Annotated in this window: 28 protein-coding genes; 20 read left to right on the forward strand and 8 right to left on the reverse strand. The window is 61.3% G+C overall.

Annotated elements, in window-relative coordinates; translation table 11 throughout:
* Window positions 1-176: 176 nt before the first annotated feature.
* The gene (gene putA / locus A7K61_RS17300) at window positions 177-4,130 is read right to left on the reverse strand and encodes a trifunctional transcriptional regulator/proline dehydrogenase/L-glutamate gamma-semialdehyde dehydrogenase (protein ID WP_069558011.1); all 3,954 of its coding nucleotides are present in this window, start codon (window positions 4,128-4,130) and stop codon (window positions 177-179) included.
* A gap of 462 nt (window positions 4,131-4,592) precedes the next feature.
* On the opposite strand from putA, the gene putP reads away from it, so the two are divergent.
* On the forward strand, window positions 4,593-6,077 hold the full coding sequence (putP, locus tag A7K61_RS17305) for a sodium/proline symporter PutP (RefSeq protein WP_014716616.1): 1,485 nt from the start codon (window positions 4,593-4,595) through the stop codon (window positions 6,075-6,077).
* Between the two features lie 441 nt (window positions 6,078-6,518).
* Here the strand turns inward: putP and A7K61_RS17315 are convergent, their stop codons facing one another.
* A complete protein-coding gene (locus A7K61_RS17315) occupies window positions 6,519-7,466 on the reverse strand; it encodes a hypothetical protein (RefSeq protein ID WP_069558022.1) in 948 nt (315 codons plus the stop codon).
* A 351-nt stretch (window positions 7,467-7,817) separates the two neighbouring features.
* Between A7K61_RS17315 and tssI the strand changes: the two genes are divergently transcribed.
* The 3 genes from tssI to A7K61_RS17330 all read left to right on the forward strand — a co-directional run bounded on the left by tssI (window position 7,818) and on the right by A7K61_RS17330 (window position 11,498).
* Entirely contained in the window at window positions 7,818-9,839 is a 2,022-nt protein-coding gene (gene tssI, locus A7K61_RS17320) for a type VI secretion system tip protein TssI/VgrG (protein ID WP_069558012.1), read from the forward strand.
* A complete protein-coding gene (locus A7K61_RS17325) occupies window positions 9,839-10,564 on the forward strand; it encodes a DUF4123 domain-containing protein (protein WP_069558013.1) in 726 nt (241 codons plus the stop codon). Before tssI ends, A7K61_RS17325 begins: the two co-directional genes overlap by 1 nt.
* 97 nt (window positions 10,565-10,661) lie before the next feature.
* A complete protein-coding gene (locus A7K61_RS17330; RefSeq protein WP_069558014.1) occupies window positions 10,662-11,498 on the forward strand; it encodes a 23S rRNA (adenine(2030)-N(6))-methyltransferase RlmJ in 837 nt (278 codons plus the stop codon).
* A gap of 134 nt (window positions 11,499-11,632) precedes the next feature.
* On the opposite strand, the gene msrA is transcribed toward A7K61_RS17330, so the two are convergent.
* The 4 genes from msrA to aceE form a co-directional block, all read right to left on the reverse strand.
* Window positions 11,633-12,280 carry a peptide-methionine (S)-S-oxide reductase MsrA gene (gene msrA / locus A7K61_RS17335; protein WP_034134734.1) on the reverse strand — a complete coding sequence of 216 codons (648 nt, stop codon included), beginning with the start codon at window positions 12,278-12,280 and terminating at the stop codon, window positions 11,633-11,635.
* Window positions 12,281-12,352: 72 nt separating this feature from the next.
* Window positions 12,353-15,046, reverse strand: a complete 2,694-nt coding sequence (locus A7K61_RS17340; RefSeq protein ID WP_069558015.1) for a bifunctional diguanylate cyclase/phosphodiesterase — start codon at window positions 15,044-15,046, stop codon at window positions 12,353-12,355.
* Between the two features lie 394 nt (window positions 15,047-15,440).
* The gene (gene aceF, locus A7K61_RS17350; RefSeq protein ID WP_054918893.1) at window positions 15,441-17,087 is read right to left on the reverse strand and encodes a dihydrolipoyllysine-residue acetyltransferase; all 1,647 of its coding nucleotides are present in this window, start codon (window positions 17,085-17,087) and stop codon (window positions 15,441-15,443) included.
* 11 nt (window positions 17,088-17,098) lie between these two features.
* Window positions 17,099-19,744 carry a pyruvate dehydrogenase (acetyl-transferring), homodimeric type gene (gene aceE / locus A7K61_RS17355; protein WP_003187985.1) on the reverse strand — a complete coding sequence of 882 codons (2,646 nt, stop codon included), beginning with the start codon at window positions 19,742-19,744 and terminating at the stop codon, window positions 17,099-17,101.
* Between the two features lie 383 nt (window positions 19,745-20,127).
* Between aceE and glnE the strand changes: the two genes are divergently transcribed.
* The 8 genes from glnE (at window position 20,128) to A7K61_RS17395 (ending at window position 30,247) form a co-directional block, all read left to right on the forward strand.
* A complete protein-coding gene (glnE, locus tag A7K61_RS17360; RefSeq protein ID WP_044270866.1) occupies window positions 20,128-23,067 on the forward strand; it encodes a bifunctional [glutamate--ammonia ligase]-adenylyl-L-tyrosine phosphorylase/[glutamate--ammonia-ligase] adenylyltransferase in 2,940 nt (979 codons plus the stop codon).
* Window positions 23,068-23,288: 221 nt separating this feature from the next.
* The gene (gene waaF / locus A7K61_RS17365; RefSeq protein WP_044270868.1) at window positions 23,289-24,323 is read left to right on the forward strand and encodes a lipopolysaccharide heptosyltransferase II; all 1,035 of its coding nucleotides are present in this window, start codon (window positions 23,289-23,291) and stop codon (window positions 24,321-24,323) included.
* Window position 24,324: 1 nt separating this feature from the next.
* Window positions 24,325-25,386 carry a lipopolysaccharide heptosyltransferase I gene (waaC, locus tag A7K61_RS17370; protein WP_032893895.1) on the forward strand — a complete coding sequence of 354 codons (1,062 nt, stop codon included), beginning with the start codon at window positions 24,325-24,327 and terminating at the stop codon, window positions 25,384-25,386.
* Window positions 25,386-26,510 (forward strand): glycosyltransferase family 4 protein, encoded by a 1,125-nt coding sequence (locus A7K61_RS17375; RefSeq protein WP_044270872.1) that lies wholly within the window; start codon window positions 25,386-25,388, stop codon window positions 26,508-26,510. Before waaC ends, A7K61_RS17375 begins: the two co-directional genes overlap by 1 nt.
* On the forward strand, window positions 26,507-27,313 hold the full coding sequence (rfaP, locus tag A7K61_RS17380) for a lipopolysaccharide core heptose(I) kinase RfaP (protein ID WP_044270874.1): 807 nt from the start codon (window positions 26,507-26,509) through the stop codon (window positions 27,311-27,313). Before A7K61_RS17375 ends, rfaP begins: the two co-directional genes overlap by 4 nt.
* Window positions 27,313-28,047: a lipopolysaccharide kinase InaA family protein gene (locus A7K61_RS17385; RefSeq protein WP_003187993.1), complete on the forward strand. Its 735-nt coding sequence runs from the start codon at window positions 27,313-27,315 to the stop codon at window positions 28,045-28,047. The genes rfaP and A7K61_RS17385 overlap by 1 nt, the downstream gene beginning before the upstream one ends.
* On the forward strand, window positions 28,044-28,796 hold the full coding sequence (locus A7K61_RS17390; RefSeq protein ID WP_032893894.1) for a lipopolysaccharide kinase InaA family protein: 753 nt from the start codon (window positions 28,044-28,046) through the stop codon (window positions 28,794-28,796). The genes A7K61_RS17385 and A7K61_RS17390 overlap by 4 nt, the downstream gene beginning before the upstream one ends.
* Window positions 28,796-30,247, forward strand: coding sequence for a lipopolysaccharide kinase InaA family protein (locus tag A7K61_RS17395; protein ID WP_069558017.1), 1,452 nt, complete (start codon window positions 28,796-28,798; stop codon window positions 30,245-30,247). The genes A7K61_RS17390 and A7K61_RS17395 overlap by 1 nt, the downstream gene beginning before the upstream one ends.
* A gap of 153 nt (window positions 30,248-30,400) precedes the next feature.
* Here A7K61_RS17395 and A7K61_RS17400 read toward each other — a convergent pair whose 3' ends face one another.
* Window positions 30,401-32,488, reverse strand: a complete 2,088-nt coding sequence (locus A7K61_RS17400; RefSeq protein ID WP_069558018.1) for a TonB-dependent receptor — start codon at window positions 32,486-32,488, stop codon at window positions 30,401-30,403.
* Window positions 32,489-32,677: 189 nt separating this feature from the next.
* Between A7K61_RS17400 and A7K61_RS17405 the strand changes: the two genes are divergently transcribed.
* From A7K61_RS17405 to A7K61_RS17435, 7 genes are all read left to right on the forward strand, one after another.
* Window positions 32,678-33,004, forward strand: coding sequence for a YceK/YidQ family lipoprotein (locus A7K61_RS17405; RefSeq protein WP_078466491.1), 327 nt, complete (start codon window positions 32,678-32,680; stop codon window positions 33,002-33,004).
* Between the two features lie 56 nt (window positions 33,005-33,060).
* Window positions 33,061-33,417, forward strand: coding sequence for a YceK/YidQ family lipoprotein (locus A7K61_RS17410; RefSeq protein WP_044270881.1), 357 nt, complete (start codon window positions 33,061-33,063; stop codon window positions 33,415-33,417).
* Between the two features lie 142 nt (window positions 33,418-33,559).
* On the forward strand, window positions 33,560-35,317 hold the full coding sequence (locus A7K61_RS17415; protein ID WP_014716634.1) for a carbamoyltransferase: 1,758 nt from the start codon (window positions 33,560-33,562) through the stop codon (window positions 35,315-35,317).
* Window positions 35,318-36,214 carry a GNAT family N-acetyltransferase gene (locus A7K61_RS17420; RefSeq protein WP_032893887.1) on the forward strand — a complete coding sequence of 299 codons (897 nt, stop codon included), beginning with the start codon at window positions 35,318-35,320 and terminating at the stop codon, window positions 36,212-36,214. It begins immediately after the preceding gene.
* Entirely contained in the window at window positions 36,211-37,617 is a 1,407-nt protein-coding gene (locus A7K61_RS17425; RefSeq protein ID WP_069558019.1) for a PIG-L deacetylase family protein, read from the forward strand. The genes A7K61_RS17420 and A7K61_RS17425 overlap by 4 nt, the downstream gene beginning before the upstream one ends.
* A gap of 85 nt (window positions 37,618-37,702) precedes the next feature.
* Window positions 37,703-38,851, forward strand: a complete 1,149-nt coding sequence (locus A7K61_RS17430) for a glycosyltransferase family 4 protein (RefSeq protein ID WP_014716637.1) — start codon at window positions 37,703-37,705, stop codon at window positions 38,849-38,851.
* Window positions 38,848-39,729 (forward strand): glycosyltransferase, encoded by an 882-nt coding sequence (locus tag A7K61_RS17435; protein WP_069558020.1) that lies wholly within the window; start codon window positions 38,848-38,850, stop codon window positions 39,727-39,729. Before A7K61_RS17430 ends, A7K61_RS17435 begins: the two co-directional genes overlap by 4 nt.
* A gap of 123 nt (window positions 39,730-39,852) precedes the next feature.
* Here A7K61_RS17435 and A7K61_RS17440 read toward each other — a convergent pair whose 3' ends face one another.
* On the reverse strand, window positions 39,853-41,694 hold the full coding sequence (locus A7K61_RS17440; RefSeq protein WP_069558021.1) for an O-antigen ligase family protein: 1,842 nt from the start codon (window positions 41,692-41,694) through the stop codon (window positions 39,853-39,855).
* Window positions 41,695-41,852: 158 nt separating this feature from the next.
* Between A7K61_RS17440 and msbA the strand changes: the two genes are divergently transcribed.
* Window positions 41,853-43,658, forward strand: a complete 1,806-nt coding sequence (gene msbA / locus A7K61_RS17445) for a lipid A export permease/ATP-binding protein MsbA (protein WP_044270929.1) — start codon at window positions 41,853-41,855, stop codon at window positions 43,656-43,658.
* Window positions 43,659-43,946: the final 288 nt, after the last annotated feature.

Below are 43,946 nucleotides of genomic sequence, written 5' to 3' on the forward strand. Positions count from 1 at the left end.
GGCCGTTACCCCAGGAATGGATATGTACACAATCCAACTGCGTTGATTGCCAGACCGCCTTCGCGAGCAAGCCCGCTCCCACAGTTGGATCGTTGGGGTGTCAGGTAGATAGGCTTCGGCTGGCAGGCCGCTATCGCAGGCAAGCCAGCTCCCACACTTTTACTGCACTGTGTCAGTTAGCCGATGGTCATCAGGCTGGCGTTACCACCCGCTGCAGCAGTGTTAACGCTCAACGCACGCTCAATCACCAGACGCTCCAGCGCAATCGCCGTTTCGCCTTGCGACATACCATGCACCCCAACAATCGCCCCACCGCGCTGCGCCACTTGCTGGCACACCGCACGCAGTTGGTCGGAATCACCGTGATGCAGCACGGCGTCAAACACCACGTCGTCCTTGGTCCAGTCGGCCACGCGCTTGATCTTCGCCTGAATCTCTTTGGGCAGGCGTGGGAACAAGGCCTTGGTCAGCTCGGTTTCCGGCCATACCGCCGAACCGCCGACGGCCAATACCGCCGCCAGTTGGGTCAGCAGGTCGCCTTCCACGTCGGCCAGGCACAGCACGTGCTCGCGCGGCAGGATGGCGTAGCTGTTGCGCTCGCCGGTCGGGCCGGCCAGTTGGCGGGTGATACCGCTTTGCGACTGGGCGGCGAACTGCGTGCACAGGGCGCTCAATTCACTGAACTTATGGCCGTCGGCCCAGGTTTTCAGGGTGGTCAGCGATTGGCTCATGGCATCACGCAGGCGCACGTCCGGCGCGGCCAACTTGTCACCTCGTACGAAGGATTGCTCGATCGCATCGGTAGGACGGGTCGACAACAAGCGGTACAGGTACAGCGGGCCACCGGCTTTCGGGCCAGTGCCCGACAGGCCTTCGCCGCCGAACGGTTGCACGCCGACCACGGCACCCACAATGTTGCGGTTGACGTAGACGTTACCGGCATTGACGTTGTCGATCACCTTGGCGATGGTCTCGTCGATGCGCGTGTGCACGCCCAGGGTCAGGCCGTAGCCGGAAGCGTTGATCTGGCCGATGAGCTGGTCGATCTCTTTGCGCTTGTAGCGCACCACGTGCAGTACCGGGCCGAAGATCTCGCGTTGCAGTTCGTCGAAGCTTTCCAGCTCGATCAGGGTCGGCATCACGAAGGTGCCGCGCTTGATCTCTTCACCGTCGGCAATCGCCACTTGGTAAACGTTGCGGCCTTTGTCGCGCATGGCCTGGATGTGTTTCTCGATACCAGCCTTGGCTTCGGCATCGATCACCGGGCCGATGTCCACCGACAGGCGTTCCGGGTTGCCCAGGCGGCATTCAGCCATGGCGCCCTTGAGCATTTCGACCACACGGTCTGCTGAATCTTCCTGCAGGCACAGTACGCGCAGGGCCGAGCAACGTTGACCGGCGCTGTCGAAGGCCGACGACACGACGTCGATCACCACTTGTTCGGTCAGCGCCGAGGAGTCCACGATCATCGCGTTCTGGCCACCGGTTTCGGCGATCAACGGAATCGGGCGACCCTGGGCATCCAGGCGACCGGCGACATTGCGTTGCAGCAGGCGCGCCACTTCGGTAGAGCCGGTGAACATCACGCCTTTGACGCGATCATCACCCACCAGGCGGGCACCGACGCTTTCGCCCTGGCCTGGCAGCAGTTGCAGCACGCCTTCCGGAATGCCAGCTTCAAGCAGGATGCGTACGGCCTGGGCAGCCACCAGCGGCGTCTGCTCGGCAGGCTTGGCCAGCACCGGGTTACCGGCAGCCAGTGCAGCAGCTACCTGACCGCTGAAGATGGCGAGCGGGAAGTTCCACGGGCTGATGCACACCACCGGGCCCAATGGGCGGTGGGCGTCATTGGTAAAGTCGTTGCGCGCCTGCACCGCGTAGTAACGCAGGAAGTCCACGGCTTCACGCACTTCGGCGATGGCGTTGGCGAAGGTCTTGCCGGCTTCACGGGCCAGTAAGCCCATCAGCGGCTGGATCTCGCCTTCCATCAGGTCGGCGGCGCGCTCCAGGATGGCAGCACGTTCGGCGGGCGGGGTGGCCTGCCAGATCGGCGCGGCGCTGATGGCGCACTGGATGGCGTTGTCGACGTCTTCGACGGTGGCTTCCTGTACCTGGCCGACCACGTCACGCAGATCGGACGGGTTCAGCACCGGTTGGGCCGCTTCATTGCTGGCGGCGCAACCGAGCATCGGTGCGGCCTTCCAGTTGTTGTGAGCGGTGGCCAGCAGGGCGCAGGACAGCGACGCCAACCGGTGTTCGTTGGCCAGGTCGATACCGGCCGAGTTGGCGCGGTCGCTGCCATACAGGTCACGCGGCAGCGGAATACGCGGGTGCGGCAGGCCGAAACCGCCTTCCTGGGTTGCCATTTGCTCGATGCTGGCCACCGGGTCGGCTACCAATTCCTGGATCGAGATGGACTGGTCAGCGATACGGTTGACGAACGAGGTGTTGGCGCCGTTTTCCAGCAGGCGACGAACCAGGTAAGCCAACAGTGTTTCGTGGGTGCCAACCGGCGCGTACACACGGCACGGACGGTTCAGCTTGCCTTCGGAAACCTTGCCTACAACCTGTTCGTACAGCGGTTCACCCATGCCGTGCAGGCACTGAAACTCGTACTGGCCGGGGTAATAATTCTGACCGGCGATGTGGTAGATAGCCGACAAGGTGTGGGCGTTGTGCGTGGCGAACTGCGGGTAGATGACTTCCGGCACCGACAGCAGTTTGCGTGCGCAGGCAATGTAGGAAACGTCGGTGTACACCTTGCGGGTGTAGACCGGGTAGCCTTCCAGGCCTTCGACCTGGGCGCGCTTGATTTCGCTGTCCCAGTACGCGCCTTTTACCAGGCGGATCATCAGGCGGTGGCGGCTGCGGCGGGCCAGGTCGATGACGTAGTCAATTACATACGGGCAACGCTTCTGGTACGCCTGGATCACAAAGCCGATACCGTTCCAGCCGGTCAGCTGCGGCTCGAAGCACAGGCGCTCGAGCAGGTCCAGGGACAGCTCCAGGCGGTCGGCTTCTTCGGCGTCGATGTTCAGGCCGATGTCGTACTGCTTGGCCAGCAAGGTCAGCGACAGCAGGCGCGGGTACAGCTCGTCCATCACGCGCTCGTACTGCGCACGGCTGTAGCGCGGGTGCAGGGCGGAGAGCTTGATGGAGATGCCCGGGCCTTCATAGATCCCGCGGCCATGGGAGGCTTTGCCGATGGAGTGAATGGCTTGTTCGTACGACGCCAGGTACTTCTGGGCATCGTGTTCGGTGAGTGCGGCTTCACCGAGCATGTCGTAGGAATAGCGGAAGCCCTTGGCTTCGAATTTGCTCGCATTGGCCAGAGCTTCGGCGATGGTTTCGCCGGTCACGAACTGCTCGCCCATCAGGCGCATGGCCATGTCGACGCCCTTGCGGATCATCGGCTCGCCGCTCTTGCCGATGATGCGGCTCAGGGACGAGGTCAGGCCTGCTTCGTTGTGGGTCGACACCAGCTTGCCGGTCAGCAGCAGGCCCCAGGTGGCGGCGTTGACGAACAGCGATGGGCTGTTGCCCAAATGCGGCTGCCAGTTGCCGGTGCTGATCTTGTCGCGGATCAGTGCATCGCGGGTGCCTTTGTCCGGGATGCGCAACAGCGCTTCGGCCAGGCACATCAGCGCCACGCCTTCCTGGGACGACAGGGAGAATTCTTGCAGCAGGCCCTGAACAATACCGGCACGGCCGCCGGCACTCTTCTGATTGCGCAGTTTTTCGGCAATGCTCGCGGCCAGCTTGTTGGTGGCTTCGGCCATCGGGGCTGGCAGGCGCGCCTGTTCGATCAGCATCGGCACCACTTCCGGCTCGGGGCGGCGGTAAGCGGCGGTGATCGCGGCACGCAATACCGATTGCGGCAGGATGCTCTCGGCGAACTCAAGGAAGCACTGGTGGGCGTGGTCGGCCTGGACCTCGCCGGCATCATCGGCCTCCTTGCTGCTCAAGCCATTGAGCTCGGACAGGGTTGCACCACCCTCGAGTTTCTCCAGGTAATTGAAAATCGCCTGCTTGATCAGCCAGTGCGGCGTGCGATCAATGGAGGTCGCGGCGGCCTTAAGGCGTTCGCGGGTCGGGTCGTCGAGTTTGACCCCAAGGGTGGTCGTTGCCATTTTTTTATCCTCATGGGTGCCACTACCGAGTGGCATCTGCTGGCGGCAAGATTAGCTTTGCCCATCCCGAGGTGCAACCGGGTGCAACCCTTTTGTTGGTTAAATGTTCGACGCTTGATCGGAAAAAAATAAACACACGACCGAATCCGCTCCGCGCTGGTGCATTTGCTTCTGAGATCGGCTGTTCTTGCTCCGAAAAGGAGCAAAAAAAAGCGCGTTTGTCCTAAAACATACTTGGGTGCAACTTAATCGGCAGAAACTGGTTGCACCTTATTTGCTTTGTTGAATAGCATTCGCGCACCAAGGTGCAACCAACCCTGTGGGTGGGTTCATCGGCTGGCGGCTTTCCTGGGGAAACGCCAGTCATAAATGCGCGGCATGCAGGTTCGTCTATCCGGTTATCCACGGGTGGCCGTCCCCATGACCGTCGCTACATAAAAACAAAGCCAGGGCGTCACTCCTATGAGCGTTAGTAATCCAACCCTGATCACGTTCGTGATCTACATCGCAGCAATGGTGCTGATCGGCCTGATGGCCTATCGCTCCACCAACAACCTTTCCGATTACATCCTGGGCGGTCGCAGCCTCGGTAGCGTGGTGACAGCTCTGTCCGCCGGTGCTTCCGACATGAGCGGCTGGCTGTTGATGGGCTTGCCGGGCGCGATCTACATGTCCGGTCTGTCGGAAAGCTGGATTGCCATCGGCCTGATCGTCGGTGCTTACCTCAACTGGTTGTTCGTGGCCGGCCGCCTGCGCGTGCAGACCGAACACAACGGCGACGCCCTGACCCTGCCGGATTACTTCTCCAGCCGCTTCGAAGATAAAAGCGGCCTGCTGCGGATCATCTCCGCCGTGGTGATCCTGGTGTTCTTCACCATCTACTGCGCCTCCGGCATCGTCGCCGGCGCCCGCCTGTTCGAAAGCACCTTCGGCATGTCCTACGAGACCGCGCTGTGGGCCGGTGCTGCAGCGACCATTGCCTACACCTTCATCGGTGGTTTCCTGGCAGTCAGCTGGACCGATACCGTACAAGCCACGTTGATGATCTTCGCGCTGATCCTCACGCCGATCATCGTGCTGCTGGCCACCGGCGGTGTAGACACCACCTTCCTGGCCATTGAAGCCAAGGACCCGACCAGCTTCGACATGCTGAAAAACACCACCTTCATCGGGGTTATTTCGCTGATGGGCTGGGGCCTGGGCTACTTCGGCCAACCGCACATCCTCGCGCGTTTCATGGCGGCGGACTCGGTGAAGTCGATCGCCAAGGCGCGTCGTATTTCCATGACCTGGATGATCCTGTGCCTGGGCGGCACCGTGGCAGTGGGTTTCTTCGGTATCGCTTACTTCTCGGCGCACCCGGAAGTGGCAGGCCCGGTGACTGAAAACCCAGAGCGTGTGTTTATCGAACTGGCCAAGATCCTGTTCAACCCATGGGTTGCCGGTGTGTTGCTGTCAGCCATTCTGGCGGCGGTGATGAGCACCCTGAGCTGCCAATTGCTGGTGTGCTCCAGCGCCCTGACCGAAGACTTCTACAAGGCGTTCCTGCGCAAGGGCGCGTCCCAGCGTGAACTGGTATGGGTCGGTCGCCTGATGGTTCTGGTCGTGGCCTTGATCGCCATCGCCATGGCCGCCAACCCGGAAAACCGCGTACTGGGCCTGGTCAGCTACGCCTGGGCCGGTTTCGGTGCAGCCTTCGGCCCTGTGGTACTGATCTCGGTAATCTGGAAACACATGACCCGCAACGGCGCACTGGCCGGCATCCTGGTCGGCGCGATCACCGTAATCGTGTGGAAACACTTCGAATTGCTGGGCCTGTACGAAATCATCCCAGGCTTCATCTTCGCCAGCCTGGCGATCTACTTCGTGAGCAAGATGGGCGCACCGACGGTGGGTATGGTCGAGCGTTTTGATGCTGCGGAAAAAGATTACAACTTGAACAAGTAATTCGCTGGGCGCTCAGCGCTTAGAGGATGAACAAAAGGCCCGCGTATTATGATCGCGGGCCTTTTTTACTTTACTGGATCAATAAAGGAGATGGCGACCATCCCTGACAAGCCGAGCGTGCAGAGAAAGAACGTTAGATGGAGCAGAAGCTTTGTTTGACGTGGAAAGGCCCGCGCCTGCTCTAGGTCAGCGACGCCTCGCCAAGCATTAAATCGGGGTAGCGCAATGACGCAATATACTGCGCAAAGCCTCGCTATCCTTTCCCTTGGTGAATTTCTCAAATAACTGCTGTGGACGGCGACCAGGCGACATTTGTCCAGGAGCGCTTCCATGGTCTCGAGTTTTCGGTAGCACAAAAAGAACATAAGTATGTTTGAGATGATTGCTGCAGATATTGAGCTAATGGCGACCAATATGATTGGGGGCCAATTCATGAACGCCTCAATACTCATACAAAAACTCACCTACCTTTTCGCCAGCCGTGCCGCCAAAATGCCCTCCTGCTGCCCCGCCGAGGCCCCCGGCAACTAACATACAGGCTAGAGCCCCTGGGCCAGTACTAGGAGCTAATAAAAAAATACACAGTGCTGTCCCGCCAAAACCACCCGCTAAGCCTCCACTAACTCCTGCGCTCAGTTTTCCCAGCTCTACATATCTGGCTTTCCTGCACTGCTCCTCTCTCCCGGTCGAACACGCCTCTTTTATCTCCAGCGCCGTCACCGTCGTACTCAATGCTATCCCCAACGGCGTCCCGTTTTTAAGCAGCTTCGCCGTCTTCGAAATCCGTGCGATGGTCTCTTGATACCGGCTTATCTCCCCCGTATGCAAATAGCTTCTGGTCGAGACGCCTAGCATTTTCTTGATCGAGCCTTCATTGCGCAGCCCCGTGCCATAACGCGCAAAACCACGCAGTTGAGCGTCCAGCCTTGCAAACAGTGTTCGGCGTCGTGCGAGAAACTCCTCTTTGGCGGCACCACCGCCCCGGCGTAGTGACTGTTTATGCAGGGCATCAATTTCTTCCAGGGTTTTTGCAATGTCTTGCATATGCTTGCTCCAGGCATCACCTGCCGTGCCTATACCCAGTGAGGTATACCCCAGCAGCGTTTGCAGCAAATCATAGTTGTGCACTGCAAAGGCATCCCCGCCTTCGGCCATCACGCTGTGGCGAATATCCCAGGCGGCTCGCATCAAGCGTGACTCTTCCAGGGTACAGGCTGCGGTAGTGTCGTCGCCGATAATGACGAGTTGCCCCGGTACCACCACCACATTGCGAATGTGCGCGTTGAGCGCGTCGAACTTGGCTTCGGCGTGCTTTCCTAAGCGTAATTTGGCCTTGAGTTCCACAGAGGTTTGTTGCTGGTCATTGATAAACGCATAGGGCTGGGACATTACAGATTCCCCAGCAATAGTGATCGGCTCGAAGAGTGGCGATTGCCTGCCATGAAAACATTCCTTTTGAATGAACATGGCTGCGCAATTTAAACAGGTGATGAGAGGGTGTCGTGGTTATGGAGGGGCGTTTCGGGGGGGTGTTTTTACGTTTGGGAAACAGGCTACTGGGCTGCCGTAATATTCTGTCAGACGTGTGCATTTTTAGCGCAATGGGGCTTCAGCACGTGGCTACCCCCCCCCCATCAAATGAAGACGGTGGTAGGACCTTACTGATTTAACCGGCATGAGTTCAGGCCGGCTACGAGCTGGTGCAGAATCGACCGCCCACCCTTTGCAGTGAAACACCGGATGTTCGCTCCTGCCAACCAACCTGCATTTACCCTGGCCCTGGATGGGTCGCCCAGTGACTTCAAGGTGTTCGCGTTCAACGGCACCGAGGCCATCAGCCAGCCTTACCGGTTTGAACTTGAGCTGGTCTGCGAGCAGCCGGATATCGACCTGGAGGGCTTGCTGCATCGCCAGGTGTACTTGGGCTTCGATGAGCAGGGGCATGGCGTTCATGGCCTGGTGTATCGGGTTGCCCAGGGCGACTCGGGCCGGCGCTTGACGCGTTACCAGCTCAGTCTTGCGCCACATCTGGCGTACCTGGCACACAGCAGCCACCAGCGCATTTTTCAGCATAAGACGGTGCCGCAGATTGTTGCTCAGGTGTTGGCTGGGCAGGGGATTCACAGTGACCGCTTTGAGTTCCGGTTGAGCGGTGATTACCCGGAGCGTGAATATTGCGTGCAGTTCGGCGAGAGCGACCTGGCGTTCATTCAGCGCCTGTGTGCCGAGCTGGGGATTCACTATCACTTCCAGCACTCCCCCGAAGGGCATCTGCTGGTGTTTGGCGATGACCAGACGGTGTTTGCCCAGATGGATCAGCCCACGCCTTACCGGCCAGGTTCGGGAATGGTGGCCGATACCCCCGCGATCAAGCGCTTCACCTTGCAATTGGCGACCCGGACCACGGCGCTGAACCTGCGCGATTACGACTTTCGCAAACCCCATGTCGAGCTAGAAGGCGCAGCCGTCGACGAGTCATTGCCCAAGCTTGAGGCGCAGCACTACCCCGGCAACTTTTCCGACCGAGCCCAGGGCAGATGCCTAGCCCAGCGTGGCCTGGAGCGGCACCGCAGCGACTATCGCAGCGCCCACGGCCAGGGCGATGAGCCGGCGTTGGCCAGTGGCCGGTTTTTGCAGCTACGTGAGCACCCCCGCGAGGACTGGAATGACTTGTGGCTGGTGACGCAGGTGCGCCATGAAGGCAAGCAGCCCCAGGTGCTGGAGGAGGCGGTCACCGAGGAGGACGGAGGGGAACTGCGCCAGGGCTATCGCAACGCATTTGTCGCCGCGCCATGGGATGCGGTGTTTCGTCCGCCCTTGCCGGAGCCGCCGCGCCCGACGGTATCGGGGTATCAAAGCGCGGTGGTCACTGGTCCGGTTGACAGTGAGATCCACTGTGACGAGTACGGCCGGGTCAAGGTGCAACTGGCCTGGGATCGTGTCGGCGAGCACAACGACCACTCCAGTTGCTGGCTGCGAGTAGCCAGTGGCTGGGCCCATGACCGTTATGGTGTGGTGCTGATCCCCCGGGTGGGCATGGAAGTGCTGGTGGGGTTCGTCAATGGCGACATGGACATGCCGCTGGTGGTGGGATGCCTGCCCAACGCCGCCACGCCTGTGCCCCTCGACCTGCCAGCGGACAAGACCCGCAGTCTCTGGCGTAGCCAGAGCAGCCCGGGCGGTGGCGGCTACAACGAACTGCGTATCGAGGACCGCAAGGGCGCCGAAGAGATCTACCTGCGCGCCCAGCGCGACTGGACCCAGCATGTGCTGCATGACCAACAGGTACAGGTCGATAACCAGCGTCGCGTGCAGGTGGGCGGGGAGTCGCGCCATGAGTTGCAGGGCCAGGAGCAGCGCATCACCCACGGCAACCGTTTGACGGAACTCAAGCAGGATGACCATCTGGTGGTCGGCGGTTCGCAGCACATGCGGGCCGGGCAGACCATTGCGCTGGGCGCCGGGCAAAGCATCATCATTGATGCGGGTGCCAGCGTGACGATCCAGGCGGGCGGGCAGTCGATCACGTTATCGGCGGGCGGGATATTCAGCAGCGTGCCGATTCAGCTCGGCAGCGCACCTGCCCCGACACCGGCGCCGTTGATGCCTGGATTGAACGAGACTTTATTGGCGGTGGTGCCCGCGCCGTTAAGCCGCGCACAAGTGGTCAGCCTGAAACGCAGCGCGCTGTTCTGCGAAGAATGCGAGCGCTGCAAGAACGGCCAGTGTGACATCGGCGCCCATGTGCGGAGTGCGTCCTGATGCCTGCACCCTTGACGCCCAGTGCCTGGCTGGCGCAATACCCGTTGCAGCCAGATGAACAGTTGTACGCCGTGCTGGGCAATGCCAGCGACGCCAAGCCGCTCGCCGCCTGGCAAGCCAGGGCCGCTGCAAAGATGCCGCGACCGATCTGGGCGGGCACGGCCTACGCTGACTGGGATGAGGTCATGCCCTACGTTGGCGTCGTGAAGCCGGGCAGTGCCTTTCTCGAGTGGATAGCCACCACCCAAGCGACGGATTGGGGCTGGCTGGCGGTCTCATCAAGCCCGCTGGAGGTAGTGATCGCGCATTTGCAGGGCTTGACCCAGGTGTACCTGCCGGAAAACCAGCCGGTGTTTTTGCGTTTCTGGGACGGTGCGCACCTTTTGCCGATGTGGCAGTCATTAGACGACGAGGCGGCGCGCGTGTTGCCGGTGTTCCAGCGCTACCTGGTCAACGGCCAGCCGCTGTCCGTGGCGCCCAGGTCAGTCGCTGCGGCCCCAGCCAGCCCCTGGTGGCAGGTACCGGCGTGCTTGCTGACGCACATGGCCCAGCAGTCACCGCAGGTGCTGGTCGACAACCTGCTGCAATGGCTCCAGGAGCAGCGTCCTGACCTCTACACTGCGTTTACGCCAGCCACCTTGCAGCACAAGGTCGCCTACTTCACACGCAGGCCGCAAATCAGCCATGGCGCATTGGCTGATTACCTTGCCTCGCAACTCGGTTGAGCCCCTGGTGATAGCGTGACATCCATGTCGCCTGCCGTGCGGCCCTGCATCTTTGCGTCGGTAGAAGGTAAACTTCGCCCCCTGCGCAGGAGCAACCATGAATTATCGTCACGCCTTTCACGCCGGCAACCATGCCGATGTCTTCAAACACCTGACCTTGACCCGCCTCATCGCCCTGATGTCGCGCAAGGAACAGCCGTTCGCCTACCTCGACACTCACGCAGGCATTGGCTTGTACGACTTGCAGGGCAACCAGGCCAACCGCACCGGTGAGTACCTGGAAGGCATCGCCCGCCTGTGGGGCGCAAGCGACCTGCCGCCGCTCACCGCCGACTATATGCGCGTGCTGCACGAGATGAACCCGGATGGCCAGTTGCGCTACTACCCCGGCTCACCGGAACTGGCGCGCCGCCTCACGCGGCCCCAGGACCGTGTGCTGCTCAATGAGAAGCACCCGGAAGATGGCGTGCTGCTCAAGGACAACATGAAGGGTGATCGCCGCGTCAAAGTGCACCTGGGCGAAGGCTGGCACGTGCCACGGGCCTTGCTGCCGGTGCCGGAAAAGCGCGCGCTGATGTTGATCGACCCGCCGTTTGAAAAGCTCGACGAAATGCAGCGTTGCGCGGCGTCCCTCAAGGAAGCCGTCAGCCGTATGCGCCAGACGGTCGCGGCGATCTGGTACCCGGTGAAAGACCAACGCATGTTGCGCCGTTTCTACCAGGACCTGGCCGGTACCGGTGCGCCGAAGCTGCTGCGTGTGGAGTTGCTGGTGCATCCGCTGGACACGCCCAATACCCTCACTGGCTCGGGCCTGGCGATTGCCAACCCGCCGTGGGGCTTGGAAGAGGAACTGCGTGAGTTGCTGCCGTGGTTGTCCAAGCAACTGGGCCAGACCCAGGGTGGCTGGCAGATGGATTGGCTCATCGCCGAATAACCGCCTTTGCGGCCAAACACAAACCAATGTGGGAGGGGGCTTGCCCCCGATTGCTGAGTATCAGCCATTACATCCGTAACTGACACTCCGCTATCGGGGGCAAGCCCCCTCCCACATTTGGTTTTATGTTGACCTTAGATCGGGCAGGTCACGCCAGTGCCGCCGATCCCGCAGTAACCCTGGGGATTCTTCGCCAGGTACTGCTGGTGATACGCCTCGGCGAAGTACACGGTCGGGGCCTCTTCGATTTCCGTGGTGATCTCACCCAGGCCGGCCTTGCTCAGCTCTTGCTGATAAGCCTGGGCACTGGCTTTGGCCGCTGCCAGTTGCTCAGGCGTGGTGGCGTAGATCACCGAGCGGTACTGGCTGCCGATGTCATTGCCCTGGCGCATGCCCTGGGTCGGGTTGTGCAGTTCCCAGAACATTTTCAGCAGGTCTTCGTATTTCACCTTGGCCTGGTCATACACCACCAGCACCACTTCGCTGTGGCCGGTCAGGCCCGAGCAGACTTCTTCATAAGTCGGGTTGGGCGTAAAGCCGCCGGCGTAGCCGACCACGGTGCTGACCACGCCATCGCGCTGCCAGAACTTGCGTTCCGCGCCCCAGAAGCAGCCCAGGCCGAAGATCGCAAAGCCGACGTCATCCAGGAACGGGCCCAGCAGTGGGTTGCCGTTGACGAAGTGCGTTTCCGGCAACTTCATCGGGGTTTCACGACCAGGCAGAGCTTGTTCTTGAGTAGGCAGCACGTTTTTGTTCACCAGAATTTCCGAGCGCAAGACCATGATCAGTCCTCTCGTCAGGTTGAGTAACAGTAAATTGTCAGACAGCCAGTGTGCCCGAGTGTTACAGCGCTGTCAGGCGATTGGCCCGCGTGGGTAGCGTTTAAGCCTCTGCATCAGCTCGGCACCCGGGATCGGGCGGTCGAACAGATAGCCCTGGCCCACGTCGCAACGGTGCCGGCGCAGGAACGCCAGTTGCTCAGCGGTCTCGATGCCTTCGGCCACCACCTTGAGCTTGAGGTTGTGGGCCATGGCGATCACCGCCGAGGTGATTTCCATGTCGTCCTGGTTGTCCGGGATTTCGTGGATAAAGCTGCGATCAATCTTAATGATGTCGATGGGGAATTTTTTCAAGTAGCTCAGCGACGAGTAACCGGTGCCGAAGTCGTCCATCGCCAGGGTCAGGCCGAAGCTCTTGAGCTGGTCCAGTTGCAGGCGCGTATCTTCGGTGGCTTCCAGCAGCAGGCCTTCGGTCAGCTCCAGCTCCAGCAGGTTGGCCGGCAGCTCTTCCTCCTTGAGGATGGTGGCAATCGAGGCCACCAGATCCGGGTCGGAGAATTGCTTGGGCGACAGGTTGATGGCCACCTGCAAGTTGCCCAGGCCTGCGGCCGTCAATTGCCGGCTCATGCGGCAAGCCTGGCGCGCGATCCATTTGCCGATGGGGATGATCAGCCCGGTCTCTTCAGCCACGCTGATGAACTGGTCGGGGCGGATCATGCCTTTTTCCGGGTGGTTCCAGCGCAACAGCGCTTCCATGCCCAGCAGGCGACCGCTGCGCAGGCACAGCTTGGGCTGGTAGAACACGTCCAGCTCGTTCTGGGTCAGGGCACGGCGCAGGTTGTTTTCCACGAACAGCTTGTAGCTGGCCTCGGCATTCAACGCTTCGGTGAACACTTGCACCTGGTGCTTACCATTGGCCTTGGCCTTGTGCAGGGCCAGGCCGGCGTTGCGCATCAGGGTCTGCGGGTCGCGGCCATGCAGCGGCGCGCAGGCCAGGCCCACGGAGCCGGTGACGCTGATCAGCTGGTTGTCGACGAACATCGGCTTGTCGAGGGTGGCCAGCAACTGGCTGGCCACCTGCTGGCCGGTCTCAAGGTCGGCGTCGTCCAACAGCACCGCGAATTCGTTACTGGCAAAGCGCGCCAGGCTGCCGCCGCTGCTCAAGCTGTTGCGCAGGCGGCGCGCCAGGCTGATCAGCAACTTGTCGCCAGTCTGGTGGCCGAGGCTGTCGTTGATGCGCTTGAAGTTGTCGATGTCCACCAGCAGCAGGCTGATCGGGCTATCGCTGTCGCGGGCAAAGCGCTCGTCGAGGTTGCGAATGAACGCCGGGCGATTGCCCAGGTTGGTCAGGTTGTCGGTGTAGGCCAGGCGTTCGATGCGCTGCTGCGCCAGCTTGGTCTGGGTGATGTCTTCGTAGATGCCGATGTAGTGGGTCAACTCGCGGTTGTCGCCATACACCTTGGAAATCGACAGCTGGCCCCAGTAGGGCTCCAGGTTCTTGCGGCGGCTCTTGAACTCACCTTGCCAGCTGTTGCTTTTGGCCAGGGCCGAGGGCGCGTCGAACAGCAATTCGCTGAGGTTTTCCAGGGCCGGCAGTTGGGCCAGGCGATGGCCGTGGACTTCTTCGGCGCTGTACTGGGTAATCGCGGTGAAGCTAGGGTTGACGTACTCCACCACACCATCGCAATTGACCAGCAAAAACGCGTTGGCGCTTTGTTCCACGGCGCGCTGGAACAGGTGCAGGGCGCTGGTGGCGGTGCGGCGGTTGTGGTTGTTGATGACCTGGGCGAACTGGTCTGCCAGCTCGCCGGCGAACGCGATCTCATCGGACTGCCAGGCGCGCGGGCTGCCGCCTTGTTCCAGGCACAGCACGCCGACGACCTGGCCGTCGACACGGATGCTGGCGTCGAGCATCGCGTGGACGTCCTTGGCGCGAAGGCTTTCGGCCATTTCCCGGGTACGTGGGTCGCGCAGGGCGTGGGTGGCATCGATGGCGCGACTCGAATGCAGGGCTTCCAGGTAATCCGGGAAGCCACTGGCGTCGATGGCTTCGGGCAGGTGGTGTTGTTGATCGGCGCGGTGATAGGCCGAGATGGGTACCAGGTGATGGCCTTCGAGGTTCCAGATGCTGGCGCAGTCGATCTGGTAGATGTCGCACGCGCTGCGAGTGATCAGCTCAGCGGCTTCTTGCAGGGAGTTGGGCGTGGTGTAGCGCTGGCGCGCCAGCAGCAGGATCAACTCCTGCTGGGCACGTACTCGCTCCAGGTGCTGCAACTGTTCCTGCTGCGCTCGCTGGTTGAGCTCCAGGGCGATTTGCAGGCGGCTGTTCTGGTTTTCCAGGTCGACGGTCGGGGCGGGCGTGCTGGTCTCGCTGAACAGCCCCTCAACCACCATCAGGTAGCCGCGCACCAGGTGGCGGTTGTGTTGTTTGTAGGCTTCGCCCATCTCCAAAACGCTCAGCGGGCCGTCATGGGTGTGCAGGGTGTAGCGCACCAGATAATGGGGGCTGTGGGCCAGTTGCTGCTGGATCGCATCGTGCAACTGGTAGCGCGCCTGGGGTTCCATCAGGCTGGCGTAGGGCGTGCCGATCAAGGCGCAGAGTTCAACCGCTGGCAGGCCGAACTGGCGCTCGCAATTGGGGTCGAGGTAGAGCAGGGCCCAGCTTGCCTCATTAAGCCGCTCGAAACGCAGCATACCGAGGCGCGAAGGCACCGGTAATTGCGTCACTACCTCGGCCGCCATACGGGCGACATCGGGTTGGCTTTTCATGGGGAAACTCGCTTGGGAAAATGCGCACTGCGCTGGGCTCACGCCCTCTTGACTGTCGACTGCGGCAAGGTTGCATCATGCAGCACGCAGTGACAAGAGAGGATGAAGGCTAAGTGCTATAAGCCTGTTATCGGCCGCGCGAGGGTTTTCTGTAATTGGGGTGATCGATGGTTCACGCCTGTCCTCTATAGGAGCGAGCTTGCTCGCGAAAAACGCCAGGGCACCGCGTTTATCCAGAAGACCCGCGTCATCGTTGACGATCTTCGCGAGCAAGCTCGCTCCTACAAAAACACAGGCAAAAAAAGCCCCGCCAAGTGGCGGGGTTGAGGTACGAGCGTGGCGCTCGGAAATCGGTGTGGCAAGGGCCTTCCCGGTCACAGGAAGGCCCTGCGACTTACAGCAGGATGGTGCGGATGTCGTTCAGCAGCTGGCTCAAGCGCTGGGTGAAGCGCGCAGCCGCGGCGCCGTTGATCACGCGGTGATCGTAGGACAGCGACAGTGGCAGCATCAGCTTGGGTTGGAACGCTTTACCGTCCCACACAGGCTGGATGGTGGCCTTGGACACACCCAGAATCGCCACTTCCGGCGCGTTGACGATTGGCGTAAAGCCAGTGCCGCCAATGTGGCCGAGGCTGGAGATGGTGAAGCAGGCGCCCTGCATGTCGTCCGGGGTGAGCTTCTTGTCGCGGGCCTTGGCAGCCAGTGCGGCCGCTTCGCCAGCCAGTTGCAGCAGGCTCTTCTGATCGACGTTCTTGATGACCGGTACCAGCAGGCCATCCGGGGTGTCGACCGCAAAGCCGATATGCACGTACTTCTTGCGAATGATCGCCTTGCCGCTTGGCGCCAGCGAGCTGTTGAAGTCCGGCAGTTCCTTGAGCAGGTGTGCACAGGCCTTGAGCAGCAGTGGCAGCACGGTCAGCTTCACGCCGGCCTTCTCGGCCACGGCTTTCTGCGCAACGCGGAACGCTTCCAGGTCGGTGATATCGGCCTGGTCGAATTGGGTCACGTGCGGGATGTTCAGCCAGCTGGCGTGCAAGCCTGCCGCGCCGATTTGCATCAGGCGGGTCATCGGCACTTCTTCGATTTCGCCGAAGCGGCTGAAATCCACGGTACGGATCGGCGGAATGCCCGAACCACCGGTAGCGCCGCCGGCAGCCGGAGCTTCCTTGGCTTTTTGCATCATGGCTTTGACGTAAACCTGCACGTCTTCCTTCAGCACACGGCCGTGAGGGCCGCTGGCTGCAACAGCGCTCAGCTCGACGCCGAATTCACGGGCCAACTGACGCACGGCTGGGCCGGCGTGAACCTTGGCACCGCTTGGCGCAGGTGCAGCCGCCGCAGGGGCTGGCGCAGCTTCGGCTTTTGCGGCCGGCGCAGGGGCAGCAGCGGCAGGCGCCGCTTCAGCCTTGGCCGCCGGAGCAGCAGCGGGTGCTGGTGCGGCGGCCGGTGCAGCGCCTTGTACTTTGAGCTTGAGGATGAAGTCACCGGTGCCGACTTCGTCTTCGAGCTTGACCGCAATGCTTTCCACCACGCCGGCTGCCGGCGATGGGATCTCCATGGAGGCCTTGTCGGACTCCAGGGTGATCAGCGACTGGTCGGCTTCGACGGTATCGCCGACCTTGACCAGCAGCTCGATGATCTTGGCCTTGCCCGACGAGCCGATGTCCGGGACGTGAATGTCCTGGACGGTCGCGGCGGCAGGTGCAGCGGCCGGGGCTGGAGCAGCCTCGGCAGCGGCAGGCTTTTCAGCAGCAGGTGCAGGTGCAGCAGCGGCCGGAGCCGCGGCCGCAGGGGCTGCATCGGCAGCGCCTTCGATTTCCAGTTCCAGCAGTTCGTCGCCTTCTTTCAGGCGATCGCCCAGCTTCACTTTCAGGCTTTTGACCACGCCGGCCTTGGGAGCAGGGATTTCCATGCTCGCCTTGTCCGACTCCAGGGTCAGGATGCTCTGGTCGGCTTCGACGGTGTCGCCGACCTTCACAAACAGCTCGATTACTTCACCTTCACCGCTGCCGATGTCAGGTACGCGAATGAGTTCGCTCACAAAAAATCTCCTCAGCAGTCCAGTGGGTTGCGTTTTTCCGGGTTGATCCCGAACTTGACGATAGCGTCAGCCACCACCTTAGGTTCGATCTCACCACGGTCAGCCAAGGCTTCCAGGGCTGCCAACACCACGAAGTGACGGTCGACTTCGAAGAAGTGACGCAGCTTCTTGCGGCTGTCACTGCGGCCGAAACCATCGGTGCCCAGGACTTTGAATTCCTTGGACGGGACCCACTGGCGAATTTGTTCAGCAAACAGTTTCATGTAGTCGGTAGAGGCAATGACTGGACCCTTACGGCCGGCCAGGCACTCTTCGACGTAGCTCTTGGCTGGCTTCTGACCAGGGTGCAGGCGGTTGCTGCGCTCCACGGCCAGGCCGTCACGGCGCAGTTCGTTGAAGCTGGTAACGCTCCACACGTCGGCACCGACGTTGAACTCGTCACGCAGGATCTTCGCCGCTTCACGCACTTCGCGCAGGATGGTGCCGGAGCCCATCAGCTGTACGTGGTGCGCCGCTTCCTTGGTGTCTTCTTCGAGCAGGTACATGCCCTTGATGATGCCTTCTTCCACACCGGCCGGCATGGCTGGCTGCTGGTAGGACTCGTTCATCACGGTGATGTAGTAGAAAACGTCCTGCTGCTCTTCGGTCATCTTCTTCATGCCGTCCTGGATGATCACCGCCAGCTCATAGCCGTAGGTTGGATCAAAGGTGCGGCAGTTCGGGATGGTGGCAGCCAGGATGTGGCTGTGACCGTCTTCGTGTTGCAGGCCTTCGCCGTTCAGCGTGGTACGGCCGGCGGTACCGCCGATCAGGAAACCACGGGTGCGGCTGTCGCCAGCGGCCCAGGCCAGGTCGCCGATACGCTGGAAGCCGAACATCGAGTAGAAGATGTAGAACGGCAGCATTGGCTGGTTGTGGCTGGAGTACGAAGTACCGGCAGCGATGAAGGAGCTCATGGCGCCTGCTTCGTTGATGCCTTCTTCGAGGATCTGGCCCTTCTTGTCTTCCTTGTAGAACATCACCTGGTCTTTATCGACTGGCTCGTAGAGCTGGCCGACGGAGGAGTAGATGCCCAACTGACGGAACATGCCTTCCATACCGAAGGTACGGGCTTCGTCCGGGATGATCGGAACGATGCGCGGGCCGATGTCCTTGTCCTTGACCAGCTGCGCCAGAATACGCACGAAGGCCATGGTGGTGGAAATTTCACGGTCGCCCGAGCCGTCAAGGATAGCCTTGAGGGTGCTCAGGTCTGGCGTCGGTACGCTGAAGCTGTTGGCACGGCGCTGTGGCACGAAACCGCCCAGTGCACTGCGACGCTCGCTCAGGTAGCGGGCTTCGGCGCTGTTTGGCTCTGGCTTGAAGAACGGCAGGTTCTCCAGCTCTTCGTCCTTGACCGGGATGTCGAAGCGGTCGCGGAACAACTTCAGGCTGTCGACATCGACTTTCTTGGTGTTGTGCGCGGTGTTCTTCGCTTCGCCGGCACCGGTACCATAACCCTTGATGGTCTTGGCCAGGATGACGGTCGGTTGTTCTTTGTGGTTGACCGCTTCGTGGTACGCCGCGTAGACCTTGTACGGGTCGTGGCCGCCACGGTTGAGCTTCCAGATTTCGTCGTCGGACAGGTCGGCAACCATCGCCTTGAGTTCAGGCGTGTTGAAGAAGTGTTCACGAACGAACGCGCCGTCTTTGGCTTTGTAGTTCTGGTACTCGCCGTCGATGACTTCGTCCATGCGACGTTGCAGGATACCGTCGACGTCCTTGGCCAGCAGTGGGTCCCAGAAGCGGCCCCAGATGACTTTGGTCACGTTCCACTGAGCACCGCGGAACACGCCTTCGAGTTCCTGGATGATCTTGCCGTTGCCGCGAACCGGGCCGTCGAGGCGCTGCAGGTTGCAGTTGATGACGAAGATCAGGTTGTCGAGCTTCTCGCGGCCAGCCAGGGAGATGGCGCCCAGGGATTCCGGCTCGTCGCACTCGCCGTCGCCCAGGAAGCACCAGACTTTCTGCTTGCCTTCAGGGATGAAGCCACGGGCTTCCAGGTACTTCATGAAGCGTGCCTGGTAGATCGCCTGGATCGGGCCCAGACCCATGGAAACGGTCGGGAACTGCCAGAAATCAGGCATCAGCCAAGGGTGCGGGTAGGACGACAGGCCCTGACCGTCGACTTCCTGGCGGAAGTTGTTCATTTGTTCTTCGCTGATGCGACCTTCCATGAACGCACGGGCGTAGACGCCTGGCGAGGTGTGGCCCTGGAAGTAGATCAGGTCGCCGCCGTGTTCGTCGGTCGGGGCCTGGAAGAAGTAGTTGAAGCCGATGTCATACAGGGTTGCGCTGGAAGCGAAGCTGGAGATGTGACCGCCCAGGTCCGAATCTTTCAAGTTCGTGCGCATTACCATCGCCATGGCGTTCCAACGTACCAGCGAGCGAATGCGGCGTTCCATGAACAGGTCGCCAGGCATGCGTGCTTCGTGGGTAACGGGGATGGTGTTGCGGTATGGCGTAGTGATGGCGTAAGGCAGTTGCGAGCCGCTGCGGGTCGCGAGTTCGCCCATACGGGTCATCAGGTAGTGAGCACGGTCTTCGCCTTCTTTGTCGAGAACCGATTCCAGGGCGTCCAGCCATTCCTGGGTTTCGACGGGATCGAGGTCTTGCATGGCTTGCTCCAGGGCGGAAAGGCTACCAGAATCGGTTGCCTGAAGTTTGCGACTGGCCTTGTGGGCAGACGACATAAATTCTTGGATGGCCGAAGGTTGCTTCGGCGTCCTGTAGTTTTACTACAAATCGTCGGCCATTTCAGCCTTTCGAATGTATATACGAGTAGTAAAACTACACAAGACTGAGCGTATGGCTCGGTCTTGCTGGTGAGCATAATCGTTATTGTTGGTCTATTGCGAACAAGAAAAGGTGAAACTTTGATGTTGCCTGCCAAGATTAATTTAATTTCAGCTATTTCTAACCTTTGTTCGACAGTCCTTCACCGAGCATGGCTCTTGCCTTCACAACTACACGCCATTTACACGCCGATCAAGGATAGACCATGAGCCTTCCAACGCTGGCCGAACTGCCGGCCATTCTGTTGCCTTACGCCAACCGGGCCGAGCAGTCATTTCGTGACGCGGTGGCCGCGCTGGACGACGATCATGGCCTTTCTGCGTGGACGCCGCAACGGTGGGCCGACTTCGCCCGCGTATGCGCCGCCAGTGATTTCGTCATTGAACAGAGTGTTCGTGACCCTTTGATGTTGCTTGAGCTAGCGGCCTGGGGCGAGCTGGACCGCGGGTTTGCGCCCGGCGAGCTGTGCAGCCAGATAGCCGGTGCCGTGCAACAGGCCGAAACAGAAGACGAGCTGGGCCGCGTGCTGCGCCGCCAGCGCACGCGCCAGCAGGTGCGCATCATCTGGCGCGACCTCACACGCCAGGCCGACCTGGTGCAAACCTGTCGCGACCTGTCCGACATGGCCGACGCCTGCATCGACCAGGCCTATCAATGGCTGTACCAGCGCCACTGCGCCCAATTCGGCACGCCGACTGGCGCACGCAGCGGCGAGGCGCAGCACATGGTCATCCTCGGCATGGGCAAGCTCGGTGCGGTGGAGCTGAACCTGTCGTCGGATATCGACCTGATCTTCGCCTATCCCGAAGGCGGCGAAACGGTAGGCGTGAAGCGCGCCCTGGATAATCAGGAGTTCTTTATTCGCCTGGGTCAAAAACTGATCAAGGCCCTGGACCCGATGACCGTCGACGGTTTTGTCTTTCGCGTCGACATGCGCCTGCGTCCCTACGGTTCGGCCGGCGCGCTGGTGCTCAGCTTCAACGCGCTGGAGCAGTACTACCAGGACCAGGGCCGGGACTGGGAGCGCTACGCCATGATCAAGGCGCGGGTAGTGGCCGGCGACCAGGTGGCTGGCGCGCAACTGCTCGACATGCTGCGCCCGTTTGTCTATCGCCGTTATCTGGACTTTTCGGCCATCGAAGCGCTGCGCACCATGAAGCAACTGATCCAGCAGGAAGTGCGGCGCAAGGGCATGGCCGACAATATCAAGCTGGGCGCGGGCGGCATTCGTGAGGTGGAATTTATCGCCCAGGCCTTCCAGTTGATCCATGGCGGCCGCGACCTCAGCCTGCAGCAACGCCCGCTGTTGAACGTGCTGGGCACCCTGCAAGGCCAGGGTTATTTGCCCGCGGCGGTGATCAGCGAGCTGCGCAGCGGTTACGAGTTTTTGCGTTACACCGAACATGCGATCCAGGCGATTGCCGACCGCCAGACGCAAATGCTGCCGGACAGCCCCGAAGACCAGGCGCGCATTGCCTTTATGCTGGGTTTCAGTGACTGGGCGGCGTTCCACGAGCGCCTGATGTACTGGCGTGGCCGTGTGGACTGGCACTTTCGCCAAGTGATTGCCGACCCTGATGAAGAAGAGGGCGAAGAAAGCGAATTGGTGGTCGGTGGTGAATGGTTGCCGCTGTGGGAGGAATCCCAGGATGACGACGCCGCGTGCCGCCAATTGAGTGAAGGCGGTTTCACCGATGCCCCCAAGGCCCTCAAGGCCTTGGCCAGCCTGCGCGCCAGCCCGCAGTTGCGCGCCATGCAGCGTCTGGGGCGTGAGCGGCTGGATGCGTTTATCCCGCGCCTGCTGGCCCAGGCCGTTGAACATGCCAACCCGGACCTGGTGCTGGAACGCGTGTTGCCGCTGGTGGAAGCCGTGGCCCGGCGTTCGGCCTACCTGGTGCTGCTCACCGAGAACCCTGACGCTCTGCGCCGCCTGCTGACCTTGTGCGCAGCCAGCCCGTGGATCGCCGAACAGATCACCCGCTTCCCGCTGTTGCTGGATGAATTGCTCAACGAAGGCCGCTTGTTCAAGCCGCCGCTGGCGCCGGAACTGGCTGCGGAGTTGCGCGAGCGCCTCACGCGCATTCCCGAAGATGACCTTGAGCAACAGATGGAAGCCTTGCGCCATTTCAAACTGGCGCACCGCCTGCGGGTGGCTGCCTCCGAAATCGCCGGCAGCCTGCCGTTGATGAAGGTCAGCGACTACCTCACCTGGCTGGCCGAAGCCATTCTTGAACAAGTGCTGGCCCTGGCCTGGCGCCAGACGGTCGCCCGTCACGGCTCGCCGCAGCGACTGGACGGCACCCTGTGCGATCCTGGCTTCATCATTGTCGGTTATGGGAAAGTCGGCGGCATCGAACTGGGGCATGGTTCGGACCTGGACCTGGTGTTCATCCATGACGGCGACCCCCAGGCCGAGACGGACGGTGCCAAGCCGATCGATGGCGCGCAGTTCTTTACGCGCCTGGGCCAGCGCATCATTCACCTGCTGACCACCCAGACCAACTCCGGCCAGCTGTATGAAGTGGATATGCGCCTGCGACCTTCCGGCGCATCGGGCTTGTTGGTGAGTTCCCTGGGGGCGTTTGATCGCTATCAACAAAATGAAGCCTGGACCTGGGAACATCAGGCCCTGATCCGCGCGCGGGTACTGGTGGGCAGCCAGGATGTGGGCCAGGCGTTCGAGCAGGTACGGGCTAACGTGTTGGGGCGTGAGCGGGACTTGGAGAAGCTGCGCCAGGAGGTCAGCGAGATGCGTGCCAAGATGCGTGACAACCTGGGCACCAAGGCCACGACGGCCGGCAGGGGCGCCAATGCCTTCGAGGCCACGGCGGTGTTCGACCTCAAGCAGGACGCCGGAGGTATCGTCGATATTGAATTTATGGTGCAATACGCGGCTTTGGCGTGGTCTGCGCAACATCCATCGTTGCTGCGCTACACCGACAATATCCGCATTTTGGAGGGCCTGGAGCAGGTCGGGCTGATGCCCGCCGCCGATGCCCATTTGCTGCGTGAGGTGTACAAGGCCTACCGCTCCGCCGCGCACCGCCAGGCTTTGCAGAACGAGGCCGGCACGGTCGCCGGGGACCAGTTCGCCGACGAGCGGCGACAGGTGATGCGAATCTGGCAAGCGCTGGGCTTAAATTGAAACTCGACTGATTGGCGACGCCAATTTTTATATGGGATGCGGATTAATGTGGGAGCCGGGCTTGCCCGCGATGCAGGCGCCTCGGTTTATCAGTGATACCGAGGTGATGCAATCGCAGGCAAGCCAGCTCCCACATAAAGATGCTCCCTGGCGCACCGCGATCTACAGTCATTATCGAGGCGGGGAGGCATAAGCCTCCCCGCATCGTTTGTGGAAACTACATGAATATTCTGATCGTTGGGCCCAGTTGGGTCGGTGACATGGTGATGGCACAGACACTGTTTCAGTGCCTGCGCCTGCGCTATCCAGACTGCCAGATCGACGTGCTCGCCCCTGAGTGGAGCCGGCCGATCCTTGAGCGTATGCCCCAGGTGCGCAAGGCCTTGAGCTTCCCGCTCGGCCACGGCGCCCTGGAACTGGCGACCCGCCGACGTATCGGCAAGTCCATGGCCGGCCAGTACGACCAGGCGATCCTGCTGCCTAACTCGCTGAAGTCGGCGCTGGTGCCGTACTTTGCCGGTATCCCCAAGCGCACCGGCTGGCGCGGCGAGTTTCGCTATGTGCTGCTCAATGACGTACGCACCCTGGATAAAGCCCGCTACCCGTTGATGATCGAACGCTTTATGGCTTTGGCCTACGAGCCGGGCGCTGAACTGCCCAAGCCGTACCCGCGCCCCAGCTTGCAGATCGACCCGGTGACCCGCGACGCGGCGTTGGCCAAGTTTGGCCTGACCCTGGATCGGCCCGTATTGGCTCTGTGCCCTGGCGCCGAGTTTGGCGAGTCCAAGCGCTGGCCGTCGGAGCATTACGCCAAAGTTGCCGAGACGAAGATCCGCGAAGGCTGGCAGGTGTGGCTGTTCGGTTCCAAGAACGATCACTCGGTGGGTGAAGACATCCGCCAGCGCCTGATTCCCGGCCTGCGTGAAGAGGCGGTGAACCTCAGTGGCGACACGTCCCTGGCCGAGGCCATCGACCTGTTGTCGTGCGCCGACTCGGTGGTGTCCAACGACTCCGGCCTGATGCATGTGGCGGCGGCGCTGAACCGTCCGCTGGTGGCGGTGTACGGTTCGACCTCCCCAGGCTTCACTCCGCCGTTGGCCGACAAGGTCGAAGTGGTGCGCCTGGGCCTGGATTGCAGCCCGTGCTTTGAGCGTACCTGCCGTTTCGGCCACTACAACTGCCTGCGCCAGTTGCTGCCCCAGCCGGTCACCGATGCCTTGCAGCGTTTGCAGGGCGACGTGGTCGAGGTTCATTGAGTTGCGGGTTCTGGTAATCAAGACCTCATCCCTGGGCGACGTGATCCATGCCTTGCCGGCGCTCACCGACGCGGCGCGGGCGATTCCCGGCATTCGGTTCGATTGGGTGGTGGAAGAAGGCTTTGCCGAAATCCCCACTTGGCACCCGGCGGTGGACAAGGTCATCCCGGTGGCGATTCGCCGCTGGCGCAAGAACCTCTGGCAAACCGTCAAGAGCGGCGAATGGCGGCGCTTCAAGCAGGCGGTGCAGTCGACCAAATATGATCTGGTGATCGACGCCCAGGGCTTGCTCAAAAGCGCCTGGCTGACCCGCTATGTGCGGGCGCCCATCGCCGGCTTCGACAAAGATTCTGCGCGAGAACCGCTGGCTGCGCGCTTTTATTCCCGGCGCCTGGCCGTGGCCCGTGGGCAACATGCGGTGGAGCGTTTGCGCCAGCTGTTCGCCGTGGCGCTGGGCTACGACCTGCCCCAGCGCCTGGGCGACTACGGCCTGAGCGTCGAAAAACTGCTCGGCCTGCCGCCGAAAAAACCGTTCGTATTGCTGCTGCACGGCACCACCTGGGACACCAAGCACTGGCCCGAAGCCTATTGGCGCGAGCTGGCCGAACGCATGGGCCGCCTGGGCGTGGACGTAAAGCTGCCGTGGGGTAACGCCGCCGAAAAGGCGCGGGCCGAACGCCTGGCCCTGGGCCTGCCCAACGCCGAAGTGTTGCCCAAGCTCAACCTGGCGGGCGTGGCCCGTATATTGGCGAGCGCCCGTGCCTGCGTGGCCGTCGACACCGGCCTCGGCCACTTGGCCGCGGCGCTGGACGTGCCGACCATTTCCCTGTTCGGTCCCACCAACCCTGGCCTCACCGGTGCCTATGGCAAAGGCCAGATCCACTTGGCCAGCGACTGGCCATGTGCGCCTTGCCTGCAAAAACAGTGCACTTATCAACCTACTGCCGACGACCTGCGGCGGTTCGACATCGCGCGCGAGTCGCCCCTGTGCTTCACGCGCTTGAACCCTGAGCGTGTCGCAAGCCGGCTGAGCACGTTGTTACTGGCCGAGGAGCAGCACTGATGCAACTGGCTTTTGTTCTGTACAAGTACTTCCCTTTCGGTGGCCTGCAGCGCGACTTCATGCGCATCGCCCTGGAGTGCCAGCAGCGCGGCCACAAGATTCGGGTGTACACCCTGATCTGGGAAGGTGATATCCCGCCAGGCTTTGAGGTGCTGGTGGCGCCGGTCAAGGCCTTGGTCAACCACCGCCGCAACGAAAAGCTCTACGCCTGGATCCAGGCCGACCTGGCCAAGCGGCCGGTGGACCGTGTGGTGGGGTTCAACAAGATGCCGGGGCTGGACCTGTACTTTGCCGCCGACGGTGTGTTCGAGGACAAGGCCCAGACCCTGCGCAACCCGATGTATCGCTGGTTCGGGCGCTACAAGCACTTTGCCGAATACGAGCGCGCCGTGTTCGATAAGAACGCCAAGACGCAGATCATGGTGTTGTCCGAGCATCAGCAACAGTTGTTCACCCAGTATTACGGTACCCAGGCAGAGCGTTTTCACCTGTTGCCACCGGGTATCGCCCGCGACCGCCGCGCGCCGCCGAACGCCGCCGAGATCCGCGCCGAGTTCCGCGCTGAATTTCGCTTGGCTGAAGATGATTTGCTGTTGGTGCAAATCGGTTCGGGGTTCAAGACCAAGGGCGTCGACCGCAGCCTCAAGGCGCTGGCCGCACTGCCTTCGCGCCTGAAGAAACGCACCCGGCTATTTGTAATCGGCCAGGACGACCCCAAAGTATTCCAATTGCAGAGCGCGGCGCTGGGCCTGGGCGACCAGGTGCAGTTCTTCAAGGGCCGCAATGATATTCCGCGCTTCCTGCTGGGGGCTGACCTGTTGATTCACCCCGCGTACAACGAGGCGGCCGGCATGGTGCTGGTCGAAGCGGTGGTCGCCGGCCTCCCGGTACTGGTGAGCCAGGTGTGCGGCTATGCGTTCTACATCGACAAGGCCCAGAGCGGCCGGGTGTTGGACGAGCCGTTCGAGCAAACCCAGCTCAACCAGTATCTGGTCGATATGCTCGACGACCCACAAGCGCGTGCGACCTGGAGTCGCAATGGTCTGGCCTTCGCAGAGACGGCCGACCTCTTTAGCATGCCGCAGTACGCTGCGGACCTGATTCTGGCGGAGCCAAACCGATGAAGTTGATTCTAGCCGAACCCTTCAAGACCCTCTGGAACGGGCGCGATGCGTTCGCCGAGGTCGAGAAGCTGGAAGGCCAGGTGTTCCGCGAACTGGCCGCTCGCCGTACGTTGCGTACGGTGGTCGAGGGCCAGCCTTATTTTGTGAAGATCCACCGTGGGATTGGCTGGGGCGAAATCCTCAAGAACCTGGTCACTGCCAAATTGCCGGTGTTGGGCGCGGGCCAGGAGTGGGTGGCGATCCAGCGCTTGCAGGCGCTTGGCGTACCGACCATGACCGCCGTGGCGTTCGGTGAAAAAGGCAGCAACCCGGCCGACCAGCACTCGTTCATCATCACCCAGGAACTGACCCCCATCATCAGCCTGGAAGACCTGACCCTGGACTGGGTCAAGCAACCGCCCGTGCCGGCCATCAAGCATGCCTTGACCCTTGAGCTGGCGCGTACCGTCGGCGCGATGCACCGCGGTGGCGTCAACCACCGTGACTGCTACCTGTGCCATTTTCTGCTGCACACCGACCGGCCCATCAGCGTCGACAACCTCAAGCTGTCGGTGATCGACCTGCACCGCGCCCAGGTGCGTGCAACGATCCCCGTGCGCTGGCGCAACAAAGACTTGGCCGGCCTGTATTACTCCGCGTTGGAGATCGGCTTGACCCAGCGCGACAAGCTGCGTTTTCTCAAGGCGTACTTCCAGCAGCCGCTGCGCCAGATCCTGGCGGAGCAAACCGCGCTGCTGTCTGCGCTGGAACGCATGGCAGCAAAGCTGTATGCGCGTAAACAACGATACGGGGATGCGATCTGATGGCGGGTTGGAACCTGGAACCTGCCTACGCCGCCCTGGCGGATGACTTTGGAAGCCTGGACGCGGTGTTCGCCCTGCAAGGCGAGCGGCTGACCCGCGACCCGTTGTCGGAAGTGATCCGGGTGGAGCGTGGCGGGGTCAATTATTACGTCAAGCGCTACGTAGGCGCCGGCAAGGGCCTGCGTCGTTACCTGGGCCGGCCACGGGTGAAATCCGAATGGCAGAACCTCAAGCGCTTCGCCAAGTGGGGCATCCCCACCGCCGACGTGGTGGCCTGGGGCCTGGACCGCAAGGGCCTGGCCTATAATCGTGGCGCCATGATCACCCGCGAACTGCCCAAGACCGAAGATCTGTCGGTGCTGGCCGAGCGTCACGATGAGCGCCTCAAAGACCCCCGGTGGGTCGATGGCATCAGCCGCCAGCTCGCCGAATACACGCGCACCATGCACGATCACCGCTTCACCCATAACGACTTGAAGTGGCGCAATCTGCTGGTGGACGACCAACGTACCTTGTACCTGATCGACTGCCCCAACGGTGATTTCTGGCGCGGCTTCTGGCTCAAGTACCGCATCACCAAAGACCTGGCCTGCCTGGACAAAGTCGCCAAGTATCACTTGTCGGCCACCCAGCGCCTGCGCTTCTACCTGCAATATCGCCAGCGCGCGCACCTGACCGCGTCGGACAAACAGCGAATTCGCCATGTGGTGAAGTTTTTCGAGGGACGCGAATGAGTGACTTCCTGGCGGCCGAAGACCGCGCTCTGCTTGAGCGCAACGGCCTGGCGACCTTCGACGCGCTGTGGGCCAAGCAACTGGATGCGGTGGACGAGCCGAACACCAGCGGCGACGGTTGGAGCAGCGTGTATCGCCTGGAGCTTGAAGGGCAGGGTTACTACCTCAAGCGTCAGAGCAACTACCTCACGCGCACCTTGCACCGCCCGTTTGGCGAGCCGAGTTTTGCCCGCGAGTTTCGCAACATCAGCCTGTATCGAAAGCTCGGCATCCCGGCCCTGCAAGCGGCGTTCTTCGGTGAGCGCAAGGTCAAGGGCGAGCGCCGGGCGATGCTGCTCACCCGTGCGCTGGATGGCTGGAATGACCTGGACTCGTTGCTGGAGCAGTGGTCGCAATTGAGCGCAGCCCAGCACAGTGCGATCCTGTTGGCGTGCGGCAAGCTGGCGCGTCATCTGCACAGCGTCGGGCAGGTGCATGGCTGTTTTTACCCCAAGCATATTTTCCTGCAGCCTGCCGGTGAGGGGTATGCCGCGCAGTTGATCGACCTGGAGAAAACCCGCCCGCTGCTGTTTGGCTGGCGTGACCGGGTCAAGGACCTGGAACCGCTGCTGCGCCGCGCGCCGCAATGGTCGGATGCGCAGGTGCGCCAACTGCTGGCGGCGTACCTTGAGCAGCCCGAGGACAGCGCCTTGGTTGCCACTTGGCACCAGCGCCTGACCGCACGCCGCAGCCACAAGGAGAACCGCTGATGCGCTTATCCGAGCTGAAAACGGCTGGGCGTACCCCCAGCCTGCCGCTGACCCTCGACCTGGCGGATGCCGCCGGCCCTGGGCAATTGCAGTTGCTGAGCCTGCTGCGGGTGTTGCCGGGGCAGCGCTATGTGGGCGCCGCCGTGTGGCGGGGTCGCCCGGTGTTGGCCAAGTTGTTGGTGGGCAGCAAGGCGGCGCGGCATTTTCAGCGTGAGCTCACAGGGGTACGCCTGTTGGCTGAGCAAGGCCTGACTACGCCGTTGCTGCTGGCCGATGGTTTGCAGGACGGCGAGGGCGGTTGGCTGCTGTTTGAGTTTATCGAGGGTGCTCAAAGCCTGTCCGACGCTTGGCTCGCCGTCGAAAACCTGCCGCCGTTGGCGGACGAACAAACCGCCGTGCTCGCCGAAGCGCTGGGCGCGATTGCCCAGATGCATGCCAAGGGCCTGTGGCAGGAAGACCTGCACCTGGACAACCTGCTGCGCAAAGACGGCAAGCTGTATTTGATCGATGGCGCCGGCATTCGTGTCGAAGAGGCGGGCAAGCCGCTGTCACGCAATCGAGTGCTGGAGAACCTCGGGGTGTTCTTCGCCCAACTGCCGAAGAACCTTGAGCCGTTTACCGAAGAATTGCTGGTGTATTACCTGCTGGCCAACGGCGAACACGCCTTGCCAATGCAAGCCCTGGAAAAGCAGGTGCGTAAAGTCAGCGCCTGGCGCTTGAGAGACTACCTGGACAAGACCGGCCGCGAATGCACGCTGTTCAGTGTGGTGCGCGGCGCTTTTGGCCTGCGTGCGATCCGCCGCGAAGAAGAAGCCGCCATGGTGCAGGTGCTGGAGCAGGCCGATGCGTTGCTCGACCAGGGCCACCTGTACAAGACCGGTGGCGCGGCGAGCGTGGCCAAGGTCGACGTGGCCGGCCGACCGCTGGTGATCAAGCGCTACAACATCAAGGGCTTTGCCCACTGGCTCAAGCGCTTCTGGCGCCCAAGCCGCGCCTGGCACTCCTGGCGCGAAGGCAACCGCCTGGCCTTCCTGGGTTTTGCCACACCCAAGCCGCTGGCGGTGCTGGAGAAACGGTTCCTGTGGTTGCGCAGCCGTGCCTACCTGGTCACCGAGTACCTGCCGGGGCCGGACATCATCGAGCGCTTTGCGCCGTATGTGGAAAGCGGCGATGCGCCCGAGAGCGAATTGCAGGCGCTGGACCAGTTGTTCGCCGAGTTGATCCGCGAGCGCATCAGCCATGGGGATTTCAAGGGCCATAACCTGTTCTGGAATGACGGGCGCTGGGCAATGATTGACCTGGATGCCATGTGCCAGCACCGTTCTGTTGCCAGCTTTGCCCCGGCATACGCCAAGGATCGGGCGCGGTTCATGCGCAATTGGCCGCAAGACAGTGCGTTGTATCGAGTGATTGATCAGCGGTTGCCCAAAGAGATCAGTATCGTCAGTTGAAGCGGGCCCTGTGGGAGCGGGCTTGCTCGCGAAAGCGGTGGGTCAGTCAACATTGGTGTTTGCTGGGCCGACGCCTTCGCGAGCAAGCCCGCTCCCACATTTGATCTTCATTGTTTTGAGTAGGGTGTTCGCTTAACTGATCGGTATTGGGGGTCAGAACTGATACTGCGCCCCGGCCCCCGCATACCACGAGCGCCCCGGTGCCGCTTCGTAATAGCGGCCATTGCCATCCCCCACGATCACCGACCCTACGTACTGACGGTCCAGCAGGTTATCCAGGCGCAAGGTCTGGTGAAAGGTCCAGTGCTCGACCTTCTGCTCAAACCGCGCGCGCCAGTTGAAGACGCTGTAGGCCGGTGCGGCGCGTTGCTGATTGGTGTCTTCTACGTAGACCTTGCTGCGGTACAGGCCTTCGATGGCGGTGCTGACCCAGTCCCGTGGTTTCCAGTTCAGTTCGGTGAACAGGGTGGTTTGTGGCACGCCGGGGAGGTAGTTGCCTTTGTCGATGGTGTTGGCGCCGCTGGCAAAATCGCTGTCGTAGGTGGCGTGCAGGCGGGTGTAGGCGAGGCTGGTGCTCCAGTGCTCGCTCAGTTGGCTTTCAACACCCAGTTCGAAGCCGCGGCGCAATGTGCGACCGGCATTCTGGTAGCTGGTACGGCCACCGATGGATTGCTGCACCACCAGTTCGTCCTCGGTGGTGATCTGGAAAACGGCGGCGTTGATCCGCGTGTTGTTCAGTTGCGCTTTCACACCCATTTCATATTGCGTACTTTCAGACGGCTTCAAGCCGAAGTTGAAGCCCTCGGTGTTGCCCGGTGCATAGGCCAGCTCGGCCTGGGTCGGGGTTTCGAAGCCTTTGCCTGCGCTGACGTAGCCGTGCAGGTCGGGGGTGAACGCATACATCACGCTCATCGACGGTGTGTTTTTCTGGTAGGTCTTGTTGCCGCTGGCGTCGCCATTGCTCAGGAGCTGATCGTCAACGTCCATCTGCATCGTGCTGTGGCGCACGCCGGCTTGCAGGGTCCAGCGGTCGAGGGCCCAGTTGGCCTGGATATACGGGTCGAGGCTGCGAGCCGTGTCGATTTCGTCGCGGCGTAGTTGGCCTTTCACGCCGAGGGTGTTGCCGCTGTAGTTCTGATAGCCATGGCGGCTGTCTTCGCTTTGGTCGAAGTCCAGGCCGGTAATGATCATCAGCTCGCCAGGCGCGCTTTCGATGGGCTGCATCCAGCGCACGCTGCCGCCGTAGAACTTACGGTCAAATTGCACCACGCCACCGCCGCGTTCGTTGGCGGGCGTGCCCTTGGGGATCGACAGGTACTGAATCACACTACGGCGCCCGGTATAGGCATTGACCTGCAAGGTCGCGCCACCGAAGTACCGCTCGTAATTCATCCCCAATTGCTGATGATCGATACTTTTGCGCGTGTTGTAGTTCAGCGCATTGGCGCTCACCGAACGCGGGTTGGCCTTGTACGCTGCCCAGGTCTGCCCCAGTGGATCTTGCGTACCGTTCTGCTCCAGGCTGCTGTAGATCAATGCCAGCTTGCTGTCGTCATCGGGCTCGACATTGAGCTTGGCGAAGGTCTGGTCGCGGCGCGCGCTGCTGTGATCGCGGTAGCCGTTGGTGTCCATGCGCGAGGCGTCGAGCACAAACCCGGCGCCATTCGCCGCGCCCTCGGCGCTCAGGTGGTTCTTGTTCAGCCCGTCGCTGCCCATCAGGGTTTCGGCGCCGATGCGCGGCGGGCCTTCGCCGTCGCGGGAGAACATTTGGATAACACCGCCGGCGTTACTGCCATACAGCGTCGCCGCCGGGCCGCGCAACACTTCGATACGCTCGGCGGTGTCGAGGTTGAAGGTGGCGGCCTGGCCCTGACCGTCCGGGGTACTGGCGGGGATGCCATCGGCGACCAGCTTGATGCCGCGCACGCCGAATGCCGAACGGGCGCCGAAGCCGCGGGAAGAAATTTGCAGGTCCTGCGCATAGTTCTGGCGGTTCTGCACCACCAGGCCGGGCACGCGGGACAGGGCTTCGGAGGCGTTAATGCCCAGCTGGCCGTCACTGATCTGCTCGCGGCTGATGCCATCCACGGAGTAGGGCAAATCGAACGTTGGGCTGGCGCTGCGCGAACCGCTGACGACGGTGGGGGCGAGGGTCAGTGGCGAATCATCGCCCTGCACGGTGCTGCTCAAGGCCAGCAGGCCAGGCAGCAAGAGGGAAAAACGAGCGTGCATTTTTTTCATAAGGCAGCCAGAGTCTTGGGCACGCATAGCGAAGGCGCGCAAAAAGTGCGCAAGTTTAAACAGTCAGGCAGGTTTTACCATTTCGGATTTTTCCTACGCAATGCAGCGGCGTCTCTGGGGTGAATGAGCCAATCTCTCGGTGCTAGCGTGGCTGACCGTTTGCGAGGCTAGGATATGACAAGAAAAATAATGGCTGCACTGGGTGTAAGTGTCGCTGCGCTGTTATTAAGCGGCTGTGGAACTGTTAATAGCGTCATGCGTAAAGAGGGCGACACGGCGCGTGAGCTCAGGCTCGCAAAAACCTATTGCCAATCCATTCCCCGCGCTTACAGCGGCGTGGCCTTTGATTTCTGCATGCTGCACGCGGCCCCGGACCCCACCGGGTTCCTCATACCCTTCGTGCTCGTAGATATTGCGGTGTCCGCGGTTGCCGATACGGTGGTTTTGCCCTATACGATTTATCGACAATCGGCCGACGGTAATATCAGCATCTATTGGCGTCCGGGCCGTTCATAAGCCTATGGGTATAAAAGCACCTGCCCAGCTCATCTACTGGGGGAAAGGAGTTGTCCGTGAGTCGTGGTTTCAGAATCCTGCTGGTTTCAACCTTGTTATTGGCCTCCGGCTGCGGAACGATCAATACCGTCTTTCGTCCGGATGCCGTGGCCAGCCAGAACCTCAAGGAGTCACGCAGCCACTGCGAAAACGTGCCGCGTATCTACAGTGGGGTGATTTACGGCTTTTGTACCCTCAATGGCGAGCCTGCACCGGACAAAAGCCTGAAGGACCAAAGCCTGCTGGATCGCCAAGGCAATGCCTTCCCGATCATCGCAATTGAATTTGTCGCCTCTGGTGTCATGGACACCCTGATGCTGCCTTATACGATCTACCGCCAGAACAAGGACGGCAGCATCGAGATCTTCCGCTAGCCCCTCTCGGCGCTTGCCGCTAACAGCTTCCCACTGCTTTTAAGCTATAATCCCGCCCTTTAGCTGTTTCCCGCCCGGGCGGGAAGCACACTTTTTTCAGGCGCGATGCGCCTGCATGCAGACTAAAAGAGGCTAGACCCCAGTGGCATTGACGATTCTTGGCCTGTCCGGCGCCCTTAGCCATGATCCTTCCGCAGCCCTGTATATCGACGGCAAGCTGATTGCGGCCGCCGAAGAAGAGCGCTTCGTACGCGACAAACATGCAAAGAACCGCATGCCCTACGAGTCGGCGAAGTTCTGCCTGGAACAGGCCGGCATCAAGCCTTCGGACGTTGATGTGGTGGCGATCCCGTTTGCCCCGATCAGCCTGTTCGGCGAGGCGCGCTGGCACTATGCCAAGCGCTACTGGTACGCCCCGGACCGCGCCCTCGACGCGATCCTGATGGGCAACCGTCGCTACAAGCGCTATCGCAACAAGATCGTCTGGTGCCTGGAGCAACTGGGCTTCGATCCGAAGAAAATCAAGATCGAACCGGTTGAACACCACCTGGCTCACGCCTCCAGCGCCTACCACTGCTCGGGCTTCCAGGAAAAAACCGCGATCCTGGGCATCGATGGCAAGGGCGAGTACGCCACCACCTTCTTCGGCTACGGCGAAAACGGCAAGATCCACAAGATCAAGGAATTCTACGATCCGGACTCTCTCGGCGGCCTGTACGGCGCAATCACCGAGTTCCTCGGTTTCGAGATGCTCGACGGTGAGTTCAAGGTCATGGGCATGGCGCCGTACGGCGATGCCAGCAAATACGACTTCTCGCGCCTGGCCTCCTTTGAGAACGGCGAGTTGGTGATCAACACCGACTACGCCAACGTCATCGGCCTGCGCCGCTACAAAGAGAAGGGCAAGGGTTTCTACTTCTCGCCAAAACTGATCGAGTGGCTGGGGCCGAAACGCGAAGGCGACATCGCCGACGAGCCGTACATCCACTACGCGGCCAGCATGCAGGCGCTGTTCGAAAAACTGGCCTTGCAGATGATCGACCACTACCTGGGCGACATCCTCAAGGACACCGGCAAGCTGGCCTTCGCCGGCGGCTGTGCGCTGAACGTCAAGCTGAACCAGAAAATCATTGCCCGTGACGACGTAAAAGAACTGTTCGTGCAACCGGCCTCCGGCGATGCCGGTACCGCTGTCGGTGCGGCTGCCTATGTGTCCCATGCCCGTGGCGTACCGGTCGAGAAGATGGAACACGTCTACCTCGGCCCGTCCTACAGCAACGAAGACGTGATTGCCGCGTGCGCCAAGCACGAGAGCAAGCCGAACTGGCGCAAGATCGAAAACATGCCTAAGCGCATTGCCAAGATCATGGTCGACGGCAACCCGGTGGCCTGGTTCCAGGGCCGCATGGAGTTTGGCCCGCGTGCGTTGGGCGGACGTTCGATCATTGGTTGCCCAAGTGCGACCGGCGTTGCAGATCGCATCAACCACCAGATCAAGTTCCGCGAGCGCTGGAGGCCTTTCTGCCCGTCGATGCTCGATACCGTGGCCCCGCAGATGATCAAGGTCGATCACCCGGCGCCGTTCATGACCTTCACCTTTGAAGTCGCCGAAGAATGGAAGACTCGCGTACCGGAAGTGGTGCACGAAGACGGTACTTCCCGGGCCCAGGTGCTCAAGCGCGAATACAACCCGCGCTACTACGACATGATGAAAGAGCTGGAAGTACTGACCGGCAACGGCGTGTCCCTGAACACCTCGCTCAACCGTCGTGGCGAAGCGATGATCTGCTCGCCGACCGACGCGCTGAACATGTTCTTCGGCTCGGACCTGCAGTACCTGATCATGGAAGACATCCTCGTGGTCAAGGACGGCGTAGACCCTTATGACGCCGTGGTTTAAATGCTGAACCGCTTCCAGGGCTGGCGTGAACGTGGCTGGGCGCCTGTCGAGGCCGAGGTTTACGCCCAGGCCTGGCAGCGTTACGGCGGCAGCGTGGCGACCCATCCCCAGGTGATCGAACGCTTGGCCGGCCTGGCGCAGATACCCGTGCGCTACCTGGGCTGGGAACAAGGTGGTGAACTCAAGGGGGCAATCGCCACCTGGGGACGCGACCTGGCGCTGTCCAAGGACGTGCTCAAGCGCAGCGGCAAGAAAGGCCTGTTTGACCTGGGCAACGCCGAGATCATCCTGCCGATTGCCGCCGATGCGCAGGTGCCGTTGCGGCATCGTGCACGCTACCTCTCGGCGCTGAACGAGGGGCGCGTGAGCACCCTCAAGCCCCAGGCCGAGCAGTTGGCCATGGCGCGTACGCCTGAAGACCTGTCGAAGAAGTTTCGCTACAACCAGCGGCGTGAACTGCGCCTGTTGGAAGAGGCGGGCGGCGTGGTACGGGCGGTCAGTGAGTTCTCGAGCGTAGAGCTGGCGGCGATTTATTGCGATTTGTTCCAGCGCCGTTGGGGCTTCCCGGCGGCGGGCGCGGCGCGCCTGGCCGAGGTGCTGGAGTTGCTCAAGGAGTTTTTGTTCGGCTCGGTGCTGTTTCTGAACGACGCGCCGATTGCGGTGCAATTGGTGTATCAGGTGCAGTCCAACGAGTGGTTCAGCGCCGAGTATGTCAACGGCGGCGTCGACCCTGAAACCCGCGCCTTCAGCCCCGGCAGCGTGCTGAGTTTTCTCAATACCCAAAGTGCCTGGGAACAGGCGCGGGCGGCGAACAAGTCGCTGCGCTTCTCCTTCGGGCGTTCCGACCGTGAATACAAGGAGCGCTGGTGCAACCCGGTGCCGGTGTTCAGTGTATGAGCCGTAAACAGCAACTGCTCAAGCGTCATCGGCGTAACAAGCGTATTGCGCTGCTGATCGGCGTGCTGGTGCTGGTCGCCACCGGCGTACTGGTTGCCTGGTGGTTGCCGCTGATCCTTGCGGTGCTGCTGTGGGCCGCCCATGAAGCCTGGTTTGCCGATCACCTGTTTTACTCGCCCAAAGACAGCTATGAGTATGCCTTTCCGGCCGGCAGCGAACAGCCCGGCTTGCGCCTGGAGGCGGGCCGGCTGCTGCTGGATGCGCCGTTGGCGGCGGATGAAACCCTGATCGTCGGCGTTGAGTTGAAAAGTACCTGGCTGGGGCGTTTCTTCGACCCTGCGGTGGACCTTTTGGGCCTGGTCAGCCCGGACCGGCAAGCCTTCGAACGCGGCGTCGCCGGGCGGCGTTATCTGAACCTGACCGGCGCCGCCGAAGCCTTGGCGGCGGGCAACCTCCAGTTGCGCGGGCGTTTTTGCCGGATCAAGGGGCAGCCGACGCTGTGGCGCTTTCGCCAGCCGGACTATCGCCAGCAACGTGTGATGGTGATCGCGCCCCATGCCGACGATGCCGAACTGGCTGCGTTCAGCCTTTACAGCCAGGCGACTGAAAGCTGGATCGTCACGCTGACGGCTGGTGAAATCGAAGCCGAGCATTATCAGCACATGGGCCTGCCCAAGGCTGAAGCTGCGCGCCTCAAGGGCCGTTTGCGGGCCTGGGACAGCGTCGCGGTGCCGCGCTGGGCGGGTGTACCCGAGGCGCAGTGCGTGCAGTTGGGCTACTTCTGCATGCAGTTGCAAGCCATGCAAGCCGCGCCGGATCAGCCGCAAGCCTCTCGCGAGGCGGATTTGGCCGATACGCGGCTGTTTCGCCAGTTCAATGGTTTTGCCCTGCCTGGCGATGCTGATGGTGCGCCGACCTGGCACAACCTGATCGCCGACCTGCGGGCGCTGCTGCTCAAGGCGCGGCCCCAGGTCATCGTCTTGCCCACGCCGTTGCTGGACCCTCACGCCGACCATATCTGCGCCCACGCGGCAGTGCTGGAAGCCTTGCAGGGGCTGGCGTGGCAGCCCGACACATTGCTCGGCTACGCCAATCACCTGCATGATAACGACCGTTGGCCCATGGGTGATTCCGGCGCTGGCGTGGCGCTGCCGCCGCGTTTCGATGGCGCTGTGGAGCTGGTGCCGTGCAGTTTCGCCCTCGCGTTGAGCCAGCAGCAGGACAAGGCCATGGCCCTGGGCATGATGCACGACCTGCAGCCGCCAGCGCCGTTCAAGCGTCGTGTGCGCCGCTGGTTGCAGCAACTGCTGTCAGGCCGTAGCCCATCGCCCTACGGCGAGAACGAATTCTTTCGCAAGGCCGTGCGCCGTCACGAGCTGTTGTGGGTCCTGAAGCAGGACTGAGAGCCGATTGAAGGCAGGCCGGTATGCGCCTGTCGCCCTTTTTACCGGGCTGCGTGCCCGTAGCCAGATCGCTGCATGGAGAGTTATGAAGCCTCGTTTCAAGGTTTTGCAGTTACAGCCGGACTACAACGTCAAGACCCATGACTTCGCGGACTTGGGTGAGCAAATCGTCAAATCCCTGCCGGCTGAGCGCTTCGAGGTGACCTCTGGATTTCTCAGCGGGCGCCCGCTGCCCGGCCAACCCCTGAGCGTGGCCGAGCACTCGCATTATTTCGAGCTGCCGGAGAAGTCCCTCAAGGGCATTCGCTTTGGCGCCATGTGGCAGATCTACAAGTACTGCCGCGAGCAGAAGTTCGACGTGGTCATCTGTAACCGCTTCAAGTCGGTGAACATGATGCTGTCGCTCAACCGCTGGTTGAAGATCCCGCTGTGCATCGGCATCTCCCACGGCTTTGGCGAGTACGCCCGTGGTTACCGTCGGCGTCAGACCCAGCGCTGGGTCAGCCCGGCGTGGCGCTTTGTCGGTGTGTCCGAAGCGGTCAAGGACTACCTGGTAGATCTCAATTGCGGCTTCACCCGTGAGAACACTACCTACGTCACCAACGCGATCGACATTCCCCAGGCAGAGGCTTTGCAGCTGTCCCGCGAGGACGCGCGCAAGGCCCTGGGCCTGCCCATGGATGCACGGATGATCGGCGCACTGGGGCGCCTTGTGCCGATCAAAGGCCATACCCATCTGCTGCAAGCCTTCGCCACGCTCAAGGACAAATACCCTGAGGCGCAGGTGGGCATCATTGGTTCCGGCCGTGCCGAAGCCGACCTGCGTGCCGACATCGAGCGCCTGGGCCTGACCGGCCGTGCGCACTTGCTGGGCTTTCGCGAAGACGGCATGAAGTACGTGCGCGGCTTCGATATCTGGACCATGCCATCGCTGTTCGAAGGCCTGGGCCTGGCCCTGCTGGAAGGCATGAGCGGCCATCTGCCGGTGATTGCCTCCAACGGCCCGGCGATGCTGCCGCTGGTGCAGGGCGCGGGCGGCTTGTCCCACGACCCGGGCAATGTCGAACAATTGGCTGCGGCTCTGGATACATACCTGGCCTTGAGCGATGAACAATTACGCGCCAAGGGTGAAGAGGTGTTCCGCTATTTGGAGGCCAACCACACCCTCGACGAGTTCAAGCACAAGTACCTGACCCTGATTGAAACCGGTTTGCGTGAAGTAGGTAGAGCATGAATCAGCCACAACCCCTGGTCTCGGTGATCATCGCCTCCTACAACCATGGCCAGTACATCGAGCAAAGCATTCTCAGCGTGTTGGGGCAGACCTACCCCAATATCGAGCTGTTGGTGGTCGACGACGGCTCCAAGGATGACAGCGTCGAACGCATCCGGCGTTTGCAGGCCGAGCACGGCTTTGATTTCCAGTTGCAGCAGAACCAAGGGCTCAGCGCCACCTTGAACGGTGCGATTGCTCGCGCCAAGGGTAGCCTGATCGCACCGTTCGGCTCGGATGACATCATGTTGCCGGACCGTATCGCCACCCAGGTGGCGTATATGGACGGCAAGCCGACGGTGGGCATGTGTGCCGGCAATATCGAGCTGATCGACGGTGACGGCAACCTGCACCCGGAGAAGAAGCAGCGTCGCGATGTGCCGTTTCGCCGTCTGGATTTCGACGACCTGTTCCTGGACCGCAAGCCGTTCCCGCCGGCGCCGACCATGCTGATTCGTCGGGCAGTGCTGGAGGAGGTCGGTGGTTTCGATCCGCAGATTCCTCTGGAAGACCTGCTGATCCAGCTGAAGATCACTGCGGCGGGTTACACCATCGACGCCCTTGACGTGGTGATGGCCAAGTATCGCCAGCACGCTAACAACACGTACAAGAACCACCGCTACATGATCCAGAACATCCTCAAGACCTACGCGAAGTTCAGCGAGCACCCGGCCTATGACGCGGTTCGCTACAACTTCCTGAACTCGATGTTCCTCAAGACCGCCGACCGCGACCGCCCGTTGGCGCGGGAGATTCTCAAGCAGATCCCGTTGAAGTTCTGGGGGCGCAAGACCTTGCGTGGGCTGGTGCGGTTGTATCTGGCACCACTCAAAAACTGAACCGCCACCGCACCCTGTAGGAGCGAGCTTGCTCGCGAAGAACGTCAACGATAACGCGTGCTTCCTGAATAAACGCGGTGCCGGTGAGTTTTTCGCGAGCAAGCTCGCTCCTACAGAGGGTGTTTACAGGCTCTGGACCTGCTCGCGGATTTTCGCGGTGGCGGCTGGGCTTGCCACCGAGGCGTAACCCTTGACCAGTTGTTCGAAGTGCGTTTCGAACAGCCAGTTGCGGTCCTGGGGATAACGCTGCATGTGGCGCAGGTTACGTTGGCGCAGGGCGTGACGCAGCGAAGACGGGTAGATGCGCAGGTCAGCCACGTCGATCAGGGCGAATTCACCATCGTCCATCAACAACACGTTACCCAGGTGCAGCGAGCGGAAGTACACGCCGCGCTCGTGCAGTTGCGCCATGAACCGTCCAAAGCGCTCAACCAGTGATTCACGCAGGCTGCTGTCCAGGCTTTGCAACGCTTGGCGTAGCGTCAGGCCGGGCAATGGCGTGTAGCGCACTGCGCTGCTGGCGTCGCCCAGGCGGTAGAGCCCGAGGATGTGCGGCGTAGGAATGCCCAGTGTGCGCAATTGCTCGCTGTTGCTGGCAAAGCGCTCGGAGTACGGGTTGAAGCTGCCGGAGGTGTACCAGCGGCGTGGGCGGAACAGCTTGAGGAAACTGCCGTCCTCCAGGCGCAGGACTTTGGGCCCCAGGCCATCGGCTTCAATCACATGGGCGTTGCTGCACAGCTGTTCAAACGCGGCGGGTTTGAGGTTCTGCACCGGCATGCGCAGCAGACTGCGATGGCGCTGGGCGATGCTCAGGCCGGTGATGATTGCCAGGGGGATCCACAGCAGGAACCAATGCTCCTTGGGCCGCGACAGGATGCCGCCGCCTTCGGTCAGGCCCGCACCGATGCCATAGGCCAGCAGAGACGATGCCAGGATGAACAGCGGCTGGGCGCGTTCCTTCAGGCCTTTGTACAGGCCCCATCCGAGCATGAAAATCCACGGGATAAAGCCGATGATACCGACATAATAAAGTACGCCGAGGGCGAAGCTGTGGGGTTCGCGCAGTTGGTAGTCATTGGCCACCATTAGGTAGAGCTCGGAATCGTAGCTATGCCCGATCCAAGGGTGCTCGGCAATAAGCTGCAATGTCATGGTCCACAGCTGAAAGCGGAACGAGCTGCCGCGTCCAGTGATCAGTTCGGGGAAGAACAGCAGGAGTCCGGCGGCACCTAGGATCATGCCGGTGATAAGCAGTGCCGCGCGTCGGTTGCGGCTGACAAAGCTCATCCAAAGTATGGCCAGCGTCAGCGCCACCAGCGGCGTGCGTGAGCCGGTCGCCAGCACCGCAGCGGTCATGATTGCCAGGGCCGGTACGCTGAACCACAGCACGTTGAGACGCTGGGTAGTCATGCAGACGTACAGCCAGTACACCGTGAAAAAACCGAACAGGTGCGAGCTGAGCAGCGGGTTGTCGAGGGCGCCCAGCCCGCCGATCATGCGCATGCCAGGTTGATAGCCCTTCGCGAACGCCACCAGGTTACCCAGGCTTACCACCAGCGCAATCACCGCAGCGCTGAAGAAGATCGGTTTGAACAACTCATTGCGGTAGTGCAGCAACAGCCCGCAGCCACCAAACAGCATGAACGTATTCAACGGCCGCTTGAACAGGTCGGTATCGGAACTGGGTTCAGGGCTCCAGAGCAGGCTGGTCAACGCCCAGGCGGAGAACGCCAGGAACGCGATCGCCAGGGGCTCGCGCAGCAGGTCCTTGAACTCCCGTGGGCGCATGCACAACAGAAACAAGGTCGGTACGCTGAACAGGATGTAGACAATGCGGTGCAGTACATTGCGATTGCCGACAAAGAACAGTGCACTCAGGAGCAGCAGCAAGCCAACAGGCAAAATCCATAGGACCAGGAAGTCGAAAACGCGATTTGAGCCATAGGTAAGGCGCTTGGAGTGCATACAGTAAAGCCATTCCAGAAAGAGAAAGCCGACCATCTTAAGCTAGTGGCTAAGTAATGTCGCCGGTAGGATCCAACCGGGCCGCGGCTTACGCCGGGTGCAAGTACAACAGAGAAGCTGTGCTAAAGTCAGCCTCCTTTTTCAAAACGCCGCGTGATATGACCGACTCCAGTCCGAGCGCAAGCCCTTCGAGCTTGAAAATATACTTCCGCCTGCTCAGTTACGTTAAGCCCTATATGGGCTTGTTCGCGTTGAGTATCCTTGGATTTCTGATTTTCGCGTCGACCCAACCGATGCTGGGTTACATCCTCAAGTACTTTGTCGATGGTCTCTCCAATCCGGAAGCTGTGCTGTTCCCGACCGTGCCCTTTTTGCGCGACCTGCAATTGCTGCAGGCGGTGCCGCTGCTGATCATCCTGATCGCGGCCTGGCAAGGCCTGGGCTCTTTCCTGGGCAACTACCTGTTGGCCAAGGTCTCCCTGGGGCTGGTCCACGATTTGCGGGTGCAGTTGTTCAACAACCTGCTGACGCTGCCCAACCGCTACTTCGATAACCATAACTCCGGGCATCTGATTTCCCGCATCACCTTCAACGTGACCATGGTCACGGGTGCCGCGACCGATGCCATCAAGGTGGTGATCCGCGAAGGCATGACGGTGATCTTCCTGTTCGCCTCCTTGCTGTTCATGAACTGGCGCCTCACGTTGGTGATGATCGCGATCCTGCCGTTGATTGCCGTGATGGTCAGTACCGCCAGCAAGAAATTCCGCAAGCAGAGCAAGAAGATCCAGGTGGCCATGGGCGACGTGACCCACGTGGCCTCGGAGACCATCCAGGGCTACCGCGTGGTGCGCAGCTTCGGCGGCGAAGTCTATGAACAGAAGCGCTTCTTCAAGGCCAGCCAGAGCAACACCAACAAGCAACTGCGCATGACCCGCACCGGGGCGATCTACACCCCGGCGCTGCAATTGGTGATCTACTCCGCCATGGCCGTGCTGATGTTCCTGGTGCTGTACCTGCGTGGCGACGCCTCGGCGGGCGACATGGTGGCCTACATCACCCTGGCCGGCTTGTTGCCTAAGCCAATTCGTCAACTCTCGGAGGTCAGCTCGACCATCCAGAAAGGTGTGGCGGGCGCCGAAAGCATCTTCGAACAGTTGGACGAAGACGTTGAGGTCGACCACGGCACTCTCGAACGCGACAAAGTCAGCGGTCGCCTGGAAGTGCGTCACCTGAACTTCACCTACCCTGGCACTGATCGCCATGTGCTCAAGGACATCAGCTTTACCGCCGAGCCTGGGCAGATGATTGCGCTGGTGGGGCGTTCGGGCAGTGGCAAGTCGACCCTGGCCAGCCTGATCCCACGTTTCTACCACCATGAAAGCGGTGAAATCCTGCTCGATGGCATCGAGATCGAGGACTACAAGCTGCTCAACCTGCGCAAGCACATTGCCCAGGTTACCCAGCATGTCACTCTGTTCAGCGATACCGTGACCAACAACATCGCCTACGGCGACCTGGCCGGTGCGCCTCGTGCCGACGTTGAAGCGGCGGCGGCGGATGCTAATGCCAAGGACTTCATCGATCAGTTGCCCAAGGGCTTTGATACTCAGGTGGGCGAGAACGGTGTGTTGTTGTCCGGCGGCCAGCGTCAGCGCTTGGCGATTGCCCGTGCATTGCTCAAGAATGCGCCGTTGCTGATCCTCGACGAGGCCACCTCGGCCCTCGATACCGAGTCCGAGCGGCATATCCAGGCGGCACTGGATAAGGTCATGCAAGGCCGCACGACCCTGGTGATTGCGCACCGTTTGTCCACCATCGAGAAGGCTGACCTGATCCTGGTGATGGACGACGGGCGGATTGTCGAGCGTGGTACCCACGGCGAGTTGTTGGCGCAGAACGGCTATTACGCCCGCCTGCATGCCATGGGCCTGGATGCGCCGGTGCAGGCTGATATCACCTGATCCAACAGGTGTACACAGCGCTGCTGTGGGGAGGGGGCTCTCTACCTGACACCCCTCGACCAAACAGTGGGAGCTGGCTTGCCTGCGATGACGGCCTGCCAGCCGACCCATATCTACCTGACACCCCTCGACCAAACAGTGGGAGCTGGCTTGCCTGCGATGGCGGCCTCCCAGCCGACACTTCTCTACCTGATACCCCGCAATCCAACTGTGGGAGCTGGCTTGCCTGCGATAGCGGCCTGACAGCCGACACTTCTCTACCTGCCACCCCGCGATCCAACTGTGGGA

The organism is Pseudomonas sp. AP42, assembly GCF_001728935.1.
GTDB classification, from domain to species: domain Bacteria; phylum Pseudomonadota; class Gammaproteobacteria; order Pseudomonadales; family Pseudomonadaceae; genus Aquipseudomonas; species Aquipseudomonas lactis.

What these genes read in the sequence shown, in the direction of transcription:
- putA (WP_069558011.1), bottom strand. Translation starts at nt 4,130, where the DNA reads ATGGCAACGACCACCCTTGGGGTCAAACTCGACGACCCGACCCGCGAA.
- putP (WP_014716616.1), top strand. Translation starts at nt 4,593, where the DNA reads ATGAGCGTTAGTAATCCAACCCTGATCACGTTCGTGATCTACATCGCA.
- A7K61_RS17315 (WP_069558022.1), bottom strand. Translation starts at nt 7,466, where the DNA reads ATGTCCCAGCCCTATGCGTTTATCAATGACCAGCAACAAACCTCTGTG.
- tssI (WP_069558012.1), top strand. Translation starts at nt 7,818, where the DNA reads ATGTTCGCTCCTGCCAACCAACCTGCATTTACCCTGGCCCTGGATGGG.
- A7K61_RS17325 (WP_069558013.1), top strand. Translation starts at nt 9,839, where the DNA reads ATGCCTGCACCCTTGACGCCCAGTGCCTGGCTGGCGCAATACCCGTTG.
- A7K61_RS17330 (WP_069558014.1), top strand. Translation starts at nt 10,662, where the DNA reads ATGAATTATCGTCACGCCTTTCACGCCGGCAACCATGCCGATGTCTTC.
- msrA (WP_034134734.1), bottom strand. Translation starts at nt 12,280, where the DNA reads ATGGTCTTGCGCTCGGAAATTCTGGTGAACAAAAACGTGCTGCCTACT.
- A7K61_RS17340 (WP_069558015.1), bottom strand. Translation starts at nt 15,046, where the DNA reads ATGAAAAGCCAACCCGATGTCGCCCGTATGGCGGCCGAGGTAGTGACG.
- aceE (WP_003187985.1), bottom strand. Translation starts at nt 19,744, where the DNA reads ATGCAAGACCTCGATCCCGTCGAAACCCAGGAATGGCTGGACGCCCTG.
- glnE (WP_044270866.1), top strand. Translation starts at nt 20,128, where the DNA reads ATGAGCCTTCCAACGCTGGCCGAACTGCCGGCCATTCTGTTGCCTTAC.
- waaF (WP_044270868.1), top strand. Translation starts at nt 23,289, where the DNA reads ATGAATATTCTGATCGTTGGGCCCAGTTGGGTCGGTGACATGGTGATG.
- A7K61_RS17375 (WP_044270872.1), top strand. Translation starts at nt 25,386, where the DNA reads ATGCAACTGGCTTTTGTTCTGTACAAGTACTTCCCTTTCGGTGGCCTG.
- rfaP (WP_044270874.1), top strand. Translation starts at nt 26,507, where the DNA reads ATGAAGTTGATTCTAGCCGAACCCTTCAAGACCCTCTGGAACGGGCGC.
- A7K61_RS17385 (WP_003187993.1), top strand. Translation starts at nt 27,313, where the DNA reads ATGGCGGGTTGGAACCTGGAACCTGCCTACGCCGCCCTGGCGGATGAC.
- A7K61_RS17390 (WP_032893894.1), top strand. Translation starts at nt 28,044, where the DNA reads ATGAGTGACTTCCTGGCGGCCGAAGACCGCGCTCTGCTTGAGCGCAAC.
- A7K61_RS17395 (WP_069558017.1), top strand. Translation starts at nt 28,796, where the DNA reads ATGCGCTTATCCGAGCTGAAAACGGCTGGGCGTACCCCCAGCCTGCCG.
- A7K61_RS17400 (WP_069558018.1), bottom strand. Translation starts at nt 32,488, where the DNA reads ATGAAAAAAATGCACGCTCGTTTTTCCCTCTTGCTGCCTGGCCTGCTG.
- A7K61_RS17405 (WP_078466491.1), top strand. Translation starts at nt 32,678, where the DNA reads ATGGCTGCACTGGGTGTAAGTGTCGCTGCGCTGTTATTAAGCGGCTGT.
- A7K61_RS17420 (WP_032893887.1), top strand. Translation starts at nt 35,318, where the DNA reads ATGCTGAACCGCTTCCAGGGCTGGCGTGAACGTGGCTGGGCGCCTGTC.
- A7K61_RS17425 (WP_069558019.1), top strand. Translation starts at nt 36,211, where the DNA reads ATGAGCCGTAAACAGCAACTGCTCAAGCGTCATCGGCGTAACAAGCGT.
- A7K61_RS17430 (WP_014716637.1), top strand. Translation starts at nt 37,703, where the DNA reads ATGAAGCCTCGTTTCAAGGTTTTGCAGTTACAGCCGGACTACAACGTC.
- A7K61_RS17435 (WP_069558020.1), top strand. Translation starts at nt 38,848, where the DNA reads ATGAATCAGCCACAACCCCTGGTCTCGGTGATCATCGCCTCCTACAAC.
- A7K61_RS17440 (WP_069558021.1), bottom strand. Translation starts at nt 41,694, where the DNA reads ATGCACTCCAAGCGCCTTACCTATGGCTCAAATCGCGTTTTCGACTTC.
- msbA (WP_044270929.1), top strand. Translation starts at nt 41,853, where the DNA reads ATGACCGACTCCAGTCCGAGCGCAAGCCCTTCGAGCTTGAAAATATAC.